Below are 55,498 nucleotides of genomic sequence, written 5' to 3'. Positions count from 1 at the left end.
CACGGACTGCTGCCCGTGCCCGAGGCCGTGCGCGGGCGGATCTTCATCGAGCACGGCCGCTTGGTGGACAGACCCTCGCGGGTGCGGCCGGGCGTCCTGGATCTGCCCGAGCGGCAGGCCGGCGAGACGCGGCCGGAGAACATCGTCGAACTGCGCGCCTGTTCCGTGGTCATGGACGGCCGCGCGGCCGTGGACAACCTGACCTGGACCGTGCGTTCGGGCCAGTGCTGGGGTGTGCTCGGCCACAACGGCAGCGGCAAGTCCACGCTGCTGCAGCTCGTCACGGGCTACCGCCGGGCCTGGCCCGGCGGCGAGGCCTCGTGGTTCGGCCGGACCGGCCTTATCCGCATGGCCGAGATCCGCGGCCGCATCGGCATCCTCGCGCCGTGGCTGGGAGAACGGATGGAGCCTGGGGCCACCTGCCGGGACGTGCTCCTCTCGGGGTTGTGCGACGGCCTGGGCGTGCACCGCGGCCTCGGGCCGGTCCAGGTCGCCATGGCCGAGGACCTGGCCGGCGCCTGGGGCATGGAAGACTGGCTGGACCGCCCTCTGGCGTCCCTGTCCTTCGGGCAGGCCCGCCAGGTCATGCTGGCCAGGGCCGTGGTCCACGCGCCGGAACTGCTGGTCCTGGACGAACCGTTTTCCGGCCTCGACGCATCCTGGCAGTCCCGCATGGTCGAGCTGCTTTCCGACTGGGCCTCCCGGGGCAGGACCCTCGTCCTGGCCACCCATTCCCCGGAATTCATGGACGACCTCCTGACCCACGGCCTCATTCTCGACCAGGGTCGCTGCGCCGCGGCCATGGAGTGGCCGAAACTGCGCGGGACTGAGGCTTTTGCCGCGCTTTTCGCGCAGAGCGGGGAGGGCCAACGCCGGGCATGAACATCGCCTGTGTCCATCTGGGGCTCGGCCGGGCCCTGTCCGAACTGGGGCATACGGTGCTGGACCTGCGCCCGCCCGCAGGGGTGGTCCATATCGCCCCGCTGCTGGGGGATTTCGTCCCCGACCTGTTCATCCAGCAGGAAACCCTCGGCCCCCGCACCCTCATCGCCGACCTGCCCTCCCTCGGTTGCCCCAAGATCTTCTGGTCCATCGACACCCATCTGAACAGTTTCTGGCATCAGTATTACGCCCGGCTCTTCGACCTTTTCTGCTCGACCCAGAAGCACTGGCTGCCTTGGTTCGCGCGGCACGGCGTGACCAGCACCCTCTGGCTGCCCTGGCATGGCGAGGTGCGTCGGCGTGCGCCGTGGAAAGGGCGGCGGCCCGGCATGGCCTTCGTGGGGAGGCTCACGGCCGAGCGGCCGGTGCGTACGTGGTTCGTGGAGCTACTGCAGGAGCTGGGCGAGGTGCGCGTGCGCCAGGATCTGGGCTTCGCGGCCATGCTCGACATGTACGACGAGACCCGCCTGGTGCCCAACGAGTCCATTTTTGGCGAAGTGAATTTTCGATTGTTCGAGGCGGCCTCATGCGGGTGCGCGGTCCTCAACCCGGCCATCCCGGGCTTGGAGGATCTGTTCGAACCCGGCGAGGAAGTGGCCGCGTACCGCGACGGCGCCGAACTCGCGGACTGGGCGGGGCGCCTGCAGGGCGATGACCTGCTGGCCAGGAGCATGGGGCTTCGCGCCTGGGAGCGGGTGCAGCATGAGCACCTCCCCGAGCACCGGGCCGCCTCGCTGCTGGACGCGGCCGTCGGGCTTGCGCGGTGCGCCGTGACCGGGCCGTCAGCCGACGTGGCCTGGTGGCTGACCGTGTCCCAGCTCCGGGAGGCCGGGCGCCTGGCGATGGGCGCGGGCGTCATGGCGGCGAGGCTGGGGGCGTTGCCCGTGACGGACGAGGTCCTGGCCGCCATGCTGCGGCTGAGTGCCGAGGCCGGCCGGGACGAATTCATGCGCGTGGCCCTGCCCGTGGCCGAGACCGGACAGTACGCGGCCTTCCCGGATGTCAATCTGGCGGGAAGCATGGGGGCGCTCAAGGCCGGCGATCCGGTCCTGGCGCGCCTCTTCTTCCTGCGTCACATCCGCCACGCCGCACCCGCGGCCCCGGACCCGGGGCACACGCCGCTTTCCATTTGCCTTGCCTGGGCCAGGGAGCTACAACGCATCGGGCGGTCCTTCCGGCCGGGATTCGTGTTCGACCCCGGCGCGCATCTGCCACAGTCGGCTCTGGAATGCCTGGTCCTGGCCAGTTCTTTCGCCGCCGACGACCTGCACGTGTACGGGGATATCGCCCGGATTCTGGCCTGCGAAAGCGGCTGGGACGGGCTGCGCATCAAGGCCCTTTCGTACCTCTCCCTGCACGACCGCCGGGATTGGCGGCTCGGGCTCGAGCTGGGCCTGGCCGACTGCCGTGCCTTTCGCGTCAGGCAGGGGCTTGAGGAGATGCTCGTGGCGCACGGCGAGGCCATGCGCCAGGGGCAAGGCGAGAGATTTGGGCGCATCCTGGCCGCCCGCGACGCGTCCGGACGGATCCGCGCCCTGCTGGCGGGCGATTTTTCGGCAACGAACCCACCTTCGTGACAAGGCGGATATGCTCGAGACACTGCGCATTCGCAACCTGGCCCTCATCGACGACGTGGAACTGGAGTTCTGCCCCGGTCTGAACGTGCTCACGGGCGAATCCGGCGCGGGCAAGTCCTTCATCCTGCGCGCCCTGGATTTCATCCTCGGCGAGCGCATCTCGGCCGACCTGGTCCGGCCCGGCAGGGACAAGGCCCTGGTGGAGGCTGTGTTCCGCCTGGACGGCGATGAGCTCTTTCTGCGCCGCGAACTGGCCCGTACGGGCCGCAGCCGCCTGTTCATCAACGACGACCTGGGCTCCCAGGAGCGTCTGGCCGAGCTCCGGCCGCGCCTACTCATGCACACCAGCCAGCACGGCCAGCAGCGGCTGCTTTCGGCCGAGCACCATGTGGAGGTTCTCGACGCGTTCCTGGCCGACCCGCAGGTCCTGGCCGCGCAGCGGGCCGCCCGCGAGGCCCTGCAGGCCGTCCTGGCCCGACGGGCCGAGGTGGAGCGGCGCATGTCCGGGCTCATGGAGCGGCGCGAATTTCAGGAATTCCAGCTGGCCGAGATCCGCAAGGTGGACCCGCAGCCCGGCGAAGAGGAAGAGCTGTTGCAGCGCCGCGAGGACGCGCGGCGTGCCGAGCGGACCCGCACCCTGGCCGGCGAGGCTCAGGGGCTCCTTTTGGGCGAGAACGGGCTGCAGGACATGCTTTCGTCCTTGGAGCGGGCCCTGGCCGGCCTGGGGGAGGACGACGAGGGGCTGCGCGAGCACGCGCGGGAGGTGGGGCGCTTTCGCGACGGACTGGCCGACATGCTGCGCGACCTGCGCGCCTCGGGTTCGTCGCGCGGTGAGGGCTACGACGCCGAACAGGTCGAGAAGCGCCTGTGGGAGCTGCAGCAGCTGCAGCGCAAGCTGAAGCGCTCCCTCGATTCCATCGTGGCCCTCGGGGCCGAGATCGAGGAGAACCTGTCCTTTCTGGACGAGAGCGGGCTGGAGCTGAAGCGCCTGGACAAGGAAGAGGCCCGGGCCGCCTCGGCCCTGCGCGAAGCCACGGCAGCGCTCAACGCCGCCCGCGAAGCCGCGGCCGTGGACCTGACCAGGGATCTCGAACACGAGCTGAAGAACCTGGGTTTTTCCGAGCATCTGCGCGTACTGGTGGAGTTTCGCGCCCTGACGGTCCACCCCGGCATCGACGAGCTGCGGCCCCGCTTCCTGTGGGTGCCCAACCCCGGCCTGGACGCGCAGCCCCTGGACCGCATCGCCTCGGGCGGCGAGCTTTCGCGCTTCCTGCTGGCCGTGGTCAGCCTGCGCTCCCGGGAAGGCTTGCCGGCCCTGCTCTTCGACGAGGTCGACTCCGGGATCGGCGGCCGGACGCTCATCAAGGTCGCCGAGCGCATCCGCCTTCTGGCCACGCGCCAGCAGGTCATCCTCATCACCCATTGGCCCCAGCTGGCCCGTCTGGCCGACGAACATTTCGCCATCCGCAAGGAAGTGCACGACGGCGCGACCTACACCCTCTGCACGAGCCTCACCCCGGCCGAGCGCCAGACGGAACTGGCCCGCATGGCCGGGGAAACCACGAAAACCGACAACGCATAGGACACACGTCCGGGAACACCATATGATCGACAGCCAGACGCCATGCCGGGATTTGGAGGTCATCTCCTGCCGGCCCGGCAGCGACCCGAGCCTGGTCAACCTCATCCTTTCCGCGCCGGGCTGGACCTGCCGTCCGGGCCAGTTCGTCATGCTCCGCCCTGCGCAGTGGGGCGCGGAACTCATCTGGCCGCGGCCCTTCTCGGTCTGCGACGTGTCCGACGACGGCCTGCGCATTCTGTTCCAGACCGTGGGCCGCGGCACGCGCCGGCTGGCCGAGCTTACGCCGGGCCAGAAGGTCACGGTCTGGGGGCCGCTGGGGAGATGGTTCCGCATCGACGAGTCGCGGCCCAACCTGATCCTGGCCGGAGGCGTGGGCATCGCCCCCTTCGTCATGCTCGCCCGCCGGGAGCGCAGGGACAACCTTTCCATGCTCTTCGGCCACCGCCTGGACCTGCGGCACTACCCCTACGACGAGATCGCAGCGAGCATCCCGAGCGAGGCCATGCAGCAGAAGACCCCTGCCGACATCGCGGCCTTCGAAACCGTGCTGTCCGAGCGCATCAGGGCGCTGGCCGGCAAGGGCCAGGTCCTGGCCTGCGGGCCGGAGCCCATGCTCAAGGTTGTGCGCAAGTACTGCCTGGAACACGGCACCGACGGCCAGGTGTCCCTGGAGAATCGCATGGCCTGCGGGGTGGGTGCGTGTCTGGGCTGCGTGGCCAAGACGACCCAGGGCGACTACGTACAAAGCTGCGTGCACGGACCGGTTTTCGACGTGCGCGACATCGAACTGGGGGCATAGCATGGACCAGACCGTCAAACTCGGGTCTCTGACTCTCGCAAATCCCGTCATCACCGCCTCGGGCACTTTCGGCTACGGCCTGGAGTTCATGCGCTTCGGCAACCTTTCAAAACTCGGGGGGCTGTGCCTCAAGGGCATCTCCCTGGACCCGCGGACCGGAAACCCCATGCCGCGCATCGCCGAGACACCGTGCGGCATGCTCAACGCCATCGGCCTGCAGAACGTGGGCGTGGAGAAGTTCCTGACCGAGAAGCTGCCTTTCATTCCGGCCGACGCGACCCTCATCGCAAACCTTTACGCCCAGACGCCCGATGACTTCGGCGAGCTGGCGGCCATCTTTGCGCATGAAGACAAGATCGCGGCCCTGGAGGTCAACATCTCCTGTCCCAACGTGCGCGAGGGCGGGGTGCAGTTCGGCCAGGATCCGCACATGGCGGCCGAAGTGGTCGCAGCCGTCAAGAAACGCTCGGGCTCCAAGCCCGTCATCGTGAAACTGAGCCCCAACGTGACCGACGTGCGCGTCATCGCCCGGGCGGCCGTGGACGCGGGCGCGGACATGTTGTCCCTCATCAATACTCTCTCGGGCATGGCCGTGGACATCCGCACGCGCAAAAGCCGCCTGGCCAACGTGGTCGGCGGCCTGTCGGGCCCGGCCATCAAGCCCGTGGCCCTGCGCATGGTGCATCAGGTCGTGCAGGCCGTGAACGTGCCGGTCATCGGAATGGGAGGCATCGTCAGCGCCGAGGACGTGCTGGAGTTCATCTTGGTCGGCGCTCACGCCGTGCAGGTCGGGACCTACAACTTCATGCGCCCGGACAACGCCTTCCGTCTGGTGGACGAGGTGGCGGCCCTGGCCGAGTCCCTGGGGATCGGGTCCTGGGACGAGTATCGGGGGACGCTCAAGGTTTAGAGATACGTGCAGGTATACGTGGTAGGAAAAGGCATGGATCCCCGCCTTCGCGGGGATGACTTTGGTAGACTCGCCTGTGTCGTCACTACATCCGGTCGGGGTGATCGTCATTTGATCGCGCCGCATCGGTGTCATTCCCGCGGAGGCGGGAATCCATGTCTTTGCAATTTTCCATCGCAGCACACGGAGGACGGATGATCAAGAGATTCTGCGACATCTGCGGGAAGGAGATCATGGGTCTCAAGGACGGGATCTACGAGGAGCGCTACACCCTGGTCATCGAGGACCCGTCCAATCTGACGCGGCTCGGCGGACAGATGGGCAAGATGAACCCGGTCATCGAGATGAAGCTGCAGAACTGCAACAACACCGACATCTGCCGCGAATGCTTGGAGAAGATTCTGGTCAAGGAGTTTCACCGCCGGGCCCAGAACACGTAGCCGCGATTCAGCCTTTCTTCAACACCGCGCCGTAGAAGAATTCCCCCAGCCCTTCGGCCGGGTCGCTCTGGGCCTGCCGCAGCAGGCCCAGGCCCGGGTGGGTGCGAACAAACCCTTCGATCCGTCCCTCGTTCTCCTCGGGATTGAGGGTGCAGGTCACGTAGGCGAGACATCCGCCCGACGGCAGCAGTTCCGCCGCCGCCCGCAGCATCTCGTCCTGCAGAAAGGCCAGTCCGGCGCAGTCCGCCGGAGTGCGCTTCCATTTGATGTCGGGACGCCTCGAGAGAACGCCCAGGCCCGAGCAGGGTGCGTCGAGAAACACGGTGCGCGGGCCTGGGCGCAGGGGATACGGACCCTGCGCTCCAGCCCTGAACGCCGGCACGGACATTCCCAGCCGTCTTGATTCCCCTTTGAGCTGGCGCAGCCGGAAGACGTTGACGTCCGAGGCCCAGACCGTCTTGCCCAGTTCCGTCATGAGAAAAGTCTTGCCCCCCCGTCCGCAGCATGCGTCCAGCACGGGGCTCGGCCAGTGCTCTGCGCCCAGGATGTCCATGATCTTTTGGGCGGCCAGGCTCTGCCTGGTGGCGGCGCCTGCGGCCACGGCCTCGTCCAGGAAGTCCGGCCACTGCTTCAGGGCGAAGCCCCAATCCGTGCGCGTCTCGGCCAGGGGCGCGAGGTCCTGCCGCAGCCTTTCGCCTTGGGGGTGCATTCTGTTGACCCGCACGCCCAGGGGCGGGGCCTGCAGGGACGCCTCAAGATACGCCCGGGCCTTGTCCTTGCCGTAGGCCTTGAGCCAGAGTTCAGCCAGCCAGAGCGGGCAGGAGCACCATGCCGACAGGAACTTGGCCTGGCCAGCCGTCTTGCCCTCGTAATAGTCCGGCAGATGCACGGAGCGGCCCAGGCGGACCAGGTTGCGCAGCACGCCGTTGGCCACCTTGCTCAAGGGTTCCCCCAGGCGCTCGCGCACGAGGCTCACGGCCCAGTCCAGGGTGGCGTATTCGGGGATGCGGCTCAGATACAAGAGCTCGTAGGCGGCCACGCCGAGGATGCGTTTCAGGACTGGCGAGGTCTGGTGCGGGTTTTTGAGGAGCTGGGCGAGAATGAAATCGATGCGGCCGCGCAGCCGCAGGTAGCCGTAGGCCAGTTCCGTGGCCAGGCCCTTGTCCGGCCCCGGCGCGACGCCGGCCAGCACGTCGTCCACGGCGGCCTGCAGGTCCTGGTGGTGGTCCATGGTGCGGCGCAGGATGTCCATGGCCAGTCGCCGGGCCTGGGGCGTGCTCATGCCGAGAACTCCTTGATGGCCCATTCGACCTGCTCCAGGGCCACGTCCGTGTCGAGGCACGGGCCGAAGGGCCGGGAGTTCAGGATGCCGTAGACGGGCACGGGGTGCGTGTCCTGGATGCCGCTGGCCAGATCGCGCTCGCAGGCCACGGCGATGATGATCTTGGGGCGGTGCTGAACCACGATGCGCCGCGCGATGGTCCCGCCCGTGGCCACGGCCAGCTTGACGCCGTATTTGTCCCGCAGGGCCAAAAGGCCCGCCAGGGCGCACTCGCCGCAACGTTTGCAGTTGTCGATGTCGTAGGTCAGCCGGTACTTGCAGCGGCTGTTCTGGATGCAGTGCGGCATGAGCAGCAGGATCCTGTCGGCGGGGTAGCGGTGGCCTTCGCCCCGGACCAGCTCGTTGTTGACCTTGATGAACGAGGCCCGCACCGTCTGCTTGGGGATGCCCACCAGCCGGCCCAGCAGGGTCATGAGGGGCAGGAAGAGCTTGACCGTGACACCGCGCAGGCGCTTGGCGAAAAGCACGGGCCGGCCCAGGAGGATGTTCAGCACCAGGGCCAGGGCGGCCCAGCCGATGGCCAGGATGAGGGCGGCGGTGACGAAGCCCAGGATCCACGGGGCCAGGGGATGGATGCTGGTCAGCCCGACGAAGGGGATGACCCACAGCAGGGCGATGAAAACGCAGAGAAAGACGGACGAGCCGGTGATGAGCCCGATGAAGACGCGCTTGCGGGTCTGGAAGGAGTCGCGAATCTCCTGTTCCAGGGGGCTTCTGAGGGGTTTTCCGCTCCTGGGTTTGGGCATGGCTCCTAGTCGCCCGGGCAGGCCAGGTCGGGTTTGAGCAGGTGTTCGCCGGAGCAGCGGCTCAGGTATCCGCAGTAGAATTCGCGTCCGCCCAGAGGCTTGCTCCCGGCCGGCTTGATGGTTGGCACCGCGTAGAGCCGGTCGGCGCAGGCGATGAGCACGCTGTCGCCGGCCACGCCGTGGATTTCGCCGGGCCGGACGCCCTCGGGCAGGGGCTCGCCGATGACGCCAGGGTGCACGGTCAGGCGCAGGGTCTTGCCGGGCATGCCGTCCCAGTCGAACCAGGAGCCGGGCCAGGGATAAAGGCCGCGGATGCGGTTGTGCACGGTCAGGACAGGCTGGTTCCAGTCGATGTGCCCTTCCTCCTTGGAGAGCTTGGACGCGTAGGTGGCCTTGGCGTGGTCCTGGGGGATGCGCACCAGACGGCCCTGGTTCATCTTTTCCAGGGCCTCCACCAGGAGCCGGCCGCCCATGTCGGCCAGCTCGTCGTGCAGGCTCTGGGCCGTGTCGTTGATGCCGATGGCCCGGCTGCGCTGCAGCAGGATGTCGCCCGTGTCCAGGCCGGCCTCCATGCGCATGATGGTGATGCCGGTGACGTGGCGGCCGTCGACGATGGCTCTGTGGATGGGCGCGGCGCCGCGGTATTCGGGCAGGAGCGACGCATGCACATTGATGGCCCCCAGGCGCGGGATGTCAAGCACCGAATTAGGCAGGATGAGGCCGTAGGCGGCCACGAGGAGGAGGTCCGGCGCCAGGGCCGCCAATTGGTCCACGTCGGGCTGCTGTTTGAAATTCAGGGGCTGGAACACGGGCAGGCGGTGCTCCATGGCCAGGAGCTTGACGGGCGGGGGCGTGCAGACCTGGCCTCGGCCGCAGGGGCGGTCGGGCTGGCAGTACACGCCCACGACGTCGCACCCGTCCCAGTCAAGAAGGTGCCGAAGGGACGCCGCCGCGAAGTCCGGCGTGCCCATGAAGACGACTCTCAGTCTTTCTCTTTCTTCTCTTTCAGCCATTTTTTGAGCTTTCTCTCGTACAGGGTGCGCTTCAATTTACTGATTTTGTCGATGAACAGGACGCCGTTCAGATGGTCCACCTCGTGCTGCAGGCAGATGGCCATGAGGTCGTCAGCGTCCATCTCCACGGGGTTGCCGTTCAGGTCCGTGGCCGAGAGGTGCAGCCGTTCGGCGCGGGTCACGGTGGTGCGGTAGCCGACCACGGACAGGCAGCCCTCCTCGGAGTCCACCTCGCCTTCGAGGTTCGACAGGACCGGGTTGACGAAGACAAGCGGGTCCTCCCGCTTGTCCGGGCCGCTCAGGTCCACGGTGATGAGGCGGATGCTCTCGCCCACCTGTGGAGCGGCCAGTCCGATGCCCTTGTCCGCGTACATGGTCTCGATCATGTCAGCGGCCAGGGTGCGGATTTCGTCGGTGATCTCCGTCACCGGCGCGGCCTTTGCGGCCAGCACCGGGTCAGGATATGTACGTACTTTTCTCAGCATATGTCTACTCTTTGGGCTTTTCCCGCAGGCGCAGGCCCAAGTCGCGCAGTTGCGTGTTTTCCACCGCCGACGGGGCCTCGGTCATGAGACAGGTGGCCTTCTGGGTCTTGGGGAAGGCGATGACGTCGCGGATGGACTTGGCACCCGTCAGGAGCATGATCAATCGGTCCAGGCCGAAGGCGATGCCGCCGTGGGGCGGGGCGCCGAAGACCAGGGCGTCGAGCAGGAAGCCGAACTTGGCCCTCGCCTCCTCCTCGCCAATCCCCAGGGCGCTGAACATGTGCTGCTGGGTTTCGGGGTTGTGGATGCGGATGGAGCCGCCGCCGACCTCGGTGCCGTTCAGCACCAGGTCGTAGGCCCGGGCCACGGCCGCGGCCGGATCGGAGGCCAGGGCGTCCATGTCCTTGGGCGCGGTGAAGGGGTGGTGCATGGCCACCCAGCGCTTGGCCTCGGGGTCCCACTCCAGGAGCGGGAAGTCCGTGACCCACAGGGGCGCGAACTCGCCTTCGGGGATGAGGCCGAAGCGTTCGCCGAGTTTGAGCCGCAGGTTGCCAAGGGCGCTGTTGACCATCTCGGGCGCGCCGGCCTGGAAGAAGACGATGTCGCCGGCCTTGAGGCTTAGGGCCTCGGTCAGGCCGGCGCGTTCGGCGTCGCTCAGGAACTTGGCAATGGGGGACTGCCAGCCGTCCTCCTTGATCTTGATCCAGGCCAGGCCCTGGGCGCCGTAGATTTTGACGAACTCGGTGTAGTCGTCGATCTCCTTGCGCGACAGTTCCGCGCCGCCGGGCACGGGCAGGGCCTTGACCAGGGCGGCAGCGGCGAAGAGCTTGAAGTCCGAGCCGCGTACGATGTCGGTCACGTCGGAAAGCTTGAGGTCGAAGCGGACGTCGGGCTTGTCCACGCCGTACTCGGCCATGGCCCGGGCGTAGGTCATGCGCGGCAGGGGCAGGACGATCTCGCGGCCCAAAGCTTCGCGCATGACGCGGGCCACCATGCCCTCGGCCATCTCCATGACCTGCTCCTCGTCGACGAAGGACATCTCGATGTCGATCTGGGTGAACTCGGGCTGGCGGTCGGCGCGCAGGTCCTCGTCGCGGAAGCACTTGACGATCTGGTAGTAGCGGTCCAGGCCGCCGCACATGAGCAGCTGCTTGAAGAGCTGGGGCGACTGCGGCAGGGCGTAGAACTGGCCCTGGTTGACGCGGCTGGGAACCAGGAAGTCGCGGGCGCCCTCGGGCGTGGACTTGGTCAGCACGGGCGTCTCGATCTCCAGGAAGCCCAGTTCGTCGAGGTACCGGCGCACGCTCTGGGACACGCGGTTGCGCAAAATCAGGTTGTCGGCCATGGCCTTGCGGCGCAGGTCCAGGAAACGGTACTTGAGGCGCAGGTTCTCGGACACGTCCACCCGGTCCTCGATGGGGAAGGGCGGGGTCTTGGCCGTGTTCAGGAGCTTGAACTCCGTGACGTAGACCTCGATGGCGCCCGTGGCCAACTTGGGGTTGATCATATCGCCCGGCCGGGGGCGGACCACGCCCTTGATGGCCAGCACGAACTCCGTGCGCAGCACGTGGGCCCGTTCGTGGGCCTCGGGGGCGACCTCGGGCGAGAACACTACCTGGGTCAGACCGTGACGGTCGCGCAGGTCGATGAAGATGAGGCCGCCGTGGTCGCGGCGGTACTGCACCCAGCCCATGAGGCAGACTTCCTGGCCAAGAGCTTCCGTGCCCAGGGCCGCGCAGTTGTGGGATCTGCGCCAGCCGTTCAGGCTGTCCATGCCGCGTTCCGTGTTCCGTTCATCCATTATATGTTCCTCGCTTGGGTACCATAAGCTGCAAATTCGGGGTGTAAAGGCCTGGCAGGCCGCCGTTTTGAACGGCCTGCGCATTTCGAGTTTTCAGCGGCCGGCCTAGGGCTTGCGGAAGCCCAGGGCCTGCTCCAGGTCGTCCTGTCCGATGGTCTTCTGTACGCCCGTGGCCATGTCCTTGACCACGATCTGGCCCTTGTCCATCTCGTCTTGGCCCAGGATCAGGCAGGTCTTGACGCCGAGCTTGTTGGCCTGGCGCATCTGGGCCTTGATGCTTCTGGCCTCGAAGGACACCTCGCCGGCGAAGCCCCGTTCGCGCAGACGCTGGGCCAGGAGCAGGGCGGTGTTCAGGGCGCGGGAATCCAGCACGGCCAGGTAGAAGTCCGGGGCCGGGGTCTGGGCCTCGCCGTACAAGAGGGCCAGGCGCTCCATGCCGCAGGCGAAGCCGATGCCCGGCAGGTCCGGGCCGCCGAGCTGTTTGATGAGGCCGTCGTAGCGGCCGCCGCCGGCCACGGCGCTCTGGGAGCCGATCTCGCCGGAGACGACCTCGAAGGTCGTGCGCTGGTAATAGTCCAGGCCGCGCACCAGCCGGTCGTTCAGGCGGTAGGGGAGCTTCGCGCTGTCCAGGATCTCGCGGACCTGGGCGAAATGCTCGGCGCAGCCCGGACACAGGGATTCGGCGATGCTCGGCGCGCCGGCGACCAGCTCCTTGCAGGCCGGGACCTTGCAGTCCAGCACGCGCAGGGGGTTGGTCTCGGCGCGGCGGCGGCAGTCCTCGCACAGGGCCGACTGGTCCACGCCGGCCAGGAAGTCGCGCAGGCGCTGGTGGAAGACCGGGCGGCACTCGGGGCAGCCCAGGGAGTTGAGCTCCAGGGCCAGGTTCTTGAGGCCCAGCTTGGTCAGGAAGGTCCAGAGCATAAGCACGACCTCGGCGTCGGCCTGGGGCGCGTCGGTGCCGAGCACCTCGACGTCGAGCTGGTGGAACTGGCGCAGCCGGCCTTTCTGGGGGCGCTCGTAGCGGAACATGGGGCCGCAGGCGAAGAGCTTGGTCGACCCTTCGGACGCGTACATGCCGGACTCGATGAAGGCGCGCAGCACCCCGGCCGTGGCCTCGGGGCGCATGGTCAGGGACCGGCCCTTGCGGTCGGCGAAGGTGTACATCTCCTTCTGCACCACGTCGGTTTCCTCGCCGATGGAGCGGGCGAAGAGTTCGGTCTTCTCCAGGATGGGCACGCGCACTTCCTGGCAGCCGTACGTGGCGAAGACCTCGCGGGCCAGGTTCTCCATGTGCGTGTGGACGGCGCTCTCCGGGCTGAAGAGGTCAGAAAAGCCTTTAATTTTCTGAATTTTAGACATAGAAATATATGTGTCCTTGGCGAATTTGGGATGGAAGAGCGCGCCGCTTTCCCGGAAATGGCCGGCAGTGTTCAAGGCGGGCGCGACGCTGCGAAACAGCACTGGTTAGTTTATGAACGATCGATTGTCAAAGACGGAGGAGCGATGTTCAAGGCCGTATCTGTGGTGGGGTTCAAGAAAACGGGCAAAACAAGTCTTGTCCTCGAACTCGCCCGGGAGTTGACCGCGCGGGGGCGCAAGGTCGCCGCCGTGAAGTTCACGCATCACGGATTGGATCTGGACGGGACCGATACGGCCAGGTTCGCGCAGGAATGCGTCAGCGTGGCGGGCATCGGGCCGAAAACAACGACGCTGCTCTGGAATTCCGCCCGGCAACTGCAGGACATCTTTCCGCTGCTGGGATCCGATATCGTGCTGGTCGAGGGCGGCAAGTCCCTGACCTGGCTGCCCCGGTTCGTGACCCTGGGCGCGGCCGAGGACGAGTCCGGCCTGGGTCAGGGCCTGGCCCTGGCCACCTGGGGATCCGGCTCCCTGCCCGGCGTGCCGCAGGTTTCGTCCGTGGCCGAGCTGGCCACCCTGGCCGAGAGCCGCGCCTTCACCCTGCCCGGCCTCGACTGCGGGGCCTGCGGCCGCGACTCCTGCCATGAACTGGCCCGGGAGATCGTGGCCGGCACGGCCGAGCCCCGGGCCTGCGAAGCCATGAACGCCAAACTCGTGGTGCGGGTGGGGGGGCAGCGCCTGGCTTTGAACCCCTTCGTAGACCGGCTCGTGACGAACACCATTCGCGGGCTCCTGACGGAACTCAAGGGCAACGTGCCGGGGCAGAGGGTGGAGATCGTCCTGGAATAGACGCTTCCGTCCAGGTTCGGGAAAGGGCGCTGACGCGGCTTCCGGGGCGCGCTTTCCCGCGTTTTGGTCTATTGACTCGGAACCCGCGGTCCGCAAAGATGTCCCGATATTTTCGGAGGACGCGCCAAGCTTGCGGCCCTCCGGAAACGCAACCCGGAAAACGGTCGGCAGCCCCGGGGCGATGCCGGCACCAGGGATGACCATGCAGGTACGCATCAAATGTTTCGCCACCTTGAGTGACCACACCCCCGAAGGCGGGGTTCTGACGCTTTCCGCCGGCGGCACCGTGGAGAACGCGCTGACGGCTCTCGGGCTTGCCCCGGACGATGTGAAGCTGGTCTTCGTGAACAGCAAGCATGCGGAAATGGACGCGGTTCTGGCCGACGGCGACCAGTTGGGCATCTTTCCTGCGGTGGGCGGGGGATGAGTTCCTCCTTTGCCCAGGAACTGGCGCGGATCTGCGGGTACGACGAGCAGCGCAAGGTCCGCACGGTATCTTTGCCCGAGCTGAAATCTCTGTGCGCCCGCGAAGGCCTGCCCCTGCGCGAGGGCGCCCTGCGTTGCGTGTCGCACGGGGTGGCGCCCGTACCCCTGCTCAAATGTCTGCACGGCGTTGAGCCGCAGGGTCAGGCGCGACTTCTGGAGTCCTCGGTGCTGCTCGTGGGCGCCGGTGGCCTCGGGGGCTACGTGCTCGAACTTCTGGCGCGTTTCGGCGTGGGGCGTATCGACGTGGCCGACGGCGACGTGTTCGAGGAATCGAACCTCAACCGCCAGCTTCTCGCGTCCGTGGACGATCTGGGCCGCAACAAGGCGCGCGTGGGCGCCGAGCGGGCCGCCCGCATCTCGCCGCTGGTCGAGGTGCGGGCGTTAGAGATGTTTCTGGACCGCGACAACCTGTCTCAGGCCCTGCAAGGCGTGGACGTGGTGGTGGACGCTCTGGGCGGCATAGCCCCGCGCATGGCCCTGCACGACGCGGCCCTGGAGCGCGGCATCCCGGTGGTGGCCGGGGCCGTGGCCGGCTGGACCGCGGTGGTCGGCAGCGAGACGGCCGAAAAGCGCGGCATCTCGCTTATGTGGGGCGATGCGGCGGCCCCCGACGCCGAGCACGCCCTGGGTAGCCTGGCCCCGGCGGTTTCGCTGGCTGCGGCGCTCATGGCCGCCGAGACGTCACGCTATCTGCTGCACGGCGAACTGGCCCTGGCCGGGCGCATGCTGCATGCGGACCTGACCTCCTTTTCCTTTGAAATCTATGATCTTGAATAAGCGACGGGACAATGCGATGAACACGATCGTTCTGGCCACGGGCAATGCGGGCAAGGTCCGCGAACTGTCGGCCATGCTGAAGGAACTGCAGCCGGACATGACGGTGCTGGGGCTCAAGGATTTTCCGGACATCGGGGATATCCCCGAGACGGGCGAGACCTTCGAGGACAACGCCCGCATCAAGGCCGTGGCCGTGGCCAGGGCCACGGGTCTGGTGGCCGTGGCCGATGATTCTGGCCTGGCCGTGGACGCCCTGAACGGGGCCCCCGGCGTCTATTCGGCGCGCTACAGCGGCGAGGACGCCACGGATGAAAAAAACGTGGTCAAGCTGCTGGAGGCCCTGAAGGACGTGCCGGACCCGTGGCGCGGCTGCCACTTCGCCTGCGTCATGCTGGCCGTCACGCCAGGCGGGCTGGAGCTGGTCGGCCGCGGGGCGTGGCAGGGCCGGGTGACCCATGCCCCGGCCGGCGACAAGGGGTTCGGCTACGACCCCGTGTTTTTCGACGAGGAGCTGGGCCTGACGGCCGCGCAGATGGACGCGTCGGTCAAGAACGCCCGCAGCCACCGGGGGCTGGCCCTGCGCGACCTGCTCGTGGCCTGGCCGGAATTCTGGAAACGGGCGCAAGCCGAGATGGAGAAATAGCATGTGCGGAATCATCGGGTACACGGGACATCGTCCGGCCATCCCGGCCATTGTCGAGGGCCTTCGCCGACTTGAATACCGCGGCTACGACTCGGCCGGCGTGGCCTACGAGGAACCGCAGGGCCTGCATGTCATCCGCGCCGAGGGCAAGCTCGGCGCCCTGGACTGCAAGATCGCGGGCCTGGACACGGCCTCCTCGGTCTGCGGCATCGGCCATACCCGCTGGGCCACCCACGGCCTGCCCGTGGAGCGCAACGCCCATCCGCACATGGACGGCGACAGGCGCTTCGCCCTGGTCCACAACGGCATTATCGAGAACTACGCCGAGCTCAAGGCCGAGCTGGTGGCCGAAGGCCACGTCTTTCATTCCGAAACGGACACCGAGGTCCTGGTCCACGTCATCGCCAAGGGCGTGCAGCTGACCGGCGACGTGCGCCAGGGCATCTCTTGGGCGTTGTCGCAGGTCGACGGCGCCTACGCCTTCGCCCTGCTGTCGCGCGAGCACCCCGGGAAGATCTGGGCCAGCCGCAAGGCCAGCCCGCTCCTGATGGGCATCGGCACGGGCGAGAATTTCCTGGCCTCGGACATCCCGGCCTTTTTGCCCTACACCCGCGAGGTGGTCTTCCTGGACAACGGCGAACTGGTGGAGATCGACGCCGGTTCGTGGCAGGTCTTCGACGCCGTGACCCTCAAACCCAAGGCCAAGGAGGTCAAGCACATCTCCTGGGACGTTCAGGCCGCCCAGAAGGATGGCTACAAGCATTTTATGCTCAAGGAGATCTTCGAGCAGCCCAAGGTCATCCGCGACTGTCTGGCCGGCCGCATCCAGAAGGGCCGGGTGGTGCTGCCGGAGCTCGACGCCCTGGAGGTTCCGGGCCGCCTGACCATCGTGGCCTGCGGCACATCGTACCACGCGGGACTGTGGGCCAAGTACCTCCTCGAATCCTGGGCGCGCATCCCCGTGCAGGTCGAGATCGCCTCGGAGTTCCGTTACCGCGACAGCGTCTTCCTGCCCGGCGACCTGGTCCTGACCATCAGCCAGTCGGGCGAGACGGCCGACACCCTGGCCGCCATCCGCATCGCCCGCGAAGTCGGCGTGCCGATCCTGGGCCTGTGCAACGTGGTCGGGTCGTCCATCGCCCGCGAGTCCGACCAGGTCGTCTACACCCAGGCCGGGCCCGAGATCAGCGTGGCCTCGACCAAGGCCATGTGCAGCCAGATGGTCCTGCTGCTGCTCATGACCCTGTCCTGGGGCGTACGCAAAGGCTCTCTCCCCGAGGGCGTCCTGGAGCGCTGCCTGGCCGACCTGCCGCAGCTGCCCGATCGCCTCGGGACCGAACTGCCGGCCATCCGCGAAAAGGCCAGGAGCCTGAGCCAGGAATATTCCGACGCGAAGAGTTTCTTCTTCCTCGGCCGCGGCCAGAATTTCCCCATGGCCCTGGAGGGCGCCCTCAAGCTCAAGGAGATTTCCTACATCCACGCCGAAGGCTACGCCGCCGGCGAGATGAAGCACGGGCCCATCGCCCTCATTGACCCGCACTTCCCGACCTTCGCCATGGCCCTGGGCGACGAGCTGCTGCAGAAGGTGGCCTCGAACCTGCAGGAAGTGCAGGCCAGGGGCGGGCGCATCATTGCCCTGGTCAACCCGGGCGCAGCCCCGGCCGTCGAAGACCCGTGGGTGCTGCCCGAGGTCTGGGGGCCGCTCAAGAGTTTTCTGGTGCTGCCGGCAGTGCAGCTTTTCGCCTATGAAATGGCCGTGTACTTGGGCAAGGATGTGGACCAGCCCCGGAACCTGGCCAAAAGCGTGACCGTGGAGTAGTGATCTTCGTGCGTTTTGCGTTGAAAGCAGTTTTGACGGCCGTACTGGTCCTCGGGTTCGCCGTGGCCGTTTCGGCTGCGGCAAAGGACGACTATGCCCGCGGGGTGAGCGCCTTCAACTCGCTCGTGGGGAACGAGAAGCGGGCGGGCCTGCGGGCCGAGTGGCTCGCGGTCATGAACCATTTCGAGCAATCCCTGGCGGCGGAGCCCAAAGGGGCGTATGCGCCGAAGTGCATGTTTTTTCTGGGGCGCTCCTTCGAGGAACTGGCCCGACGTTCGTTCGCCAAGGCCGATCGCACGAGCGCCCTGGAAGCCTACGACCGGCTGCTCAAGGCCTTCCCGAAGCATGGCTGGGCTGATGACGCGATGTTCCGCAAGGGGATGGTCTGGCTGGAACTGACCAAGGATCCGGTCCAGGCCGAAGGGTTTTTCAAGGGCGTCGCAGCGGCATACCCCAAAGGCGACATGGCGCCGAGGGCCCGCGAGATGCTGGCGCAGATGGCCGGCGCGGCGCCAGCTCAGGCCGCGCCGAAACAGCCCGTATCCCCGTCCACGTCCCAGGCCGGCGCTCCCGCCCCTGCGCCCTCGTCCAAGCCCGCCCCGGCGTCGGCGACCAAAGCCGTTCCAGCCAAGGGAGAGTCGACTCTTCTGGGCATCCGGCACTGGTCGAGCAGCGACTACACGCGCGTGGTCATGGATATGGCGGGCGACGTGAAGTACGAGCGCGCCTTGGTCGAAAAGGCCAAGAACGGCAACAAGCAATTGCAGATCACCCTGCAGCGGACCGATATCGCGGCCGACGTCATGCCCGAACGGACCGTCGACGACGGCATCCTGTCGCAGATTCTGGTCAGCCCGGATTCAACAGGCGCCGCGCTGATCACGTTCGACCTCATGCAGATGGATCATTACCGGGTCTTCACCCTGCCGGAACCCTATCGGGTGGTGCTCGACATCTATGCCACCGGCGGAAACGGGGTGCGAGCCAAGGACGCCGCGGCGGCTCAGGCGGATGGGGCTCTCGGAAAGCAGGGGGCCGAAGTCGATCACGTGCAGCAGGCACTGGCCGAACTGGAGGCCAAACGTGCGGCTAAGAACGATGTGCTCGCAGCGAAGCCGGCTTCCGAGCCGGCCACGGCGCAGAAACAGGCCAAAAGCGGAAAGCAGTCCGTTTCTCCGGCGCCGGTCGCGGAGGCAAAGGAGGAGTCCCCGCAGATCGATGTCTCGCCCAAGCAGAAGAAATACGCCGGCTCCCTGGTCGAACAACTCGGCCTCAAGGTCCGCACGATCATGATCGACGCCGGGCACGGCGGCAAGGACCCAGGCGCCGTGGCCAACGGCCACGAGGAGAAGGACATCAACCTGCGCATGGCCAGGATTTTGGGCCGCGAGCTGCAACAGCAGGGCTTCGAGGTGCACTTCACGCGCACGGGCGACAAGTTCATACCCCTCGAGGAGCGCACGGCCATGGCCAACGCCAAGAACGCCGACCTCTTCATTTCCCTGCACTGCAACGCCATCAAGGACGCCTCGGTCAAAGGCCTCGAGGTCTACTATCTGAACCTGGCGACCGACGCGCAGGCCGTGCGCGTCGCGGCGAGGGAGAACGGGGTTTCGGCGAAAAAGATCAGCGACATGCAGTTCATTCTTTCGGATCTCATGCTCAACTCCAAGATTAACGAGTCCCGCCAGATGGCCTCCCTGGTCGAGCAGGAGACGTTGCGCGCCGTGCGTCCCAAGTATCCGCTGGCGAGCCATGGGGCCAAGGGCGCGTTCTTCTACGTGCTGACCGGGGCGCGGATGCCGTCCATTCTCGTGGAGATCGGCTACCTGACCAACCCCGAGGAGGCGGCCAAGCTCGGTTCAGATGCGTATCTGGCCTCCATGGCCAGGGGCCTGGCCTCCGGCGTGGTGGCCTACAAGAAGAAGCTGGAACGCTTCGCCCTTGGCGGGTCTGGCAAATCCTGAAGTCGTCCGACGTTTCTATGTCCCCGCTCCGTTCCCCTGTCATGGAACGGGGCGGTTTTTTTTCATCGCATCACACGGAGTTCATGTCATGGTTTTCCCACTCGGTTCCGTCATCAACGCCCTGGCCATCCTGGTCGGTGGCGCGTTGGGTCTGCTGCTGCACGGCCGCCTTCCGGAAAAGATGCGCCAGGTCGTTTTCCAGGGCCTGGGCCTGTGCGTCCTGGTCATCGGCGTGCAGATGGCCCTGCAGGGCAAGAACGGGCTGCTCGTGGTGCTGAGCGTCCTCATCGGCGGCGTCGTGGGCGAGGCCCTGAGCCTCGAGGACCGCTTCGCCGGGCTGGCCGACAAGCTCAAGGGACTTGTGCGCTCCTCCAACACCCGCTTTGTGGACGGCATGGTCAACGCATCGCTGATCTACTGCATCGGGGCCATGGCCATTCTGGGATCCTTCGATGAAGGCATCCGCGGCGACCATTCGATCCTCTTCACCAAGGCCCTGCTGGACGGCTTCGCCTCCATCGCCCTGGCCTCGACCTACGGGTCCGGCGTGCTCTTTTCCGCCCTTCCGGTGCTCGTCTATCAGGGGCTCTTGACCATCTTTGCCGGCTCGTTTCAGGGGCTCTTCTCGGACTACCTCATCGCCCAGCTCACGGCCACGGGCGGCACCCTGATCCTGGGCATCGGCATCAACCTGCTGGGGCTGACCGTCATCCGGCTTTCGAGCCTCCTGCCGTCGCTTGTCTTCATCGTGCTCCTTTCGGCCTTTTCGAGTTGATGCGTCTGTTTGTCGCCGGATAGAGTTTTGCTTTTCAAATCCCGTGCGATGTGTTTAGATTCCTGAGGGAAATGGCCGGGATGTCCCGGCCGATTTTTGCGTAAAGGACTACAGGTGCGCGGATGACGTTATTGTCCCACTATCTGAGATCGCACGGGGCCGGGCGGCTTGGCCGCCGGCTTCTGATCAGGATATTGCTGGGCATCGTCTTCTTCACCGCCCTGGGGGCCATGATCCAGCTGACCATCGACTACCGCAAGGACCTGCAGGTCCTCGAAGGGCAGCTCGACCAGGTCCGCTCCTCGCGCGTGCCCAGCCTGACAAGCTCCCTCTGGCATCTCGACGAGGCGCAGGTCATATCCCAGCTTGAAGGCATCCTCGACCTGCGCGACGTGAAGTACGCCCGCGTGGTCACCCCGGACGGGCTGGTGTTCTTCCGCGGCCAGGAGGCGGAGGAGAAGACTCTCGTCATCCGCAAATTCCCCCTGCTCTACCAGGCCTTCGATCGTATCGAGGAGATAGGGACCCTGACCGTGGCCGGGGACAGAAGCGCTGTCCTGGGCCGGATCAAGGACAAGATCCTGGTCATCGTCGTCACCCAGGGCGTGCAGTTCATGCTCGTGGCCGTGCTTATCGTGGCCATCGTCCACATGCTCGTCACCCGGCATCTGCGCAGGATGGCCCTCTACACCTCGGAGCTGAACATCGACAGGCTGCAGGAGCCCCTGGTGCTCGACAAGGCTTCCGGGACGCCCGACGAGATCGACATCGTGGTCAACGCCTTCAACGCCATGCGCGAGAACCTGCTGCGGGACATCCGGCAGAAGGAGGAGGCGGAAGCGAAGCTCAAGGCGGCGGAAGGGTACATCCGCAACATCCTTGACTCCATGCCGTCCCTCCTCATCGCCGTGGACGAGGAGGGGCGTGTCACGCAGTGGAACCAGCCGGCCGCGCGCATGACGGGCGTACCGGCCGAGGACGCGCTGGGGAGGGAGTTCGCCGACGTGTATCCCGAGGCCCCGCTGACCACGGAGCAGATCATGGCCGCCATGAAGGGCGGCGTCCCTGTCAAGGAGGCCAAGGTGCCCCGCAAGGACGGCGACGTGGTCGGGTACGTGGACGTCACGGTCTACCCTCTGGAGACCGGCAGCGTGCGGGGCGCCGTGGTGCGCATCGACGACGTGTCGGAGAGGGTGCGCCTCGAGGAGATGATGATCCAGTCCGAAAAGATGGTTTCCATCGGCGGCCTGGCCGCAGGCATGGCCCACGAGATCAACAACCCCCTGGCCGGCATCCTGCAGAACGCGCAGGTCATCCGCAACCGCATCTCGCCGGACTTGCCAGCCAACAGCTCGGCGGCAGGGGAGGTCGGGATCGACCTGGAGAGCCTGCACGCCTACCTCGACCGCCGGGGCTGCCTGCGCATGATGGATTCCATCATGGAGTCCGGACAGCGCGCCGCGCGCATCGTCGAGAACATGCTGTCCTTCAGCCGCAAGAGCAACGTCGAGATGGCCAAGGTGGACATCTGCGCCCTGCTGGACCGGACCGTGGAACTGGCAGCCAACGACTACGACCTGAAAAGGCAGTACGATTTTCGCAGAATACGGATCATCCGGGAGTACGAAGCCGATCTGCCTTTCGTGTCGTGCGAGGAGAGCAAGATCCAGCAGGTCTTTTTCAACCTCATCCGCAACGGTGCACAGGCCATGGCGTCGCGGCAGGGCGACGCCTGTTTCGTTCTGCGCGCCAGATCGTCGGGCGATGCCGTGCGCATCGAGATCGCGGACAACGGGCCTGGCATGTCCGAAGAACTGCGCAAACGGATATTCGAGCCGTTCTTCACCACCAAGAAGGTGGGTGAGGGGACGGGGTTGGGACTGTCGGTATCGTATTTCATCGTCGTGGAGAATCACGGCGGCCAGATGGAGGTGGAGTCCATCCCGGGGCAGGGCACGACGTTCATCGTCCTCCTGCCGCTGACTCCTGGCGTCAAGCTCGTTGAGGGGGCTCTGCGATGACCGCGGGGGCGGCAGGCCGCAGTGTGCTCCTCCTGGACGATGAGCCGACCATCCGGGAGAGCCTGGGCGAGTATCTGGAGGATTGCGGTATTGCGACCCTTCAGGCCGAGAGCGGCGAAGAGGCCCTCGCCATGGACGGTCTGGAGGCCGTTGCCGTGGCGGTGGTCGATATCCGTCTCGGGGGCATGGACGGGATCGAGTTTATCAAGGCGCTCCACGCGCTCCGGCCAGACGTTCGTTTCCTTATCCACACGGGCTCCACGGACTTTCAGCTGGACCCGGAACTGCGCGCCATCGGACTGACGGAGTGCGAGGTGATTTTCAAGCCGGTCCTGGACATGTCCGTGTTCGAGCGGGCCATCCGGCAGAAACTGGCGGAGGCTGGTTCATGACTACCGAAACGCAACCCGTGGTGCTGAGCATCGACGACGACCAGTTCGTCCGCGAGAGCCTGGCCAACTTCCTCGAGGATTTCGGGTTCACCGTACTGCAGGCGAGGGATGGCGAGGAGGGGCTTGAGGTCTTTGCCGCGAACCGTCCGGACATGGTCATGGTGGACCTGCGCATGCCGCGCATGGACGGGCTGCAGGTTCTGGCCAAGGTCAGGGAGATCGCCCCGGAAACGCCCATCATGGTCGTGTCCGGCGCGGGCGACATCCGCGACGTGGTCGAGGCCTTGCGCCGCGGGGCGTGGGATTACCTGATCAAGCCCATCCAGGACATGAACATCCTGGTGCATTCGGTGCAATCCTGCCTGGACAGGGCCCGGCTGCTGCGCCAGAATCGCGAATACCAGCAGAGTCTGGAGGAATCCCTCGACAAGCTGCACCGCACCCAGAAGGAGATGATCCACTCGGCCAAGATGGCGGCACTTGGCGATCTGGTGGCCGGGGTGGCCCACGAGGTCAACACCCCAATCGGGGTCTGCGTCACCGCGTCGTCCTTTCTCGCCGAGCGGACCCGCCAGCTTCGGGACCTGTACGAGAGGGGGGAGATGAAGCGCTCGGACCTGGAAAAATATCTCGCGCTGGCCGAGGAGTCGTCGGCCTCGGTGCTGACCAACCTGGAGAGGGCCGCCGAGCTGGTGCAGAGTTTCAAGAAGGTCGCCGCGGACCAGAGCTCGGAGGAGAAACGGTCCTTCGAGCTGAAGAGCTACCTGGAGCAGATATTGGTCAGCCTGCGCCCGCAGTTCAAGCGCACCCCGCACAAGGTGCATACGGACTGTCCCGAGGGCCTGGTCTTGGACTCCTATCCTGGGGCCGTCATGCAGATCCTCACGAATCTGGTCATGAATTCCCTGATCCACGGCTTCGCCGACGGCCTGCCCGGGGAAATCTTCATCAAGGTCGAGCCGGTGGGCGAGGCCGTGGCGCTGTCCTACCGGGACACCGGCGTCGGTATGGACAAGGAGCAGCGGGACCGCATCTACGACCCGTTCTACACCACCAAGCGCGGGTCGGGAGGCACGGGGCTCGGCATGAACATCGTCTATAATCTCGTCACCCAGACGCTCAAAGGCTCCATCCTGCTGGAGACGAGTCCGGGACAGGGCGCGACGTTTCTGCTGACCTTGCCCAAGGACCCTGATCAGACTGCCGGAGCGGCGGTTCCGCGCGACGTTTGAGCCCGTCCGTGCGGCAAAATCGTTGCCGCCGGAGCGGCGTCTTGTGCCCGCGCTCCGGCCTGCATGCGATTCCATCCGGAATCATGATCCCGAACTGAAGCCCCGCACGCCCCGACGCACCAAGGAGCACGTATGTCCGAAGTCTGGTTCGCCCTGGGCCTGACGGCCTTCGCCGGTCTGGCCACGGGAATCGGCAGCATCATCGCCTTCACGGCCAAGCTCTCCAGCTACCGATTTCTGTCCGTGGCCACGGGTTTTTCGGCCGGGGTGATGCTCTACGTCTCTTTCGTGGAGATATTCTTCAAGGGGCAGGCCGTTTTGGTCGGCCACTACGGTGATCCGCTCGGGCATTGGGTCAATGCGGCGGCGTTTTTCGGCGGGATGCTCGTCATCGGCCTCATTGACAATTTCATTCCCGAGGAGGCCAACCCCCACGAAATCCCCCCCGAGGCCGAGGCCGACAAAGTGCACGGCAAAAGTTCGTCCCTGTGGGAGATCACCAAGAACAGCCGCACTCCGTCCACGGCCCCAGCCCAGCCCCTGCCCGGCTACGAGAAGAAGCTCATGCGCATGGGCCTTTTCACGGCCCTGGCCATCGGCATCCACAACCTTCCCGAAGGTCTGGCCACGTTCCTGGCGGCCCTGCAGGACCCGCAACTGGGCGTGGCCATCGCTGTGGCCGTCGCCCTGCACAACATCCCCGAGGGCGTGAGCGTCTCGGTGCCCATCTACTTCGCCACCGGGAAGCGCCGGAAGGCCTTTCTCTATTCCTTTCTGAGCGGTCTGGCCGAGCCCGTCGGGGCGGGCATCGCCTACCTGGCCATCCTCTTTTTCGCTGGCGGACCCGGTGGCGTGCTGCCCCCGCAGTTGACGGGCATCCTCTTCGGCGGGGTGGCCGGGATCATGGTCTACATCAGTCTCGACGAGCTCCTCCCCACCAGCCGGGCCTACGGCCAAGGGCACGACAGCCTCTTCGGCCTGCTGGGCGGCATGGTCGTCATGGCGCTGAGCCTGCTGCTCATGCGCTGACTTTCGATGTGCATTTTTCGACAGGTCAAGGCCGCCTTGTGCAGGTTGCTGCGCGTTTTCATGCGTGCGCGCCCGCATCAGGGCGCGTGGCGCCTTGATTCTCCCGTTGGCGTGAATCATGCTTTGCGCGAGGCCGTGGCGTATCATCGCCGTGAGCCAATTTTGCATGGAGGAGATATGGCGAAAAGCCGAAAAAAGGACGCATCACCGCCCGCCCAAAAAAACAACCCGCTGGTCTATGGCGTGGTTTTTCTCATCGCTGGGGCACTTATCGGTGGCGTTTTGACGACGGCGGTGCATACAACCGCAGAGAAGGCGCCCGTCCAGACGCAGCAGGTGAACAACCTGGCGGACCAGATCGCGGTCCAGGCCGACCGGGTGGCCAGGAACCCCGGCGACGAAAAGGCCTGGGTAACCCTCGGCAACCTTTACTTCGACACGCACCAGCACGAGAAATCCATCGAAGCCTATGGCCGGGCCCTGGAAATCAACCCGAACAACCCCAATGTCCTGACGGACAAGGGCGTCATGCACCGCTCCCTGGGCGAGTACCAGAAGGCCTTGGAATGCTTCGCCAAGGCCATTGCCATCGACCCCGGCCACGAGACTGCCCGGATGAACACCGGTGTGGTCCTCTTTCACGATATGGGCGACAAGGCCGGCGCCATCAAGGCCTGGCAGGAACTCCTGCGGGTCAACCCGCAGGCCACGAACGCCGAGGGCACGCCAGTCGCGGACATGCTCAGGCAGATGGGCGAGGAGCCTGTCTCGAAGGGTGCCGGGCCGCGGCTTCTTGCGCCTGGCGGTGGGTCCTGATCCGGCTCTCCTTCCCTACAGTCTGGGCAGGTAGCGCTCCAGTTCGTAGTTGGTGACCTGGGAGCGGTACTGGTCCCATTCCACGTGCTTGTTCTCGACGAACTTGGTGAAGATGTGCTCGCCCAGGGCTTCGCGGATGAGGGCGCTACCTTCCATGGCCTCCAGGGCCGCCTCCAGGGTTCCGGGCAGGCTCTCGATGCCGCGGTCGCGGCGCTGGGCGGCGGACATGACGTAGATGTCCTCTTCCACGGGTGCAGGCAGAGCGTAGTTCTCCTCGATGCCCTTCAGGCCCGCGGCCAGCATGCAGGCGAAGGCCAGGTAGGGGTTGCAGGCCGGGTCCGGGGAGCGCAGTTCCACGCGGGTGGCGGCCTCCTTGCCGGGCTTGTACATGGGCACGCGGACCAGGGTCGAGCGGTTGCGGCGGGCCCAGGCGATGTTTGTCGGGGCCTCGAAGCCGGGCACGAGCCGCTTGTAGGAGTTGACCCACTGGTTGGTGATGGCCGTGAATTCCTTGCAGTGGCGCAGGAGTCCGGCGATGTACGCCCGGGCCTCGCGGCTCAGGTGGTGATCGCCGTCGGCGTCGTAGAAGAGGTTGCGGCCGTTCTTGAACAGGGACTGGTGGACGTGCATGCCGCTACCGTTCTCGCCGAACAGGGGCTTGGGCATGAAGGTCGCGTAGCAGCCGTTCTGGCGGGCGATCTCCTTGACCACGACGCGGTAGGTGATGGCCGTGTCGGCCATCTTCAGGGCGTCGGCGTAACGCAGGGCCAGTTCGTGCTGGCTGGGCGCGACCTCGTGGTGGCCGTACTCGACGCCGATGCCCATGGAGCGCAGGCAGGAGATGGTTTCGCGGCGGATGTCCCCGGCCAGGTCCAGGGGCGGGGCGTCGAAATAGCCGCCCGCGTCCAGGGGCTTGGGCGAAGTGGCGCTCTCGAAGAGGAAGAACTCCAGCTCCGGGCCGACATAGAAGGAGTAGCCCTTGCTCGCGGCCGCCTGCAGGTTGCGCTTCAGACAATGGCGGCTGTCCCCGGCGAAGGGTTGCCCACTTGGCTCCAGGATGTCGCAGAACATGCGCGCGATGGGCGCGGCGGTCTGCCGCCAGGTGACCAGCTGGAACGTGGCCGGGTCCGGAATGGCGATCATGTCGCTTTCTTCAATTCTGCAAAATCCCTCCAGAGACGAGCCGTCGAAACCCATGCCCTCCTCGAAGGCGGCCTCCAGTTCCCCGGGCAGAACCTGGAAGCTCTTCAGCGTGCCCAGCACGTCCACGAACCAGAACTGGACCAGCTCGACCCGATGCTCGCGCACGGCCTTGATGACGTCGTCGGAATTCTTGCAGTTGAAGATGGGATATTCGGGCATGGGGATCCTCCACAGGATGATTTCCCGTTCTGCTAGCAAAGAGAGGGGCGGTTGTCTCGTGCGGGGTGGGATTTTGCAAAATTGGGAAATGAATGGCGGGTCCGTGATGGCATGAAATGCAGGGGGCGGGCACGTAGGTCCGCCCTCCCCCCACGCACATGTCTGGTGCAATCATGTTTTCGCACACGCCGCCAGGAATTCGTCCACGGCCGCCAATCCTCCGTCATCCATCAGATTGATGATGTGGCTGCCGATGACGGCCGCGTCGGCCAGGCCGTCCAGCATGCGCACGTGTTCGGGTCTGGAGATGCCGAACCCCGCGGCGATGGGTAGACCGGCCCTTGTTTTCAGACCCCGCACATAATCGACCCCGGCCTGGTCCATGCCCGCGCCGGCTCCGGTGATGCCGACCTTCAGCGTCGTGTAGACCAGGCCCGAGGCGCGTTTCAGGACGGCGTCCAGCCGCGGGCCTTCGGTGTCGGGCGAGATGACCATGACCGGGTGCAGGCCGCGCTCGCGCGCCATGTCCGCATAATCCCCGTCAGCCTCGTCCCAGGGCAGGTCCGGCAGGATCACGCCGCTGGCCCCGCTGGCGGCCGCCTTGTCCAGAAAGCGTTCCAGACCCATGGCGAAGGGGATGTTGGCGTAGGTCATGAACATGAAGGCCACATCCAACTCCCGGGACAGTTTTTCGCAGAGTTCGAAACAGTGTTTGGGTGTGATGCCGGAGTCCAGCGCGGCCTGGTTGGCGCGCATGATGGTCGGGCCGTCGGCCAGAGGGTCCGTGAAAGGTATCTGGATCTCGATGAGTTTCACCCCTCGCTTCGCCATGAGCCGGATCAGCTCCTCGTTGGCCTCAAGGCTCGGGTAGCCCGCCACCACGTGGGTCATGAGCTGGATGCCGTGCGCGCCTTTGAGCGCCGTGTCGATTCTATTTTCCATGACGCACCTCGCTCTCCAAAAAAGCGATCCAGTTGTCGCGGTCCAGTTCCATAGCCGTGATGAAGATGTCCTTGTCGCCGCGACCCGAAATGTTGACGACCATGATCTCGTCCTTGGGCAGGGTCGGGGCCAGTTCCATGGCCCGGGCCACGGCGTGGGACGACTCCAAGGCCGGGATGATGCCTTCGAGCCGGGTCAGCCGTTTGAAGGCGTCCAGAGCCAACACGTCCGTGATGGGCGCGAACTCGATGACCTTGCGGTCGTAGAGCCAGGCCAGCTCGGGCCCTACGCCCGCGTAGTCGAGCCCGGCCGAGACCGAGTGTGTGTCCTGCAACTGGCCGCTCTCGTTCTGCAGGAAGTAGCTCTTGTAGCCCTGCACGATGCCGACCTTGGGCGTGGAGCCGAACCGGGCCGCGTTGTCGCCCACGGCCGGTCCGCGTCCACCGGCTTCTGCGCCGTGGAAGCGGATGCCCTCTTCCTCCAGGAAGGGGTGGAAGAGGCCGATGGAGTTGGACCCCCCACCCACGCAGGCCACCAGGTGGTCGGGCAGGCGGCCTTCGCGCTCCATGATCTGGGCGCGCACCTCGCGGCCGATGACGGACTGGAAGTCGCGGACCATGACCGGGTACGGGAAGGGCCCCAAGGCCGAACCCAGGATGTAGTGCGTGTCCTTTAAATTCTGAATCCAGTATTTGAGGGTCGCGTTGACCGCGTCCTTCAGGGTCTTCGTGCCGTCGGTCACGGGCACGACCTCGGCGCCCAGAAGTTTCATGGCGTAGACGTTGGGGTACTGGCGGCGGACGTCCACCTCGCCCATGAAGACCTTGCACTCAAGGCCGAAGCGCGCGGCCACCGTGGCCGAGGCCAAGCCGTGCTGGCCCGCGCCCGTCTCGGCGATGACCTTGGTCTTGCCCAGGCGCTTGGCCAGCAGGGCCTGTCCGAGGGCGTTGTTGATCTTGTGCGCGCCGGTGTGGGCCAGGCCTTCGAGCTTGAGGTAGATCTTGCAGCCGCCCAGTTCGTGCGTCAGGTTCTTGGCGAAATAGAGGGGTGTGGGGCGGCCGCAGTAGTTCTGGTAGAGGTCGGCCAGTTCGGCCGTGAACTCGGGGTCGTCCTTGTACCGCAGGTAGCCCTGCTCAAGTTCCTCCAGGGCCGGGATGAGCATCTCGGGCACATAGCGGCCGCCGTAGGGGCCGAAGTGACGGGGGAGCATGTCGGATATTCTGCTCATGGTTTTCCTCGCAATATGTTGACGGAGCGGCGGATTTTCTCGTGGTCCTTGATCCCTGGCGCGCTTTCCACGGCGGAATTGAGGTCGAAGCCGGCCGCGCCGGTGGTTTTCATGGTTTCAAGATTGTGCGGTCCCAGGCCTCCGGCCAGATACCAGGGGTGAGGACACTTCAGACGCCGCAGGTCCGCAGGGTCGAGGCTCGTGCCGTGGCCGCCGCCGCTGGTGCCGCTGTCCAGAAGGATGGCCCGGCAGACCGGGGCGAAAAGTTTCATGTCCGCGAGCAGCAGTTCGATCGTGGCGTAGCGCTTGGGCCACAGGGCCTTGATGACCCTTTCGGACCCCAGGGCCCGGCACTGCTCTCGCGTGTGCCCGCCATGGAGCTGAAGCAAGTCGAGTCCCGCCTCGCGGGCGATGCCGCCGATCTCATCCACGCCTTGGCGCACGAAGACGCCGGTCTTGAGGGCCTGCCTGGGTTTCTGCGTCGCGACCCAGCCGGGAGCGACGTTCCGCGGGCTTGGGACGTGGAAGATGAAACCCAGCAGGTCAATGCCCAGGGCGTCGCAGAATTCAACATCCTCGGGACGCGTCATGCCGCAGACCTTGACGATCATGACCGTCCTCCCGCCAGTTGGGCCAGCCCGCGGCCCGGGTCGCCGTGTTGCATGAGGGCCGTGCCGATGAGCAGGGCGTCGAGCCCGGCGGACCGAAGCTCGCGGACCTGTTCCGGGGTCGATATGCCGCTGGCCCCGATCCAGATTTCACCTTCCTTCTTGCGCCGCACCATGTCCAGACAGCGGCCGAGGTCCGTGGCCAGGGTGCCCAGGTCGCGGTTGTTGACCTGGATGATGCGCGCCCCGAGCTCCTTGGCCCGGTCCAGGTCCCGCTCGTCGAAGACCTCTACGACTGGTTCGAGGCGCAGGGAGACGCAAAGCCCGTGCAGATAGGCCAGGTCGTCCTGGTCCTCGAACATGCGCACGATGAGCAGGATGGCCGAGGCCGGCGTGGCGGCCGTAGCCTCCACCTGCAGCGGGTCGACGATGAAGTCCTTGCGCAGCAGCGGCAGGCCGACGGGCGCGACCTCGGCCAGGAAGGCCAGGTCGCCCTTGAAGTAGCGGCTCTCGGTCAGGATGGACAGGGCGCAGGCTCCGGCGCGGGCGTAGCCTTCGCACGTCTCGTGGGGCGGGACGCCGAGGTTGATGTCGCCCTTGGACGGGGAGGCGCGCTTGTATTCGGCGATGATGCCGGACGAACCGGGGGCGGTCAGGGCGGTTCCGAAGCCCGGTCTGTGCCCGGCATAGGTCGCGTGCGTGGATCCTGCGTCGCGTAGGCGCTTCAGCTCATCGATTTCGGCCTGTTTGGCGGCCCGGAATTTTTCAAGCATGGAGCGCTCCGCTGGACAGGCCCTGTTCGACCTTGGCCTGGGCCATATCCATGGCCATATCCAGGGGCAGATTGTCTTCAAGCAGGTGCAGGGCCACGCCGAGGTTCAGGGTGACCATGTCCCGGAGGGACTTCGGTCCCTGTCCGGCCAGGACCCGGCGTTGCAGCTTCAGGGCCTCCTCCTTGTTTTCGCAGGCCAGGTCCCGGGGCACGCAGGTCGCCAGCCCGAAGTCGGCCGGGTCAATGATCGCGTCGCGGATCGTGCCGTGCTCGACGAAGATGACCTGCCCCGGACCGCAGGGGGTCAGCTCGTCGAAGCCGCCTGCGCCGTGGACGATGGCCGCGCGCTCCAGGCCCTTTCTTCCGGCCAGGACCTGGGCGATCATGGGCGCGAAGCGGAAGTCCGGCACGCCCAGGATCTGGTGCGTGGGCATGGCCGGGTTCAAAAGCGGCCCCATGAGGTTGAAGATGGTCCGCACGCCGAGCTGCTGCCGCACCGGGCCCACGTGGCGGAAGGCCGGGTGGAAGTGCGGGGCGAAGAGGAAGACGAAGTTGCGCCTGGCCAGTTCGTCCCGCGCCGCCTCGGGGTCCGTGACCAGCGGGTAGCCCAGGTCTTCGACCACGTCGGCGCTGCCGCACGTGCTCGACACGGCGCGGTTGCCGTGCTTGACGACCTGGTAGCCCATGTCGGCCAGGAAGAAGGATACGGCCGTGGAGCAGTTGAAGCTGTGCTGGCCGTCGCCGCCCGTGCCGCAGGTGTCGATGCGCTTGCCCGACAGGCCGGGGATGAGCCGGGCCTGGCCGAGGGCCGCGTCCACCGCGGCAGAGAGCTCGGCGGCGGTCTCGCCCTTGGCGCGCAGGCCCATGAGGAAGGCCCCGGCCTGCACCGGGGAGACTTCGCCGGTCAGCAGAAGGTCGAAGGCCTCCCGGGCCTGGGGAGCGGAGAGGTCCGCGCCCGTGGTCAGGTGTTCGAGGATGTGGCTTATGGTGTTCATGGCTTACTCCTTGGCGTCGCACATGTTCAGGAAGTTTTTGAGAAGCTTGGGGCCGTCCGGCGTGAGCACGGACTCGGGGTGGAACTGCACGCCGACCCATGGCCGGTCCCGGAAGGCCAGGGCCATGACTTCGCCGTTTTCCGTGCGGGCGGTGATGTCGAAGGGCAGGTCCGTGCGGCCGTCCTCATGCACGGCCAGGGAATGGTAGCGGCCGATCTGCATGGGGTTCGGCACGCCTTCGAAGAGGCCGGTCCCGTCGTGGCGGATGTCCGAGGTCTTGCCGTGCATGATGTGTCTGGCCTGGCCAACGGTCACGCCGCTGTGGTGCGAGAGGGTCTGGTGGCCGAGACAGACGCCAAGGATCGGCGTGGTCCGGGGCACCAGGTCGAGAAACCGCAGGCACAGCCCCGTGTTGCGCGGGTGGCTTGGGCCGGGGGAGAGGATGGCGCCGCGCAGGTCCGGGCTTTCGGCCAGGTTCAGGATTTCCGGCTCGTTGTTACGCAGCACCAAGGGGTTTGCGCCCAAAGACTGGAAAACCTGAACCAGGTTGAAAGTAAACGAGTCAAAGTTGTCTATCAGTAAAATCATCGCCGCCTCCGGTGCTGGTGATGGCCTTCAAAATCGCTCTGGCCTTGTTGTGACACTCCTGCCATTCCTTCTCGGGGTCCGAGTCGAAGACCAGCCCCGCGCCCGCCTGCCAGTGGATCTGGCCGTTCTCGACCCACAGGGAGCGGATGGTGATGCCCGTGTCGAGGTTGACCTGCCCCTGGTCCAGGCCGATCCAGCCGATGCCGCCGGCGTAGGGCCCGCGATCCAGCTTCTCCTCGTCGGCGATGATCTGCATGGCCCGGATCTTGGGCGCGCCCGAAACCGTCCCGGCCGGGAAACCGGCCTTCAGCACGTCGATGGCATCGAGCCCTTCGGCCAGGCGGGCCGAGAGGTAGGAGGTCAGGTGCATGACGTGGGAGAAACGCTCGACTTGCATGTACCTGTCGACGTGTACCGTGCCGGGGGCGGCGATACGGCCGAGATCGTTTCGGCCCAAATCCACGAGCATGACGTGCTCGGCCCGCTCCTTCTCGTCGGCCAGCAGGTCCTCGGCCAGTTCCTGGTCCTCGGCCTCGGTGGCGCCGCGCACGCGGGTGCCAGCGATGGGGCGCAGTTGGAGCAGTCCATCTTCGCAGCGGATGAGCAGTTCCGGCGAGGAGCCCATGATCGTGAGTTCTCCGAAGGACATGAAGAAGGTGTAGGGCGAGGGGTTGATCTGGCGCAGCCGGCGGTACAGCTCGAAGGGGGAGCCCGTGAAGGGGGCGGAGAAGCGCGTCGAGAGCACGATCTGGATGGCCTCGCCCTCGGTGATGAGCTCCTTGGCCCGGCCCACCCGGCGCAGGAATTCATCCTGGCCCGGCGTGGTGGCGATGCCGCCGACCATGGGCGGGGCCGGGGTGCTCGGACGCTGGCAGCCGTTCAGGCTGGTGGTCGAATCCAGCGTCAGGTAGCAGCAGCGGTGGTGCAGGTGGTCGAAGAGGATGACCTTGCCCGGCAGGACCATGATGGAACGCCCTTCCTCGGGCCGCAGCCGGTCGGCCAGGGCCGGCTCGAAGATGCCGGCCATGTTGTAGGCCATGTAGCCGCACACGCTCCTGGTCACGGCCGGGAGCTTGCCCAGGTTCTCGGGGCCCGTGACGGTAAGCTCGTTCAGGCAGGCGCGCAGGCCCTGCACGTATTCCCGGCCGCTGAATTCCTTGAGCGGGTGCAGGCGCGGGTCGTAGCTCTGCACGTCGAGCTTGCCGTCCACGCAGGACAGGATCATCCGGTAGTCCCAGCCGATGAGGCTGTAGCGGCCCAGGCGGCCGTCGACCTCGGTGCTCTCCAGCAGGAAGCCCTGCTTGTCCCGCACCAGCGTGAGGTACAGGGAGATGGGCGTCTGGGTGTCCGCCGGGAGCCAGGTTCCCTGTTGCGGTAGGGTGATCATGGTGTCTCCATCGTCGATCGTTGCAATTTTCGGATAAAAAAAAGGCCGGATCCTGCAGGAGGATCCGGCCTTTCAAGCCTTTTGTACCTTTACCGACGGCACTGCATGCCGTCAGGAAGCGGGTCCCCCTGCGTCATGCTGCTTGCGCCACCACCAAAGAGCCTTCTGGCTCAGCAGTTCCAGATCGCCGCCGGCGGCGACGTTCAGGTACGAACGGAACATGCGTACGGCCTCGAGGCTGTGGGGGTTTGCTTCGAACATGGTGGAGAAGAGGGATGCGTCCTCGGTGATCATTTTCGTGGCCGCTTCCATGCGCCGACCGAACGAGGGCGTGAAGAACCGCTCGATTCCGGTTTCCAGGGGGGAGGCGCAAAGGTAGGCGACGGTTGTCACGAAGTTCAGTCCTTGAATGTAGGCCATGGCACTGTCATGCTCATCGGCCGTCGTGGTGAAGGGGGCGAACCCCAGGTTGCGGAAGCAGTCTGATAGATTATCGGTCGCTTCCTGGCCACGCCCTGGAGTTACGGCAATTCGCAGCTCCGCGTCAAGTGTCTGGGGGCCGAAAAGCGGGTGGGTGCCGACGACGGGCGTGGTGGTGGCGTCGAGCATCTCGTGCAGGGGCTGGACCTTCACGGAGCAGATGTCGGCCAGAATTGTTTCTTCCGTCAGGTGCGGGGCAACGATCTTGACCACCTCGCGCATGGCCGTGATGGGCACGCACAGGAGCACCAGCCCGGCCATGCGCACGGCCTGCGGCAGGGCGCCTTGGTCCAGCGGGTGGTCGAATTCCGCCACCGGGTGCCCGGCGTCGCGAAAAGCACGCGCGAAACGCGCGCCCATCTGACCCTTGGCGCCGATGACGACCACGGGGGAGGACGCGTCACGCAGCATGATGCGCTCCGATGCCGTTGCCGAAGCGAATCTTGGCCCACACATCCCAGAACCCGGGGAAGGACTTGGCCACGCAGCCGGGGTTGTCCAGGCGCACTGTGATTCCGGCCAGTTCCAGCAGGGACAGGCTCATTGCCATGCGATGGTCGCCGTAGGTGCACAGGTCGACGCTGCGCTGCGGGAGGGTTCCGGTGCCGCGGATGACCATGCCGTCGGGCCGGGCTTCGATGCCCACGCCGGCTTTGGACAACTCCGTGACTGGTCCCTGGATGCGGTCGCACTCCTTGAGGGCCAGGTGCGCCGCGCCGGAAATGATCGTCTCGCCGGTTGCGAAGGCGGCCATGGCCGCCACCGTGGGCACGATGTCCGGGCAGGCGTTCATGTCGATCCTCGCGCCGCGCAGAGCCGACGGGAAGACCGTGACGGCGTCGCCGTCCCACTCCACGCGCCCACCCATGCGCTCCAGGATGTCGAGCATGAACCGGTCGCCCTGGGCCGAATCGCGGTTCAGGCCGGCGATGCGCACAGGCGCCTTGCCCACGGCCCCGGCGGCCAGGAAATAGGAGGCGTTGGACCAGTCGCCCTCGACGCGCATGGCGCCGGACCGATACGGCGCCGGGTGGACGACGAGCCGGATGTCCACGGGCGGAAGGTTTGCTGCTCCCGCGTGGGTGCAGGGCGCCCAGCCGTCGGCCGCGCGGCGCTCCAGGCTCACGGGCACGCCGAAGCGGGCCATGGAGTCCAGCGTCAGGGCGACATAGGGCCAGGAGGCGATGGTCCGGCCCATGAGCCGGATGACGGTCGGCCCGGCCGCCAGCGGGGCGGCCAGGAGCAGGCCCGAGAGGTACTGGCTGCTCTGCTCCAGGTTGATGGTCACCTCGCCTCCCGCAAGGCCCCGGCTGGTCAGGACCACGGGCGGGTAGCCGTCCTTGTCCTCGAAGGCCACGTCCACGCCCTGCTGGATGAGCGCGTCCGTCAGGTGCCGGACGGGCCGGTCGTGCATGCGGCCCTCGCCGTGAATGCGGTAGGCGCCGGGGATGGCCGTGACCACGCCGGCCATGAGGCGGCAGGTGGTGCCGGACTCGCCTACGTTCATGGAAATGACACCGGAGGCGTCCGGCAAGGCCCGGCCACCGCTGCCGCGCACGAAAAGCTTCTCGCCTTGTGGTTCGATGACCGCGCCGAGCTGCCGCAGGCACTGGGCCGTGCGGGTCAGATCCTGGCTGTCGAGGACGCCTTCGAGCAGGGACTCGCCCTCGGCCAGGGCCGCGCAGATGAGCGCCCGGTGCGACAGGGACTTGGACGACGGCGCGGTGATATCGATGACGGAGTTCATGACTGTTCCTGAGGCATGCCTGCGCCGTAGAGGTGCGGGCCCGTGGGGTAGCTGCCCAGCACGCGCATGGTGTGGCAGAGGCTGGTCAGGTGCTTCATGGTGTTCTCGTACTGCTCTTGGGACAGGTCGCACTCCACGTCCATGAAGAAGACGTACTTCCACTTTTCGCCTTTGAGCGGCCGCGACTCCAGCTTGGTCAGGTTGAGCCCCTGGTCGGCCAGGTGGTTCAGGATGGCGGCCAGGGCGCCGGGTCGGTCGGGCGTGGTGAAAAGCAGCGACGTCTTGTCGCGGCTGCTGCCGACCGTGGGCGTGGGGCCGATGACCAAAAATCGCGTCCAGTTGTCGGGCAGGTCCTGGATGTCCAGGGCCACGGCCTTGAGCCCGTAGCGCTCCACCAGGCGCGGGTGGCCGATGGCGGCCGCGCCCTCGCCCTCGCGCTCGGCGCGGGCGGCCGCGGCGGCGGTGCTCTCCACCGGGACCACGGCGGCCTGGGGCACGTTGGTCCTGAGCCACTCCGAACACTGGGCCAGGGCCTGGGGGTGGGAGTAGACCGTGCGGATGGCGGCCAGGTCCGTGCGAGTGGCCAGCAGGGCGTGGCTGATGCGGCTGAAGAGTTCGGCGTGGATGTAGACGTTGTACTGCAGGAAGAGGTCCAGGCTTTGGCCGACGCTGCCCTGCAGGGAGTTTTCGAGCGGAATGACGCCCAAGTCGGCCTTGCGCGAAGCCACGGTCAGGAACACGTCGTGCAGGGTCGGGCAGGGCGTGAAATCCATGGACCGGCCCAGGTACTCCAGGCCCGCCAGATGCGTGAAGGTGCCCTCGGGCCCGAGGTAGGCCACGGTCTGGGGTTGCTGTAGGCGGCGCGACGAGGACAGGATCTCGCGGTAGATGGCGCGCAGGTGGTCTTCGGGCAGGACGCCGGGGCTCATGGCCAGGAGGCGGTTCAAGACCTCCTTCTCCCGGAAGGGTTTGAAGACCACGTCCAGGGAGTCGGACTTGATCTGGCCCACCTCGCGGCTCAGGCCCGCGCGCTTGTTCAGCAGGTCGAGGAGCTTCTCGTCCAGGGCGTCGATCTGTTCGCGGATCTCGGTCAGGCGCTGCGTGGCGGAGGTCATTCGCTGATCTCCTCGGTGATGCGCATGCCGAAGTGCCGTCCGGCCTGGTCCGTGCGGCAGAGCACCTTGTCCCCGGCCTGAAGGTCCACCACGCTGACGGGGCGTCCGTCGTCGCGGACCATGCGGATGGTTTCGGCGTTCTGCAGGAAGACGGTGCCCTTGCGTCCTCCGCACTCGGCTTCGATGAGCAGCATGGGCCGGATCTCGACCTTGCAGCGGCCCACGGTGGCCAGGGTGGTGGAGCCGTCGGCGCCGACGACGAGGACTTCGGAGCCGGTTTTCAGCTCGTCGAGATAGGTGGTGCGGTCCCCGGGCATGACGGCGTAGGCGTGCACGGCGCCGGCGTTGATGCGGAAGGGGCGTGGGGCCACGTAGGGGTTGGACTCGGTCTCGGCGTTGACCAGGAAGGTGAAGGCGCTGGAGTTGCCCACCAACATGCCCTGGCCGGTTTTCAAAAGGCTCATGGTGTCGACGCAGACGCGGTGGCCCAGGCCAGCCGAGGTCACGGCGGTGATGGTGGCGGCTTCCAGTTCCATGGTTCCCTGGCTCAGTTTGAGTTCGCGGACGATGGTCTTGAGGTCGGCGGCGGCCGAGGGCAGGACGACCACTGTTTTGACGCCGCGTTCGAGAATGCCCGCCGCCAGGCGCGCCCGCTCCAGGCTCGACGCCTCCACGGCCAGACGGTCGGATTGGGCCAGGATGTTCTCCACGGGGATGATCTCCCAGCCTTCGCGCAGGATGACGTCCCGGCCCTGGGCGAGAAGGCGCACGGCCTCCTCCTCGTCGGCCTTGCTGTCGAGTCGGACGTAGGGCTGGTCTTCGGCTGCCAGGACCGGGGTCTTGCTCAGGGCCTGCACGGCGGCGACGTGTTCGCGGTCCGTGATGACGGCGTCGACGCCGGACTCCAGGGCCAGGGTGACTTCGCCCTTGTCGAAGGGCACGGCGCAGAAGAGTACGTTTTTCATGTCCCGGCCTTAGATTTTGGGTTCTTCGAGCAGGGCCAGGGCCTGGTCGACGCTGTAGTCCATGTGTACCACGGCGTGCAGGGCCTGCACCAGACGGGTCGGGTCGTCGGCCTGGAAGATGTTGCGGCCCATGGACAGGCCTGCGCCGCCGGCGACGATGGAGTCGTGGGCCATCTGCAGGATGTCGCGGGGGGAGTCCATGCGCGGGCCGCCGGCGATGACCACGGGCACGCAGCAGCCCTCGGTCACCCGGGCGAAGGAATCCACGTCGCCGGTGTACACGACCTTGATCACGTCGGCGCCGAGTTCCTCGCCGAGGCGGGCGCAGTGGGCCACCGTGGCCGGGTCCCATTCGGACTTCACCTTGGGGCCGCGGGCGTAGATCATGGCCAGAAGCGGCATGCCCCATTCGTTGCACTTGGAGGCCACCTCGCCCATGTCGCGCAGCATGTCCCGCTCGGACTCGTCGCCCAGGTTCAGGTGCACGGACACGGCGTCGGCGCCGAGCTTGATGCCGTCCTCCACGGAACTGACCAGGATCTTGGCGTTGGGGAAGGGGGAAAGGGTCGTGCTGGCCGAGAGGTGGATGATGAGGCCCACGTCGCGGCCGTGGCCGCGGTGGGCGCAGCGGGGCAGGCCCTTGTGCATCAGGACCGCGTTGGCGCCGCCTTCGGCGACCTTGTTGACCGTGTCGCGCAGGTCCACCAGGCCGGCGATGGGGCCGACGGTGGTCCCGTGGTCCAGGGGCACGATGATGCTACGCCCGGTGTTGCGGTTGAAGATGCGTTCCAGTCGTACGCTTTTGCCGATGTTCATGATGTCCTCCGGTTGCGGCCGGGCTTTCGGCGGTCCGTAATCAAAAAGGGCCGCCGGCTTGTCGCCTGCGGCCCTTTGGTTGTCGTGCTTTCGTCAATATGGCTAAAGCAGTCCCCTCAGACCACAGGCTCTGCTAAAATAAAAGTACCAAAAAAAGTACAGGCTGTGATTGAGGGAGAAGTTTGTCATAACGATTGCGTGAGTACTCAGGTTGGCGTCGTGCTGTCAAGGGCTTTTATGACCGCCGGTCATTTTCTTGCCGCGTTTTTTTTGTCCCGGGGCCCTGAGGTGTCCGCATGCATTTAGGCGTTGCTGCGCGGGGCTTTCGTGCGTAAAGTCATGGCGGTTCGTTCCGCCAGGACCAAGGAGTGGTGCGCATGGCCGCCAGGAAAGGAATGTCCGGGGTCGTCCGGAGGATTTGTCTGTGGTGTCAGGGAAAGAGCTGGATGCGTGTCAGGGAATGCGCCCAGGTTTCCTGCCCCCTGCATGCTTGCCGCCTGGAGGAGGACGGAAACGACGCGGAGTTGCAGGAATGCATCCGGAATTTTTGCCTGGTGTGCGCTGGAGACGCCGAATCCGTGCGTGAATGCAGCGCCGACAGGCCCATGGGCGGTCAGCCCGCCTGCCCGGCCCATCCGTATCGGGATGCCGAAGCGTTTGCCGTCTGTGCGCAACCGTTGGTTTCGCAGCAGGTGCGGCCCCTGCCCGGTCTCGGGGATGTCTGTGCCGCGCCAAGGGAGACGTCGGCGCCGCTGAGGGCCGATGTGCCGACGCCGCTTTGCGAGCAGCCGCGAACCGTCCCCGTCGCGATGCCGCAGGCCGGTCCGGACGCATTGTCCATCAGCCACGTCGAACGCGTCCCCGAAGCCCTGGATATCTGACATGAGCGGGAAGATCATCGAAGCGGAAGGAATTCTGGGGAACTTCGAGGCCAGGCGCCGGATCGAGGAAGAGACGGCCGAGTCCAAACCCGTTGGCCGGGTCCGCCCCCGCATGAGGGAGACGACTCCCGGCTCAGCCGCATGGAGCGAAATCCACACGGCGGAGCGGCTGGTGGACGAGGAGGGCTGACCCCGCTATTGGCGGAGCAGTTCGATGGCGGACATGGCCAGGCGGCCGACGTTCGCGATGGCGTCCCACCAGTGGTTGACCAGAGTGGCCAGGGAAAAGGCGGTCAGGAAGAACAGGACGGTCCATACCCGGTGGATGATGGCCTGAAGGACGCGTATGAAAAGACTCGGTTTTGAAGCCATGGTGATCCTCGTGTTGGAAGAAAAGGTCCGGCGTCGTTCTCTGCCATCTCCGGCAGCGGCGCCGGGATGCTAACACCCTGCTCTCTGAAAATGGCCGGTTTGACGCTGCATGTTTCGCAGCGGGCCATAATGCGAACCTTTGGCGTAACCTTATAATAATACGTTGAATTCTGCTAAAAGTAAACGCGAAATGCCTTTCTGTGCCGTGTCTGCGGTACCGTCTAACACGTCGTAAACCCTCATCCCCAAAAGAATCACATGCCACAGACATTCACCCGGCCAAATCCGGGTTTTGACATATGCGCCTTGGATAGCCTTTTCGAAGGCCACGAGCCTCGTTTGGTGCACATGCGGGACGCAGAAATCTTTGCCCGCGACCTACGGCCCGTCTTCGGCTTGGAGGCCGGGCACGGCGCCCTGCTCGAACGTTCCGCCTTGCTGCACGATATCGGCTATGCGCCGGCCTTGCGCCGTTTCGGCTATCATCCCCTGGACGGGGCCCTTTTTTTGGACGGGCAGGGGGAGCACCCCTGGGTCGTGGAGGGCGTGCTGCGCCACTCCCAGGCGGACAGGAAGACCGAAAGGTTTCCGGGCGTGACCGAGGAATACGCTCTCCGGCCGCCGATTTCCGAGGCCGACTGGCTGGTGCGCGCCGTGACCGTGGCTGACTGGCGCGCAGCCGGGGTCGGGGGCCGGGTGTCCTTTGCCAGGCGGTTCCAGGACATCGCTGTGCGCAACCCGCATAACCCGGACAAGGTCCGTCGGGCCGGGATCATGGTCGGGGAGGTTCGTGACTGGTTTCTGGGGCAGGCCGAGGCTATGGGATTGGAGCGCCCGCTACCGTGGGTCTTCTGCGACGTGGACAACACGCTCATCCGGCCGGGCGACGGCCTCTCGGATGCCGCCAGGGCCGCTGTCGGCTCGTACCGGCAGGCCGGCGGGGAGTTTTCCCTGGCCACAGGCAAGCACCCGCTGAGCATCCAACCGCTGGTCCGGGAACTCGGGCTTGCCTCGGATCAGATCGCGGCCAATGGAACCTGCCTGCTGGGCGCTGGCGGGGTGACGGTCCTGGATCATCTCGGTGAGGCGGCCGAGCGCCTGCGCGCAGTTCTTGAAGGCATGGGGCTGATCATCGCCGTCTACCGCGAGGACGGCATCGAACCCGGCCGCATGTGGGACGGCGCCCTGGACGAGGTCTTCGACCGCTACGCGGAAATCCGGCCCGTGCGCACGCCCTTGTCTGGCCGGGTTCTCAAGATCCTCTGCATCACGGACGGCGATGACCTGCGACGGGAGGCGGAACTTCGGCGACTGGCGGCCGAGGCGGGTGTGGATTGCTGCCGCAGCGACAGGCATTTTTTGGAGTTTCTCCCCCGGTCCGGAAACAAGGGACTGGCAGTGCGCGCGGTCCTGGAGGGCCGGAACTGGCCGGTCCTGCATTCCATCGCCATCGGCGACACGGAAAACGACGAGCCCATGTTCGCCATGTGCGGCGCCTGCGCAGCCGTGGTCGGTGCCACCGAGGGCGCAAGGCTCGGCGCGGACTGGACCATCGGGCCCTGCGAAGCCGACGGCGTCGCCAGGTTCCTCGACCACCTGCGCGCTGGCGGCGGGTGGAGGGCGTTGCGCTCGGATATGACGCTGTAGCGGGGGGGGCCGTATGATGCAGGCCGATGCGTTCGCGGAGCGTGTCGGCCTGCTTTTTTATGCCAGGGAGATCAGGGTCTGGCAGAGCAGATGGGGGTCGATGGCGCCTGTTTCGCGGACCGTCAGTGGCGTCTTGATGATTCTCAGGCCCAGGGTTGCCAGTTCGCGTTCCAGATTCTCGGCGCCGCGATAGGTGATGCATGGGTCGAGCAGGATGGCGTCGAGGACGTCGCCAACGGCGATGGCGTTCGGGGCGTCGGCCTGCAGGTGGCGGAGCAGGGTGCGGACCTGGTCCGCCAGGGACAGTCCGATCGCTTCCGGATCGGGCAAGGTGTTGGGAACGAAGACCTTGGGGCAGGGCGTCCTGCTTATGGCCGCGCCCACTCCCGCTGGGAGCAGGTTGGCGACGAGGGAGCTGTAGAAGCTGCCGATGGGGTAGCAGATGAGGTCGGCGCCGCCGATGCAGGCCCGGATTTCCCCGCGGATCGGCGGGCGGACGGGAGCGTTGTCCCTGGCCGGGTCCACGAGGCACAGTTCGGCTATGGCGCTGTTCAACGGCTTTGTTTCCTTGCCGGTGATGAGGTGTTGCCCGATGACGTACCTGCCGTCTTCAAGCAGGGCCCGCAGTTGCAGATTCGAGTCGAGCAGCAGTCTTGCCTGGCCATGCGCGTGCACGAGATTGGAGAAGGTGCCGACGATGGGATCGGGGTTCCGCCCGTTCTCCAGGTAGCCGGCAGTGAGGAAAAGGTTGCCGATGCAGGCGCCGCGAAGGTCGAATTGCGGGCCGGCCGCCCGCTGGAAGACCTGCAGGTGGTGTTGCACGGTTTTCCGCAACGGGTCCGAAACCTTGGCGATGAGCGGGTGACTTCCGTGCATCAGGGTTTCCAGCTCGGCCCAGAGCTGTGCCTGGGGTGCGTTCTTGGGCAACCGGTGAGCGAAGAGGTCGTAGATTTCCGCAAACTCGTGCCGGGTGCGGTCGGCCAGAGCCATGAGCCGGTTGCGCAGATCGCCCACGGCCGGCATCCCGAAGTGTCGGCGCAGGGCCGCCGAGCTGCCACCGGAGTCGAAGGGGGTGACAAGGTGGACGGAATTGCGGGTGTACGCGACCAGCGCCCGGCTTGTATCGGTGAGCGCCGTGCCGCCGGTGAAGAAGAGGATGCGGGGGCCGAGGTCCGGGGCGCGCAGGGCGCTGGCGAGGCGTTCCGGGTCCGGGATTCGGAGTTCCCGGACGATGGGGGTTGCGGGTGTGGTCATGCTGTTTCCGACGGGCGGCTAACCGCTGGTGGACACGCCTAAGGCGGCTCGCCGTCGAGAAGTCACGGCAGGTGTCCGGTCTTACGCTCGGCGAGGGGTTTGCGCAGGCTTACTGGTGCGGCGGCGCGGGATCTTCGAACCGGTCCTGATCACCGGTGTCGGCGTTGCGGATGGTGTTCACGATGCGCTGCAACTGGTCCGAAGTGATGATCCGCTGCGAGTGCAACCATTCGAATTTCTGGATTTCCTCTTCGGGATCGTTGCCGAAGTCGATGTTGCCGTACCAGTCCAGCAGTTGCTTTTTTCTGCGTTCCCGGATTTCCGACATGATGCGCTCGAAGTTTCCGTCATGCATGATGGCGATTTCGCCTTCATCGGAACTCAGGGAGGTGATGTTCGTCTTGAGGGCGGCGTGCAGCAGGAAACACAGCCCCCCTGGCAGCATGAAGATGGCGCCGAGGAGGTCGCCGCGGATCATGGTGTACGCGGCCTGGGCCATTCCCCATGCCGAAAGCAGGATCGCGCCGCTGAAGAGCGTGCCGTTTCGTTCCGACGTCATGCGCGGGTCCATCCCGATGGAGCCGTAAGGCAGCTGGAAGGAGTGGGAACCGTAGGCGTCGACTCTGGTGTAGGTCAGAGCGTCCTGCTCGAAGTCGAAGGTGATGGTGGTGGAGTAGCTGCGTTGGGTGATGTTCATGGCCAAAGTCTCCTGAATCGCAAGCTGTGCATGGAGAGGCGGTAGGTCGATGCGGCGGGTTCGTCAAGGCGTGATGCGCGGCAGAGGGGCTTCGCCGAGGCCTGGAAACGAAAAAAGGCCGCGTAATGCGGCCTTGCGTACATGGTGCCGGGGGACAGAGTTGAACTGCCGACACGGGGATTTTCAGTCCCCTGCTCTACCGACTGAGCTACCCCGGCGCAACGGAAGCCCGTTACTATGGAAAACAATCGCCTTTGGCAAGTCGAAAAATGCACTTTTGCCGCTTTGGCGCGCCCGCCCGTCCCGTGCTGTTTCGGGGACGGCATGCCGCCGCCTCTCAGCGAAGGAAAAGGCCGCTCGATGAGCGGCCTTGATCTCGTGGTGCCGGGGGACAGAGTTGAACTGCCGACACGGGGATTTTCAGTCCCCTGCTCTACCGACTGAGCTACCCCGGCGTCGTTGGGTGAGAAGCGCTTTTATGCAAAGCTCCGGGCGAAGGCAAGCAGGAATTTTCGTTCCGAACGTATTTCCTGCCAAAAGTCTTCGCACCCTGTCCCGCGATCCGGTCATGGCCTGGGCACGACCTGCGGGAGGCAAGCGTGCGCCGGGCGAATTCGGGATCCGTCAGGCTTCTGAACCGATGCGGAAATCGCGGTTGACGTGATTAGTGATGCTTCGTGGGGCCGTGTTCCTTGTGCAGGAAGTAGACGATCAGTCCGACAATGCCGAGACCCAGGCCGAGAATGAGTCCTGAAAACATGGGATGCCTCCTCTTGATATTGATCTGATCCCAAAATATATGGCAGAACCTGCTTGACTTCAAGTTCTTTTCTTCACAAGTCTTGGCCCGGCCGCCGAGGTGGCCTTTTCGCTTCATGGGGAGTACAGGACGTTCGATGCGTTACACACTCCCTCAGGCAAACGATTTTGGAGCACGTTTTATGAGAATATCACGGATCTGCGCATTTCTCGTCGCCGCATTGTTCCTGGCCGTGCAGACGGCTGCGGCTGACACCATGACCATGAAGGACGCGGTGGCGGCTGGGCTCAGCCACAACCCATCCATCCTCGCTGCGCGGGAAGCCCTCATGGCCGCCGATTACGCGGTGAGGTCGTCCAAGGCGGCCTTCGGACCCGCGCTCAGCACGCAGTACGGCTACACGCGCCTTGACGAGCGCCCGATGTCCTACGGCCGGACCGTGGGAACCCTGGACAACTGGGAACTGGCCTTCAACGTACACCAGCCCCTCTTCACCGGCTTCAACCTGCTGACGACCTATGAGAAGTCCCTGCTGCAAAAGGAGCAGGCCGCGTCGCAGATCGACAACGCCGAACTGCAGCTGACCGTGGCCATCCAGGACGCGTTTCTGCGGCTGCTGCAGGCGCGGGAGAACGTGCGTTCCGCCGAGGACTCGCTGGTTCGCCTGCGTTCGCAGTTGAAGGTCAATACCGCCTTCTACGAAGTGGGGCTGCGTCCGAAGCTCGACATGCTGCAGGCCCAGGTGGACGTGGCCACGGCCGAGCAGTTGCTGTTGGCCGCCCAGAACAGCGTCGACACCCTCTCGGCGCAGCTCAACACCCTGATCGGTCGGGACGCCAGCGCGGAGGTGGAGTATGTCGGTGCGCTGGAATATTTTCCCGTGAACCTGAGCCTTGAGGATTGCCTTGAGCGGGCGCTGAAGAACAGGCCGGATCTGACCATCGCCCGTCAAACCGTCATGGTGGCCGAGAAGGATGCCAAGCTTGCGGCCGTGCCGTACTACCCGCAAGTCGGGGCCGACTTCAACTATGTCCGGGCCGGCGAGAACCCTGCTGTCAACGGCGGGGACTATCACACGCCCAGCGAGTGGAACGCGCAGGTCGGCATGAAGTGGACGTTTTTCGAGTGGGGCAAGACCTACTACGCGGAAAAGGGCGCGAAGAAGAACGTGTCCCGGGTCATGCAGGAATATCAGAATTTGGAGAACGAGGCGACGTTTGCGGTCAAGGAGAGCTTCCTGCAGATCAAGGAGACGGAGAAGCGCATCGCCGCCGCCAAGGAGGGTCTTGTGGCCGCCAAGGAGAGCTATCGCATGGCTGTGGCCCGGTACGAGGCCCAGGTCGGTACGAACACGGACGTTCTCGACGCCCAGGCGTCACAGACCCAGGCGGAAGCGAGCCTGAACGGGGCCATGTCCGCCTACGAGCGGGCCGTGGCCGGCCTGTACGGCGCCATGGGCGAGAAGAACGCCGAGCTGCTGCCCCGGTAACCAGCCATACGGGGAAAATGAACGTCAGAGCCCGGGTGCCCTCAGGCCCCGGGCTTTTTTGCGGCCTTGCGCCTGGGCATGGCGCATTTCTTGTCGGCCAGGACCGCCAGCTCGGACAGCCTTTCGTCCACGGCGACATACAGGGACTTCGGCGAGAACCGGCCGTCCTTGAGGCGCGTGCCCGCGCGCATGCCCGTCAGAATCTCCATGGCCTCCTCGATGGTGCTCACGGGGTGGATGTGGAACTGTCCGTCCCTGACGGCCTGCAGGACGTTTTCACGCAGGACCAGGTGAACGATGTTGTCCCTGGGCAGCAGGACGCCCTGTTGTCCCGTCAGCCCGCGTCGGCGGCAGACTTCGAAGAACCCCTCCACCTTGTGCGTCACCCCGCCCACGGCCATGATGGCCCCGGACTGGGACACGGCCCCGGTGAAGGCGAGGTCCAGGCGGATGGGCACCCCCGAGAGGGCCGAGAGGAGGGCGGCCAGTTCGGCGCCCGAAGCCGAGTCCCCGTCCACGTGGGCGTAGCTCTGCTCGAAGCACAGGCTTCCGGTGAGCACGATGGGTTTGTTGCGGGCGAAAAGATTCACGAAGTAGCTCTTGAGGATCATCATGCCCTTGGTATGGATGGGCCCCCCGAGTTCCGCCTCGCGTTCGAGGTCCATGATGCCGCCGTGGCCGACGCCCACGGTGCAGGAGATCTGGTGCGGCAGGCCCATGACGTAGTCGCCGACCTGGGTCACGGACAGGCCGTTGGCCACGCCGACCCCTTCGCCCTGAGTCCGGACCTTGATGGACTTGCGGTCGTACTCGCGCAGGAACTCCTCCTGGTAGAGATTGGTGCGGTATTCGCGTTCGTCCAGGGCCTGCTTGACGATGGGGGCGTCGATGGTCTTCCTGTCCTGGCCCGCGGCGATGGCGTTGGCCTCGATCATGATCTCCCGCAGGTGCGAGAAGTGCAGCGAGAGGCGTTCACGGTCTTCGGCCATGCGCGTGGAGTAGTCCACCAGTTCCGCGTAGGCGTCCTTGGTGAAGCCGCGCAGGCCGCTTTCTCGGGCGGCGCGGTCCAGGGTCTGGGCGTAGCCCGTGATGGACTCGGCCGTGCGTTCCACGGTGTCCTGGATGTGGGCCTTGATTTTGAATATCTTCCGGAACCGCTCGTCGTGCATGTACAGCAGTTCGTAGGTCTCGTCGTCGCCGATGAGGATGACCTTGAGGGAGAGCGGGATGGGGTCCGGGCTGATGGTCCTGGTCCGCAGGATGTCGTAATGGTCCGTGGGGTCGTCCAGGTTCGAGTGCCGGTTGCGCAGGCAGCGGAGCAGCCCTTCCCAGGCGACAGGATGGGCCAGGAGGTCCTCCACGCGTAGGATGAGAAACCCCCCGTTGGCGCGGTGCACGGCGCCGGCCCGGATGAGGGAGAAGTCCGTGTAGTAGGTGCCCCATTCGGTTTCGCGTTCGATGCAGCCGAGGAGGTTGAAGAATCCCGGGTTGATCTCCTTGACCACGGGCGCGCCGGTCAGGGTGGAGTTGTCCACGAAGAGGTTGACGTCGTAGCGCTGGAAGTAGGATTCTGAAATGTTTTCGCCCTGCTGGTCCGACGGGGAGCGCTGTTCGCGTTCCGGGCGCCCCTGATAGTGCGACAGGTTTTCGAGCACGTCTTCCTTGAATGCGTCGAAGTAGACCTTCAGGGTCTTGTTCTCGGAGAATTTCTTGCGGATGGGGCCGAGCAGGCGGTCCACCAGGCCCGCGGCATGTTCCTGGGCCAGCTGCAGTTCCTTGGCCCGGAACTCCTGCTCGCTGCGGTTCACCTGGCGCGAAAGGTCGGCGATGGTGTTCAGGACGGAACTGCTCTGGTCCTTGATGACTTTCTTGCGGGAGGAATCAAGGCGCTCGAAGTCCTCGGAGCTGAGAACCTTGCCGTCCAAGAGAGGAGTCAGGGAGACGGCGCCCGCCTCGTCGATGTTCAGGCTGAACCCTTTCCGCTGGGCAGCCTCCTCCATCTTGTCCATCAGGTCGTCGCGCACGACGGCAAGCTTCGTGAACAGCTTGTTCTGCAGGCGCAGATAGGTGGCCTGTTCGAAATGGCGGGGCAGGTCGCGGCGCAGCCGCTTGACCATGCGCTGCATGTAATCCTTGAATATCTTGCCCTGGCCGGCGGCCAGGCTGACCAGAACCGGCTTGTCCGGGTTCTCGAAGTTGTTCAGGTAGACCAGGTCGGGCGGCGTGGGAGCGGTGCGGGCCTGCGGCAGGAGAAAGTTCTCGACGAGGTAGGTCCGCCCGAGTCCCGGTTCACCGGCGACATATATGTTGTACTCCAGGCCCGGGATGGACAGGGCCATCTCCAGGGCCTTGCGGGCCCTGTTCTGGAAGAGGCAGACGGGATTGACGTCGTTGCGGATGTCGGAGCCACGCAGGATTCTTCGCGGGTTGGGCTCTATGGCGAGTTGGCGGACTTTGAGTTCGGCGGTGTTTTTCATCGGTGCTCGGTGCGGGGCTGCCCCCAGTTTATTGATTTTGTGTCCGCATAGTGCGAATGAACGCGGCTTGCAAGTCGCCCGGGTCGGGCGCCAAGCCGCGGGCCCGTCACGGCGTGAGGCTTCCCGGCGGTGGGACAGGAGAATTCGGTTTTGCGCAAAACTTTGATTGACGCGAAGTTGGGGGCTGTGGTAGCCCCATTTTCGGTTTGTGATTTATTGCACGAATGCTTGGGCCCTGGCGGCCCTCTGAGATGACCCAATGTTTTTCGGTAAGAAAAAAAATAAGCATTTCCAGTCATTGGGTCTAGCTTCCATGATGGGGATCCACCTCGTGTCCGGCGTGATCGTTGGCATGGCGATGGGATACTATCTGGACAGGTTTTTTGACACGAAGCCTTGGCTGACACTCCTTTTCCTGATTTTCGGCATCATCGCCGGCTACAGGAACATGTTCCGGGAAATGGGGCGTATCCAGAGAAAGGAAGCGGAAGCCGATGCTCCGGACGTTGACGAAAAGGATTGAGCGCGCCCTGTACGTACGTGGGTTTCATGTGCCCGAGGTGCGCAGGATGGCGGCTCAGCAGGTATACTTCCTTTTCGCGGCGGTGCCGGCGCTGGCGCTGGGTTCCCGTGGGGTGGACTTCGCCGCGGGGGTAGTGCTGGGGACGTTGAACTTTCTGGCCTTGGCCCGGTTGATCCAGGAGTTGGTATACGTCCGCAAGGGCGCGGTGGCGGTCCAGATGTTCAGCTTCTACGGACGTCTCGCCCTGACGGCCCTGGCCATCTACGTCCTGGTTGTCATGAACGGCTCCTCGGTAGTTTGGTTGCTGATCGGTTTTTCAACCGTTCTGATAAATATTTTGCTTTGGGGAATGTCACAAATTTTGGGGAAAACTTCTAAGGAGGCGTAAAGATGGCAGGGGGTTTACATCCTATTTTCTTAGTCGAGGAAGCGGTCAAGGCCATTGGACTCGTCGATGCGCACGGCCACAGCCTGATACCGGGCAATGTCCTCTACTCCTGGACATTCATGATCATCCTGATTCTCGTTTCGACCATGGCCACCAAGAAGATTTCGCTGGTCCCAAGGGGGCTGCAGAACTTTTTCGAGTTGCTGGTCGGCGGGCTGGAAGATTTCGTGGTCGCGAACATGGGTGAGGACGGCCGGAAGGTGTTTCCCGTTCTGGCGACGCTTTTCATCTACATCCTGACCTGCAACCTGGGCGGCCTGTTCCCCGGTAACGACGCGCCTACGGCGAACATCAACACGACTGCCTCCATGGCCGTGTTCGTCTTCGTGTATTACCAGTACTGGGGCTTCAAGATTCATGGCACCCATTACATCCACCATTTCACCGGCCCCATGATCTGGATGGCGCCCTTGATGTTCCCCATCGAGGTCATCGGCCACTTCGCGCGCATGCTCTCGCTGTCGCTGCGTCTTTTCGGAAACATCCGCGGTGAGGACATCGTTTTGGCCCTGCTGTTCATGCTGGCGCCCATCGTCTCCACGGTTCCGATGTACTTTCTGTTCATGCTGGCCGACGTCATCCAGGCCTTCGTCTTCTTCATGCTGTCCATGCTCTATCTGAAGGGCGCATTCGAAGAAGCTCACTAATTCGGGGGAAATGGTCATTCGACCAAAACATTATACTTTATTTGGAGGATTTTCATCATGGGTAAGAAGTTCGTTTCCGTTCTGGCCACTGTCGCCCTGGTCGCCGTCGCTTCCTGCGCTTTCGCTGCCGAAGCCGCTCCTGAAGTCATCTCCACCATCTCCTGGGCCGCCGCCCTCGGCATGGCCATCGCCGCCGCCGGTTGCGGTATCGCTCAGGGCCTGGGCCTGAAGGCTGCTTGCGAAGGCACCGCCCGCAACCCCGAAGCTTCCGGCAAGATCACCGTGACCATGCTGATCGGTCTGGCCATGATCGAATCTCTGGCCATCTACGCCCTGGTCGTCAACCTGATCCTGCTGTTCGCCAACCCCTTCGTCGGCTAACTGCTTGCGTAATAAAGGGGAGGTACCACCTCCCCTTTTTTTAGCATCATCACGCAGAACGCGAAGAGAGTTATTGGAGTTATTTTGAAAAGCGCTCACATCCCACGCGCCACCATTCAAAGACTGGCCGTCTACGTCCAGGTCCTTGAAACGCTTTTGCAGGAGGGTGACTCCGTCATCTCCTCCGACGGGCTGGCTCGCGCCTGCGGTGTGAATCCCTCTCAAATCCGTAAGGATTTGGCTTACTTTGGAGAGTTCGGCGTGCGCGGGGTCGGGTACTACGTGCAGGACCTCCTCACGGCGATCAAGCAGTCCCTGGGCATAGACCGGACCTGGAACGTCGCCCTCGTGGGCGTCGGCAACCTGGGCCGGGCTTTGCTGCGGCACGGGATTTTCAGGCGCCGCGGGTTCATCCTTGTCGGCGCGTTTGATTGCGATCCCTTCAAGATCGGCGAGGAAGTGGCCGGCCTTGAAGTCGTCTGTTCCAGGCGTCTCAAGGAAAAAGTCCACGAACTCAACATCGAAATCGGCATCATCACGACTCCCCCCGAGCGCGCCCAGCGTGCTGCGAACTATCTGATCGAGGCCGGTGTCCGCGGCATCGTCAACTTCGCACCCGCCCGCATAACCGCTCCGGAAAACGTGGCCGTGGAATATGTGGATTTCATGCACCACATTTTTTCCGTCGCGTTCAACATTTCCCTCAATCAGGCCAAAGGGATCTCATAGAACCTTTGCAGGCCGGGATGTGAAATCCCACAAATTCGACTTGCCAATCGTCTTCGAGTGGTATAGTTGTCCTCTCTCTTTTGAAACTGGAGGTTCTCATGAAAAAAGATCTGCATCCCAAAGTCTACGAAACCAAGGTTCGTTGCGCCTGTGGTTATGAGTTTGTCACCCGCACGGCCATCGGGCCCGAGCTGGGGATCGAAATTTGTTCCCACTGCCACCCGTTTTTCACCGGCGAGCAGCGTTTCATCGACTCCGCTGGCCGCATCGACCGTTTCCGCAAGAAGTACGCCGGCCTGAATAAGTAGTTTTTCAGCTGGTTGAAAATATCGTAGGCCTTTATGATCACAAAGCTGGAAAGCCTGGCAGCAAAATATCGCGAGCTTGAGCGTGAACTGAGCACTCCTGAGATTTTTCAGGATCAGGATCGCTATATCAAGATCGCTAAGAAGCATGCCGAGCTGGATGAGGTCGTGAAGGCGTTCGAGCGCTACAAGACACTTCTGCGCGAACTTTCCGAGAATCAGGAATTGGCCAAGGACCCTGACCCGGAGCTCTGCGAGCTGGCCCAGGCCGAAATCCCGGCGCTCAAGAGCCGGATCGAGGAGCAGGAGCGCCTCCTCAAGCAGCTGCTGACGCCCAAGGATCCCCTGGACGAGAAGAACATCATCCTGGAGATACGGGCGGGTACCGGCGGTGAGGAAGCCGCTCTCTTTGTGGCCGACGTGTTCAGGATGTATTCCCGATACGCCGAGCTGCACGGTTGGCGCGTCGAGGTGCTGAGCAGCAGCGACACCGGCACAGGCGGTTTCAAGGAAATCGTCGCATCGGTTTCGGGCAACAGCGTCTACAGCAAGCTGAAGTACGAGTCCGGTGCGCACCGCGTGCAGCGGGTGCCGGCCACGGAAAGCCAGGGGCGCATTCATACCTCGGCCATTACCGTGGCGATCCTGCCCGAGGCCGAAGAGGTCGATGTGAAGATCGACCCGGGCGACATCCGGGTCGATGTTTTCCGGTCGTCCGGTCCGGGCGGACAGTCGGTCAACACCACGGACTCGGCCATCCGCATCACGCACCTGGCGACGGGCCTCGTCGTGACGTGTCAGGATGAGAAGTCGCAGCACAAGAACAAGGCCAAGGCCCTGAAAGTGCTTCGCTCTCGCCTGCTGCAGGCAGCTCAGGACGAAACGAAAAAGGCCTATGACGACAACCGCAAGGCTCAGGTCGGCACGGGTGACCGCTCCGAAAGGATCCGGACCTACAATTACCCGCAGGGACGGATAACCGACCATCGCATCAACCTGACGCTCTACAATCTTGATCAGGCCATGGACGGTCATATCGATGAGATCATCGACGGCCTTGTCCAGCATTATCAGGCCGAAGCCATGAAACAAAGCTGAGGAAACTCGGCTTTTTTCTTGCGCCATGAACTCCCGCCGCGAAATAGTCGCTCTCTGGGAAGCCCGATTCGATGCGGCCGGGATCGATTCTCCGCGTCTTTCCGCACAGGTTCTTCTTGCCCATGTTCTGAATCTTTCCCGCTTGGAGATGCTTCTCGACTCTCGTTCAGAAGTTTCCGCGGAGGCATTAGCCGCCTTTGAATCTCTTGCGGTGCGCAGGCTGCGCGGTGAGCCTGTCGCCTACCTGCTTGGACACAAGGAATTCTACGGGCTCGATTTCGAAGTGAACCCCAGCGTGCTCATTCCCCGGCCCGAAACGGAACTCATGGTCGACCACCTGCTGGGGAAGGTTGCCCGAGACGCTGACCTCCGGGTGCTGGATATTGGAACAGGAAGCGGCGCCCTGGCTGTGACCTGCGCCGCGATGTTCCCGTGTTTTCATGTCACAGCCGTCGACATCTCGCCAAACGCGCTGGCCACGGCCAGGCGAAACGCGCGAAGGCACGGCGTCGAGAGACGCATCGCATTTATACGAGGTGACCTTGTCCAGGGCATTGATTTGGGAGGTATCGACATCATCCTGGCCAATCTCCCGTACGTGCCGGAAGACACCCGCGAGTCGATGAGTTCCGAAGTTCTCGGACATGAGCCTTGGCTGGCCCTGTTCGCCGGTCGTGACGGGCTGGATCTCTACCGCCGGCTCGCAGCAGACCTTCAGGGGGTGGTGCGTGCGGGCACGATGCTGCTCTGTGAAATCGATCATTCCCAAGGGGATGCCATGATCGAACTGTTTGCCGCGATGGCCCGGCACGTCAGTGTGCACGCAGATCATGCAGGCTTTGATCGGCTCGTGGTTGTTGTTTTTTAGCACCTACCATGTTGTTCAAAACAAACGACAGGCTGACAAATCCCTGGTCTCGCCTGGTGCAGCCTTTTATTTCAAGACATTACTTTGCAAGTCGCGGTGGCATGATAATTGATGTTGGCATGACATGAAACAGACGACCCTCAAAAAAGAAATTCGGTGCTCCGGAGTCGGGCTGCACAGCGGTCAGAAGGTCGAGATGGTCCTCAAGCCAGCTCCGGCGGATACGGGTGTTGTGTTTTCCCTCTGCAACACGTCCGGTCGGCACATGGTTGTTCCCGAGCCCGGCCGTGTCGTCGGGACCGGATTGGCCACGACGCTTGGCACCGACCAGGCCAAGGTTTCCACGGTGGAGCATCTTTTGGCTGCCCTTGTGGGCCTCGAGATCGACAACGTCATCGTCGAGGTCGATGGCGAGGAGATCCCGATCCTGGACGGCAGCGCCTCGGTCTACGTCTATCTCATCAATTCCGCCGGCATCCGGTTGCTTGATCGGCCCCGGCGCGTCGCCAAGGTCGTGCGGCCCCTGGTGTTCGAGCAGGGCGGCAAGCGCGTCAGCGTCAAGCCATACAACGGTCTGCGGATCGACTACGCCATTTCCTTTGCCCATCCGATGATCGGCGACCAGGCATACAGTTTCGAGTCTTCGCCGCTCTCTTTCTCCTATCGCATCGCGCGGGCCCGGACCTTCGGGTTCATGAAGGATGTGGAGTGGCTGCAGAAGAACGGCCTGGCCCTTGGTGGGACTCTCGAAAACGCCGTTGTCTTCGACGACTATGGGGTGGTGAACCCGGAAGGGCTGCGTTTCGAGGACGAAATGGTGCGGCACAAGATACTCGACTTCATGGGCGACATTGCGGTTGGCAAGCGCCGTCTGTGGGGACATTTTGAGGTTTCGTGTTCCGGCCACGACTTCAACAATCGCTTCATGCGCTATCTTTTCGGCAATAGCTCGGAATATCTTGAGTTTGTGAATGTGGAAGGGGGATCGTCCGCATCGCGCAAGCATGAACCCGAAATTGTTCCAGTGGGTGTGCCCGCCTGGGCATGAGCCGAAAGCGCCGCGAGGCGCTTTTTTTTTTGCCGTTGGACAAAAAAATGCTTGCCATCGGAAATGAATGCTCATATTGGATGCGTTCTCACGGGCTGGCGTAGCTCAATGGTAGAGCAGCTGACTTGTAATCAGCAGGTTGCGGGTTCAAGTCCCATCGCCAGCTCCAGGGTGAGCGGAGGGGTTCCCGAGTGGCCAAAGGGAACAGACTGTAAATCTGTCGTCGAACGACTTCGGAGGTTCGAATCCTCCCCCCTCCACCAGATAGTGCCGTGAGAAACAGTAGGAGGCAGTCTAGGCTGTCGCTCGACTACTGAGATGAAATGCGGGAGTAGCTCAATGGCTAGAGCATCAGCCTTCCAAGCTGAGGGTTGCGGGTTCGAGTCCCGTTTCCCGCTCCATTACCTCGTCTCGTAAGTCCTGCGCCCTCGAATTGTCCCGCCTGCATTGATCCGCAATCGAACATAACTATATATAGTACACGTAATTTCATTAGGGGGTAATTATGGCCAAGCAGAAATTTGAAAGAAAGAAGCCGCACGTCAATATCGGTACCATTGGTCATATCGACCACGGCAAGACGACCCTGACCGCGGCGATCACCAAGATCGCGAGCCTCAAGGGCGGCGGTTCCTTCGTCGCCTTTGACGAGATCGACAAGGCTCCCGAAGAGAAGGAGCGCGGCATCACCATCGCCACCGCGCACGTCGAATACGAAACCGCCAAGCGTCACTACGCCCACGTGGATTGCCCCGGTCACGCCGACTACATCAAGAACATGATCACCGGCGCGGCCCAGATGGACGGCGCGATCATCGTTGTCGCGGCTACCGACGGCCCCATGCCTCAGACCCGTGAGCACATCCTGCTCGCCCGTCAGGTCGGCGTGCCCTACCTGGTCGTGTTCCTGAACAAGGTCGATCTGGTCGACGACGAGGAACTGATCGAGCTGGTCGAGATGGAAGTCCGCGAACTGCTGTCCAAGTACGAATTCCCGGGCGACGACGTTCCGGTCATCCGCGGCTCCGCCCTGAAGGCCCTGGAGAGCGACAGCGCCGACGCCGATG

The 55,498-nt window shown here is 64.7% G+C and carries 55 protein-coding genes and 5 tRNA genes (1 of these 60 cut by a window edge); 35 read left to right on the top strand and 25 right to left on the bottom strand.

Annotated elements, in window-relative coordinates; all coding sequences use genetic code 11:
• The 6 genes from G394_RS0111985 to G394_RS0111960 all read left to right on the top strand — a co-directional run.
• Positions 1–882 carry the 3' portion of an ATP-binding cassette domain-containing protein gene (locus tag G394_RS0111985; protein ID WP_028577854.1) on the top strand. It extends 621 nt beyond the left edge of the window, so 882 of the gene's 1,503 nt are visible here — the last part of the coding sequence; its start codon lies beyond the left edge, outside the window; its stop codon occupies positions 880–882.
• Entirely contained in the window at positions 879–2,519 is a 1,641-nt protein-coding gene (locus G394_RS19045) for a glycosyltransferase (protein ID WP_043775735.1), read from the top strand. The genes G394_RS0111985 and G394_RS19045 overlap by 4 nt, the downstream gene beginning before the upstream one ends.
• Before the next feature lie 10 nt (positions 2,520–2,529).
• The gene (locus G394_RS0111975) at positions 2,530–4,101 is read left to right on the top strand and encodes a DNA repair protein RecN (protein WP_028577853.1); all 1,572 of its coding nucleotides are present in this window, start codon (positions 2,530–2,532) and stop codon (positions 4,099–4,101) included.
• 22 nt (positions 4,102–4,123) lie between these two features.
• A complete protein-coding gene (locus G394_RS0111970) occupies positions 4,124–4,900 on the top strand; it encodes an iron-sulfur cluster-binding protein (RefSeq protein WP_028577852.1) in 777 nt (258 codons plus the stop codon).
• Position 4,901: 1 nt separating this feature from the next.
• Positions 4,902–5,810 (top strand): dihydroorotate dehydrogenase, encoded by a 909-nt coding sequence (locus G394_RS0111965; RefSeq protein ID WP_028577851.1) that lies wholly within the window; start codon positions 4,902–4,904, stop codon positions 5,808–5,810.
• 194 nt (positions 5,811–6,004) lie between these two features.
• Positions 6,005–6,250: a hypothetical protein gene (locus G394_RS0111960; RefSeq protein ID WP_028577850.1), complete on the top strand. Its 246-nt coding sequence runs from the start codon at positions 6,005–6,007 to the stop codon at positions 6,248–6,250.
• A 7-nt stretch (positions 6,251–6,257) separates the two neighbouring features.
• Here the strand turns inward: G394_RS0111960 and G394_RS0111955 are convergent, their stop codons facing one another.
• From G394_RS0111955 to hisS, 6 genes are all read right to left on the bottom strand, one after another.
• Positions 6,258–7,532, bottom strand: coding sequence for a transcription antitermination factor NusB (locus G394_RS0111955; RefSeq protein WP_028577849.1), 1,275 nt, complete (start codon positions 7,530–7,532; stop codon positions 6,258–6,260).
• Positions 7,529–8,338 carry a DUF116 domain-containing protein gene (locus G394_RS0111950; protein WP_028577848.1) on the bottom strand — a complete coding sequence of 270 codons (810 nt, stop codon included), beginning with the start codon at positions 8,336–8,338 and terminating at the stop codon, positions 7,529–7,531. Before G394_RS0111950 ends, G394_RS0111955 begins: the two co-directional genes overlap by 4 nt.
• A 5-nt stretch (positions 8,339–8,343) precedes the next feature.
• Positions 8,344–9,351 (bottom strand): methionyl-tRNA formyltransferase, encoded by a 1,008-nt coding sequence (fmt, locus tag G394_RS19040; protein ID WP_043775727.1) that lies wholly within the window; start codon positions 9,349–9,351, stop codon positions 8,344–8,346.
• Positions 9,321–9,836 carry a peptide deformylase gene (gene def / locus G394_RS0111940; protein ID WP_028577847.1) on the bottom strand — a complete coding sequence of 172 codons (516 nt, stop codon included), beginning with the start codon at positions 9,834–9,836 and terminating at the stop codon, positions 9,321–9,323. Before def ends, fmt begins: the two co-directional genes overlap by 31 nt.
• Positions 9,837–9,840: 4 nt before the next feature.
• Positions 9,841–11,637 (bottom strand): aspartate--tRNA ligase, encoded by a 1,797-nt coding sequence (aspS, locus tag G394_RS0111935; protein WP_028577846.1) that lies wholly within the window; start codon positions 11,635–11,637, stop codon positions 9,841–9,843.
• Positions 11,638–11,742: 105 nt separating this feature from the next.
• The gene (hisS, locus tag G394_RS0111930; RefSeq protein WP_028577845.1) at positions 11,743–12,996 is read right to left on the bottom strand and encodes a histidine--tRNA ligase; all 1,254 of its coding nucleotides are present in this window, start codon (positions 12,994–12,996) and stop codon (positions 11,743–11,745) included.
• 144 nt (positions 12,997–13,140) lie between these two features.
• Between hisS and G394_RS0111925 the strand changes: the two genes are divergently transcribed.
• From G394_RS0111925 to G394_RS20295, 12 genes are all read left to right on the top strand, one after another.
• Positions 13,141–13,845, top strand: coding sequence for a molybdopterin-guanine dinucleotide biosynthesis protein MobB (locus G394_RS0111925; protein WP_028577844.1), 705 nt, complete (start codon positions 13,141–13,143; stop codon positions 13,843–13,845).
• A 202-nt stretch (positions 13,846–14,047) separates the two neighbouring features.
• Complete coding sequence (locus tag G394_RS0111920; protein WP_028577843.1) at positions 14,048–14,272, top strand: MoaD/ThiS family protein; 225 nt, start codon at positions 14,048–14,050, stop codon at positions 14,270–14,272.
• The gene (locus tag G394_RS19035) at positions 14,269–15,108 is read left to right on the top strand and encodes a HesA/MoeB/ThiF family protein (RefSeq protein WP_051307155.1); all 840 of its coding nucleotides are present in this window, start codon (positions 14,269–14,271) and stop codon (positions 15,106–15,108) included. Before G394_RS0111920 ends, G394_RS19035 begins: the two co-directional genes overlap by 4 nt.
• Before the next feature lie 16 nt (positions 15,109–15,124).
• Complete coding sequence (rdgB, locus tag G394_RS0111910) at positions 15,125–15,751, top strand: RdgB/HAM1 family non-canonical purine NTP pyrophosphatase (protein WP_028577842.1); 627 nt, start codon at positions 15,125–15,127, stop codon at positions 15,749–15,751.
• 1 nt (position 15,752) lies between these two features.
• Positions 15,753–17,570, top strand: a complete 1,818-nt coding sequence (gene glmS / locus G394_RS0111905; protein ID WP_028577841.1) for a glutamine--fructose-6-phosphate transaminase (isomerizing) — start codon at positions 15,753–15,755, stop codon at positions 17,568–17,570.
• A gap of 8 nt (positions 17,571–17,578) precedes the next feature.
• Entirely contained in the window at positions 17,579–19,537 is a 1,959-nt protein-coding gene (locus G394_RS21530) for an N-acetylmuramoyl-L-alanine amidase (protein ID WP_028577840.1), read from the top strand.
• 88 nt (positions 19,538–19,625) lie between these two features.
• Positions 19,626–20,312 (top strand): DUF554 domain-containing protein, encoded by a 687-nt coding sequence (locus G394_RS0111895; RefSeq protein ID WP_028577839.1) that lies wholly within the window; start codon positions 19,626–19,628, stop codon positions 20,310–20,312.
• A gap of 131 nt (positions 20,313–20,443) precedes the next feature.
• Positions 20,444–22,333, top strand: coding sequence for an ATP-binding protein (locus G394_RS20300; RefSeq protein ID WP_169725558.1), 1,890 nt, complete (start codon positions 20,444–20,446; stop codon positions 22,331–22,333).
• Complete coding sequence (locus G394_RS0111885) at positions 22,330–22,725, top strand: response regulator (RefSeq protein ID WP_028577838.1); 396 nt, start codon at positions 22,330–22,332, stop codon at positions 22,723–22,725. Before G394_RS20300 ends, G394_RS0111885 begins: the two co-directional genes overlap by 4 nt.
• On the top strand, positions 22,722–23,957 hold the full coding sequence (locus tag G394_RS0111880; protein ID WP_028577837.1) for a sensor histidine kinase: 1,236 nt from the start codon (positions 22,722–22,724) through the stop codon (positions 23,955–23,957). Before G394_RS0111885 ends, G394_RS0111880 begins: the two co-directional genes overlap by 4 nt.
• A gap of 132 nt (positions 23,958–24,089) precedes the next feature.
• Positions 24,090–24,986 (top strand): zinc transporter ZupT, encoded by an 897-nt coding sequence (zupT, locus tag G394_RS0111875; protein ID WP_028577836.1) that lies wholly within the window; start codon positions 24,090–24,092, stop codon positions 24,984–24,986.
• 294 nt (positions 24,987–25,280) lie between these two features.
• A complete protein-coding gene (locus G394_RS20295; RefSeq protein WP_245578327.1) occupies positions 25,281–25,802 on the top strand; it encodes a tetratricopeptide repeat protein in 522 nt (173 codons plus the stop codon).
• A 15-nt stretch (positions 25,803–25,817) separates the two neighbouring features.
• On the opposite strand, the gene G394_RS0111865 is transcribed toward G394_RS20295, so the two are convergent.
• The 13 genes from G394_RS0111865 to G394_RS0111805 form a co-directional block, all read right to left on the bottom strand.
• Positions 25,818–27,164 (bottom strand): glutamine synthetase family protein, encoded by a 1,347-nt coding sequence (locus tag G394_RS0111865; protein ID WP_028577835.1) that lies wholly within the window; start codon positions 27,162–27,164, stop codon positions 25,818–25,820.
• A 171-nt stretch (positions 27,165–27,335) separates the two neighbouring features.
• Positions 27,336–28,106 (bottom strand): tryptophan synthase subunit alpha, encoded by a 771-nt coding sequence (gene trpA, locus G394_RS0111860; protein ID WP_051307151.1) that lies wholly within the window; start codon positions 28,104–28,106, stop codon positions 27,336–27,338.
• Positions 28,096–29,334, bottom strand: a complete 1,239-nt coding sequence (gene trpB, locus G394_RS0111855) for a tryptophan synthase subunit beta (RefSeq protein WP_028577833.1) — start codon at positions 29,332–29,334, stop codon at positions 28,096–28,098. Before trpB ends, trpA begins: the two co-directional genes overlap by 11 nt.
• Positions 29,331–29,945: a phosphoribosylanthranilate isomerase gene (locus tag G394_RS0111850; protein WP_043775722.1), complete on the bottom strand. Its 615-nt coding sequence runs from the start codon at positions 29,943–29,945 to the stop codon at positions 29,331–29,333. The genes trpB and G394_RS0111850 overlap by 4 nt, the downstream gene beginning before the upstream one ends.
• Positions 29,942–30,715, bottom strand: a complete 774-nt coding sequence (locus G394_RS0111845) for an indole-3-glycerol phosphate synthase TrpC (protein ID WP_028577831.1) — start codon at positions 30,713–30,715, stop codon at positions 29,942–29,944. The genes G394_RS0111850 and G394_RS0111845 overlap by 4 nt, the downstream gene beginning before the upstream one ends.
• On the bottom strand, positions 30,708–31,709 hold the full coding sequence (trpD, locus tag G394_RS0111840) for an anthranilate phosphoribosyltransferase (protein ID WP_028577830.1): 1,002 nt from the start codon (positions 31,707–31,709) through the stop codon (positions 30,708–30,710). Before trpD ends, G394_RS0111845 begins: the two co-directional genes overlap by 8 nt.
• A gap of 3 nt (positions 31,710–31,712) precedes the next feature.
• Positions 31,713–32,297: an anthranilate synthase component II gene (locus G394_RS0111835; RefSeq protein WP_028577829.1), complete on the bottom strand. Its 585-nt coding sequence runs from the start codon at positions 32,295–32,297 to the stop codon at positions 31,713–31,715.
• Positions 32,272–33,684 (bottom strand): anthranilate synthase component I family protein, encoded by a 1,413-nt coding sequence (locus G394_RS0111830; protein WP_028577828.1) that lies wholly within the window; start codon positions 33,682–33,684, stop codon positions 32,272–32,274. Before G394_RS0111830 ends, G394_RS0111835 begins: the two co-directional genes overlap by 26 nt.
• Positions 33,685–33,795: 111 nt before the next feature.
• Positions 33,796–34,575 (bottom strand): prephenate dehydrogenase/arogenate dehydrogenase family protein, encoded by a 780-nt coding sequence (locus G394_RS0111825; protein ID WP_028577827.1) that lies wholly within the window; start codon positions 34,573–34,575, stop codon positions 33,796–33,798.
• On the bottom strand, positions 34,565–35,911 hold the full coding sequence (gene aroA / locus G394_RS0111820) for a 3-phosphoshikimate 1-carboxyvinyltransferase (protein WP_028577826.1): 1,347 nt from the start codon (positions 35,909–35,911) through the stop codon (positions 34,565–34,567). Before aroA ends, G394_RS0111825 begins: the two co-directional genes overlap by 11 nt.
• Positions 35,908–37,026: a prephenate dehydratase gene (gene pheA / locus G394_RS0111815; protein ID WP_028577825.1), complete on the bottom strand. Its 1,119-nt coding sequence runs from the start codon at positions 37,024–37,026 to the stop codon at positions 35,908–35,910. Before pheA ends, aroA begins: the two co-directional genes overlap by 4 nt.
• The gene (locus G394_RS0111810) at positions 37,023–37,991 is read right to left on the bottom strand and encodes a 3-dehydroquinate synthase II family protein (protein ID WP_028577824.1); all 969 of its coding nucleotides are present in this window, start codon (positions 37,989–37,991) and stop codon (positions 37,023–37,025) included. The genes pheA and G394_RS0111810 overlap by 4 nt, the downstream gene beginning before the upstream one ends.
• Positions 37,992–38,000: 9 nt before the next feature.
• Positions 38,001–38,807: a 2-amino-3,7-dideoxy-D-threo-hept-6-ulosonate synthase gene (locus G394_RS0111805; RefSeq protein WP_028577823.1), complete on the bottom strand. Its 807-nt coding sequence runs from the start codon at positions 38,805–38,807 to the stop codon at positions 38,001–38,003.
• 524 nt (positions 38,808–39,331) lie between these two features.
• On the opposite strand from G394_RS0111805, the gene G394_RS20290 reads away from it, so the two are divergent.
• A complete protein-coding gene (locus tag G394_RS20290; RefSeq protein ID WP_156902601.1) occupies positions 39,332–39,688 on the top strand; it encodes a hypothetical protein in 357 nt (118 codons plus the stop codon).
• Between the two features lies 1 nt (position 39,689).
• Entirely contained in the window at positions 39,690–39,878 is a 189-nt protein-coding gene (locus G394_RS0111795) for a hypothetical protein (protein WP_028577822.1), read from the top strand.
• Positions 39,879–39,883: 5 nt separating this feature from the next.
• Here G394_RS0111795 and G394_RS21225 read toward each other — a convergent pair whose 3' ends face one another.
• Complete coding sequence (locus G394_RS21225) at positions 39,884–40,060, bottom strand: hypothetical protein (RefSeq protein ID WP_156902600.1); 177 nt, start codon at positions 40,058–40,060, stop codon at positions 39,884–39,886.
• A gap of 348 nt (positions 40,061–40,408) precedes the next feature.
• Between G394_RS21225 and G394_RS0111785 the strand changes: the two genes are divergently transcribed.
• The gene (locus G394_RS0111785) at positions 40,409–41,707 is read left to right on the top strand and encodes an HAD-IIB family hydrolase (RefSeq protein ID WP_156902599.1); all 1,299 of its coding nucleotides are present in this window, start codon (positions 40,409–40,411) and stop codon (positions 41,705–41,707) included.
• 57 nt (positions 41,708–41,764) lie between these two features.
• Here the strand turns inward: G394_RS0111785 and G394_RS0111780 are convergent, their stop codons facing one another.
• From G394_RS0111780 to G394_RS0111765, 4 genes are all read right to left on the bottom strand, one after another.
• The gene (locus G394_RS0111780) at positions 41,765–42,961 is read right to left on the bottom strand and encodes a GAK system CofD-like protein (protein WP_051307149.1); all 1,197 of its coding nucleotides are present in this window, start codon (positions 42,959–42,961) and stop codon (positions 41,765–41,767) included.
• A gap of 109 nt (positions 42,962–43,070) precedes the next feature.
• The gene (locus G394_RS20285; RefSeq protein ID WP_028577819.1) at positions 43,071–43,658 is read right to left on the bottom strand and encodes a hypothetical protein; all 588 of its coding nucleotides are present in this window, start codon (positions 43,656–43,658) and stop codon (positions 43,071–43,073) included.
• Positions 43,659–43,800: 142 nt separating this feature from the next.
• Positions 43,801–43,876, bottom strand: a tRNA-Phe gene (locus tag G394_RS0111770).
• Positions 43,877–44,037: 161 nt separating this feature from the next.
• Positions 44,038–44,113: transfer RNA gene (locus G394_RS0111765), tRNA-Phe, on the bottom strand.
• Positions 44,114–44,599: 486 nt separating this feature from the next.
• Here G394_RS0111765 and G394_RS19010 point away from each other — a divergent pair.
• Entirely contained in the window at positions 44,600–45,907 is a 1,308-nt protein-coding gene (locus G394_RS19010) for a TolC family protein (RefSeq protein ID WP_043775716.1), read from the top strand.
• Between the two features lie 41 nt (positions 45,908–45,948).
• Here G394_RS19010 and G394_RS0111750 read toward each other — a convergent pair whose 3' ends face one another.
• On the bottom strand, positions 45,949–48,384 hold the full coding sequence (locus G394_RS0111750; RefSeq protein WP_028577818.1) for a Lon protease family protein: 2,436 nt from the start codon (positions 48,382–48,384) through the stop codon (positions 45,949–45,951).
• 259 nt (positions 48,385–48,643) lie between these two features.
• On the opposite strand from G394_RS0111750, the gene G394_RS0111745 reads away from it, so the two are divergent.
• The 13 genes from G394_RS0111745 to G394_RS0111685 form a co-directional block, all read left to right on the top strand.
• Positions 48,644–48,907, top strand: coding sequence for an AtpZ/AtpI family protein (locus G394_RS0111745; protein ID WP_028577817.1), 264 nt, complete (start codon positions 48,644–48,646; stop codon positions 48,905–48,907).
• A 46-nt stretch (positions 48,908–48,953) separates the two neighbouring features.
• On the top strand, positions 48,954–49,295 hold the full coding sequence (locus tag G394_RS0111740) for an ATP synthase subunit I (RefSeq protein ID WP_043775758.1): 342 nt from the start codon (positions 48,954–48,956) through the stop codon (positions 49,293–49,295).
• A gap of 2 nt (positions 49,296–49,297) precedes the next feature.
• The gene (gene atpB / locus G394_RS0111735; protein WP_028577815.1) at positions 49,298–50,002 is read left to right on the top strand and encodes a F0F1 ATP synthase subunit A; all 705 of its coding nucleotides are present in this window, start codon (positions 49,298–49,300) and stop codon (positions 50,000–50,002) included.
• Positions 50,003–50,059: 57 nt separating this feature from the next.
• Positions 50,060–50,383: an ATP synthase F0 subunit C gene (gene atpE / locus G394_RS0111730; protein WP_028577814.1), complete on the top strand. Its 324-nt coding sequence runs from the start codon at positions 50,060–50,062 to the stop codon at positions 50,381–50,383.
• A gap of 84 nt (positions 50,384–50,467) precedes the next feature.
• On the top strand, positions 50,468–51,112 hold the full coding sequence (locus tag G394_RS0111725) for a redox-sensing transcriptional repressor Rex (RefSeq protein ID WP_028577813.1): 645 nt from the start codon (positions 50,468–50,470) through the stop codon (positions 51,110–51,112).
• Positions 51,113–51,210: 98 nt separating this feature from the next.
• On the top strand, positions 51,211–51,420 hold the full coding sequence (gene rpmE, locus G394_RS0111720) for a 50S ribosomal protein L31 (RefSeq protein WP_028577812.1): 210 nt from the start codon (positions 51,211–51,213) through the stop codon (positions 51,418–51,420).
• A gap of 33 nt (positions 51,421–51,453) precedes the next feature.
• Positions 51,454–52,515 (top strand): peptide chain release factor 1, encoded by a 1,062-nt coding sequence (gene prfA / locus G394_RS0111715; protein ID WP_028577811.1) that lies wholly within the window; start codon positions 51,454–51,456, stop codon positions 52,513–52,515.
• 25 nt (positions 52,516–52,540) lie between these two features.
• On the top strand, positions 52,541–53,383 hold the full coding sequence (gene prmC / locus G394_RS19005) for a peptide chain release factor N(5)-glutamine methyltransferase (RefSeq protein WP_043775710.1): 843 nt from the start codon (positions 52,541–52,543) through the stop codon (positions 53,381–53,383).
• Between the two features lie 124 nt (positions 53,384–53,507).
• Complete coding sequence (lpxC, locus tag G394_RS0111705; protein ID WP_028577810.1) at positions 53,508–54,431, top strand: UDP-3-O-acyl-N-acetylglucosamine deacetylase; 924 nt, start codon at positions 53,508–53,510, stop codon at positions 54,429–54,431.
• A gap of 94 nt (positions 54,432–54,525) precedes the next feature.
• Positions 54,526–54,600: transfer RNA gene (locus tag G394_RS0111700), tRNA-Thr, on the top strand.
• Positions 54,601–54,608: 8 nt separating this feature from the next.
• A tRNA-Tyr gene (locus G394_RS0111695) sits at positions 54,609–54,694 on the top strand.
• Positions 54,695–54,756: 62 nt separating this feature from the next.
• A tRNA-Gly gene (locus G394_RS0111690) sits at positions 54,757–54,832 on the top strand.
• Between the two features lie 104 nt (positions 54,833–54,936).
• On the top strand, positions 54,937–55,498 hold a 562-nt coding region (locus G394_RS0111685), incomplete at its 3' end, for a GTP-binding protein (protein WP_028577809.1).

It is taken from the genome of Desulfomicrobium escambiense DSM 10707 (genome assembly GCF_000428825.1).
Lineage (GTDB): Bacteria > Desulfobacterota > Desulfovibrionia > Desulfovibrionales > Desulfomicrobiaceae > Desulfomicrobium > Desulfomicrobium escambiense.
The sequence above is the reverse complement of the archived record's forward strand: the minus strand, read 5'-3'. Positions and strand labels throughout refer to the sequence as shown.

Coding starts and splice junctions, on each gene's coding strand:
- G394_RS19045 (WP_043775735.1), top strand. CDS start 879: ATGAACATCGCCTGTGTCCATCTGGGGCTCGGCCGGGCCCTGTCCGAA.
- G394_RS0111975 (WP_028577853.1), top strand. CDS start 2,530: ATGCTCGAGACACTGCGCATTCGCAACCTGGCCCTCATCGACGACGTG.
- G394_RS0111970 (WP_028577852.1), top strand. CDS start 4,124: ATGATCGACAGCCAGACGCCATGCCGGGATTTGGAGGTCATCTCCTGC.
- G394_RS0111965 (WP_028577851.1), top strand. CDS start 4,902: ATGGACCAGACCGTCAAACTCGGGTCTCTGACTCTCGCAAATCCCGTC.
- G394_RS0111960 (WP_028577850.1), top strand. CDS start 6,005: ATGATCAAGAGATTCTGCGACATCTGCGGGAAGGAGATCATGGGTCTC.
- G394_RS0111955 (WP_028577849.1), bottom strand. CDS start 7,532: ATGAGCACGCCCCAGGCCCGGCGACTGGCCATGGACATCCTGCGCCGC.
- G394_RS0111950 (WP_028577848.1), bottom strand. CDS start 8,338: ATGCCCAAACCCAGGAGCGGAAAACCCCTCAGAAGCCCCCTGGAACAG.
- fmt (WP_043775727.1), bottom strand. CDS start 9,351: ATGGCTGAAAGAGAAGAAAGAGAAAGACTGAGAGTCGTCTTCATGGGC.
- def (WP_028577847.1), bottom strand. CDS start 9,836: ATGCTGAGAAAAGTACGTACATATCCTGACCCGGTGCTGGCCGCAAAG.
- aspS (WP_028577846.1), bottom strand. CDS start 11,637: ATGGATGAACGGAACACGGAACGCGGCATGGACAGCCTGAACGGCTGG.
- hisS (WP_028577845.1), bottom strand. CDS start 12,996: ATGTCTAAAATTCAGAAAATTAAAGGCTTTTCTGACCTCTTCAGCCCG.
- G394_RS0111925 (WP_028577844.1), top strand. CDS start 13,141: ATGTTCAAGGCCGTATCTGTGGTGGGGTTCAAGAAAACGGGCAAAACA.
- G394_RS0111920 (WP_028577843.1), top strand. CDS start 14,048: ATGCAGGTACGCATCAAATGTTTCGCCACCTTGAGTGACCACACCCCC.
- G394_RS19035 (WP_051307155.1), top strand. CDS start 14,269: ATGAGTTCCTCCTTTGCCCAGGAACTGGCGCGGATCTGCGGGTACGAC.
- rdgB (WP_028577842.1), top strand. CDS start 15,125: ATGAACACGATCGTTCTGGCCACGGGCAATGCGGGCAAGGTCCGCGAA.
- glmS (WP_028577841.1), top strand. CDS start 15,753: ATGTGCGGAATCATCGGGTACACGGGACATCGTCCGGCCATCCCGGCC.
- G394_RS0111895 (WP_028577839.1), top strand. CDS start 19,626: ATGGTTTTCCCACTCGGTTCCGTCATCAACGCCCTGGCCATCCTGGTC.
- G394_RS0111885 (WP_028577838.1), top strand. CDS start 22,330: ATGACCGCGGGGGCGGCAGGCCGCAGTGTGCTCCTCCTGGACGATGAG.
- G394_RS0111880 (WP_028577837.1), top strand. CDS start 22,722: ATGACTACCGAAACGCAACCCGTGGTGCTGAGCATCGACGACGACCAG.
- zupT (WP_028577836.1), top strand. CDS start 24,090: ATGTCCGAAGTCTGGTTCGCCCTGGGCCTGACGGCCTTCGCCGGTCTG.
- G394_RS0111865 (WP_028577835.1), bottom strand. CDS start 27,164: ATGCCCGAATATCCCATCTTCAACTGCAAGAATTCCGACGACGTCATC.
- trpA (WP_051307151.1), bottom strand. CDS start 28,106: ATGGAAAATAGAATCGACACGGCGCTCAAAGGCGCGCACGGCATCCAG.
- trpB (WP_028577833.1), bottom strand. CDS start 29,334: ATGAGCAGAATATCCGACATGCTCCCCCGTCACTTCGGCCCCTACGGC.
- G394_RS0111850 (WP_043775722.1), bottom strand. CDS start 29,945: ATGATCGTCAAGGTCTGCGGCATGACGCGTCCCGAGGATGTTGAATTC.
- G394_RS0111845 (WP_028577831.1), bottom strand. CDS start 30,715: ATGCTTGAAAAATTCCGGGCCGCCAAACAGGCCGAAATCGATGAGCTG.
- trpD (WP_028577830.1), bottom strand. CDS start 31,709: ATGAACACCATAAGCCACATCCTCGAACACCTGACCACGGGCGCGGAC.
- G394_RS0111835 (WP_028577829.1), bottom strand. CDS start 32,297: ATGATTTTACTGATAGACAACTTTGACTCGTTTACTTTCAACCTGGTT.
- G394_RS0111830 (WP_028577828.1), bottom strand. CDS start 33,684: ATGATCACCCTACCGCAACAGGGAACCTGGCTCCCGGCGGACACCCAG.
- G394_RS0111825 (WP_028577827.1), bottom strand. CDS start 34,575: ATGCTGCGTGACGCGTCCTCCCCCGTGGTCGTCATCGGCGCCAAGGGT.
- aroA (WP_028577826.1), bottom strand. CDS start 35,911: ATGAACTCCGTCATCGATATCACCGCGCCGTCGTCCAAGTCCCTGTCG.
- pheA (WP_028577825.1), bottom strand. CDS start 37,026: ATGACCTCCGCCACGCAGCGCCTGACCGAGATCCGCGAACAGATCGAC.
- G394_RS0111810 (WP_028577824.1), bottom strand. CDS start 37,991: ATGAAAAACGTACTCTTCTGCGCCGTGCCCTTCGACAAGGGCGAAGTC.
- G394_RS0111805 (WP_028577823.1), bottom strand. CDS start 38,807: ATGAACATCGGCAAAAGCGTACGACTGGAACGCATCTTCAACCGCAAC.
- G394_RS0111795 (WP_028577822.1), top strand. CDS start 39,690: ATGAGCGGGAAGATCATCGAAGCGGAAGGAATTCTGGGGAACTTCGAG.
- G394_RS21225 (WP_156902600.1), bottom strand. CDS start 40,060: ATGGCTTCAAAACCGAGTCTTTTCATACGCGTCCTTCAGGCCATCATC.
- G394_RS0111785 (WP_156902599.1), top strand. CDS start 40,409: ATGCGGGACGCAGAAATCTTTGCCCGCGACCTACGGCCCGTCTTCGGC.
- G394_RS0111780 (WP_051307149.1), bottom strand. CDS start 42,961: ATGACCACACCCGCAACCCCCATCGTCCGGGAACTCCGAATCCCGGAC.
- G394_RS20285 (WP_028577819.1), bottom strand. CDS start 43,658: ATGAACATCACCCAACGCAGCTACTCCACCACCATCACCTTCGACTTC.
- G394_RS19010 (WP_043775716.1), top strand. CDS start 44,600: ATGAGAATATCACGGATCTGCGCATTTCTCGTCGCCGCATTGTTCCTG.
- G394_RS0111750 (WP_028577818.1), bottom strand. CDS start 48,384: ATGAAAAACACCGCCGAACTCAAAGTCCGCCAACTCGCCATAGAGCCC.
- G394_RS0111745 (WP_028577817.1), top strand. CDS start 48,644: ATGTTTTTCGGTAAGAAAAAAAATAAGCATTTCCAGTCATTGGGTCTA.
- G394_RS0111740 (WP_043775758.1), top strand. CDS start 48,954: ATGGCGGCTCAGCAGGTATACTTCCTTTTCGCGGCGGTGCCGGCGCTG.
- atpB (WP_028577815.1), top strand. CDS start 49,298: ATGGCAGGGGGTTTACATCCTATTTTCTTAGTCGAGGAAGCGGTCAAG.
- atpE (WP_028577814.1), top strand. CDS start 50,060: ATGGGTAAGAAGTTCGTTTCCGTTCTGGCCACTGTCGCCCTGGTCGCC.
- rpmE (WP_028577812.1), top strand. CDS start 51,211: ATGAAAAAAGATCTGCATCCCAAAGTCTACGAAACCAAGGTTCGTTGC.
- prfA (WP_028577811.1), top strand. CDS start 51,454: ATGATCACAAAGCTGGAAAGCCTGGCAGCAAAATATCGCGAGCTTGAG.
- prmC (WP_043775710.1), top strand. CDS start 52,541: ATGAACTCCCGCCGCGAAATAGTCGCTCTCTGGGAAGCCCGATTCGAT.
- lpxC (WP_028577810.1), top strand. CDS start 53,508: ATGAAACAGACGACCCTCAAAAAAGAAATTCGGTGCTCCGGAGTCGGG.